We start from the raw sequence: 57,009 nt of genomic DNA, 5'->3' as shown, positions 1-57,009 counted from the left end.
CCGTCCCCGACGGCCCCCCGCCGCCCCCGCGACCACGGCCGCACCCCGCTCTTCGACCAGTACGCGGACGACGACCGCCCCCGAGCGGCCAACGAGTGACCGCGGCCCCCGCGGCCCGGGGCGACGGATTTCCAAGCACCCCGATCGGGATGCTAATGTTTCACACGTCGCAAGGGCCTGTGGCGCAGACTGGTAGCGCACCTCGTTCGCATCGAGGGGGTCAGGGGTTCAAATCCCCTCAGGTCCACGCACATCAAAGCCCTCGCCGGGTCATCCGGGCGGGGGCTTTGTCTTGCCGTACGGCAGCGACGGCAGCGGAGTACGGCAACCGCGTCGGATCGTGCCGGCCCAGGTGTTCCCCGAGCCTCCGCGGCGCCCTGCGGGTCGCCTCGGACGGCACGTGCGTGTCACACCTCCATCGCCACAGAGGACCAGCCGGAGCCGGGAACGCGGCGGCCCGTCCGGATCGGCATGGAACTCCACCGCCCGGCCGCTCGGGTGGAGCTTCATGCCGCCGACCCTGCCGAGCTCGCCGGCGTCGACCGTCAAGTAGACGAAGTCGCCGCTACTGCCGCTGTCGACGAACTCCCATCGGCCGCTGAAGTCGACCGGGTCGGCGCCGCCGGCCCCCACGGCCTTCCCCGCCACGTCGGTGGCGGAGAACGTCCCGTCGGACGCGAGCACGACCTCGCTGCCGCTCGCCTCGTCGCGGTAGACCCCGGGGAGTCCGCCGGGGTCGACCGAGCCGGTGCCCGTACACCCGGAGAGGAGTGCCGCGGAGGCGGTCAGGGCGGTGGCCGGCCACCGTCCGCCGGTCCTCTTGCGTGTCACGGCCCCAGCGTAACGTCGAACTCGATGACCTGGGTCTTCGGCGACATCGGCCCCGATTCGCCGACGACCTTGTCGACGAGCGAACCGACGGTGTCGCTCCACCAGTCCGTGTACCCGATGACCGGAGGGTGCGTCGCGGACTCGATGTCCGACTCGTTGTACACCGTGTACCGCCACACCACGGAGCCGTCCGCGTTCTCACGGAGGGGGGTCATCCTGACGTAGTGCGAGCCGAGGAACGTGTACGCCAGGTTCCCGGTGAGCCCTCCCGTGGTGAGCGTCCCGTAGTCGGTGAGGTACTTCCCGACGCCGTCGAAGCCGCCGAGCTGGTAGTCGTACATGTAGGTGTGGCCCAGCTGGTAGTCCCCGGACTGCGTGCGGGCGGCGAAGAACGCGAGGACCTCCTTCGTGTACTCGTGCTCACGGTAGAGGCCGGTGAACTCGTCGTCCGGGCCGAAGCACTGCGAGCGCGAACCGTCCCCGGTGAGCCAGCTCCACCCCAGCTCCCACGGATTGGTGGCGTTGCCGGAGGGGATGGGGCTGCCGAACGGTGTCAGGCAGCTCTCGGCACCCTGGGGAAGGCCGTTCTTCTCCGGGTCGATGGGGACGGTCGCGTTGTCCCGAGCGTTCTCGATCGCCTCGCGTATCGCGGCCTGGATGACGAGGACCTTGGCCTCGAACGCGGCTCGGGCGGCGGCGGTGGCGTCCTTGCCCGCGGCGAGGGACGCCTGCCGGGCGGACGCCGCCGACACCGCGGCGTCCGCGGCGTAGGAAGCGGCGACGGTGGCGGACCGCACGGCCCGCGTCGCCGCGTGCCTCGCCACGCTGCTCGCCTGTCGCGCCGCGGCGGCCGCCTGCCGCGCGGTCTCGGCGGACCGCGCCGCGGCGGCCGCGGACCCCTCGGCGGCCGCGGCGTTCTTGCGCGCTTCCTCGGCGGACAGCTTGGCGTCGTTCGCGTAGCCCTGCGCGCGGTTGGCCCAGTCGGTCGCCTCGGCGGCGGCGTTGCGCGCGCGGGCCGCTGCCTCGGAGGCGCGTGCCGCGTCCTCCAGGGCGTCCGACGCGGTCTTGGCCGCACGCGCGATCGCCGCGCGGATCGCGCTGATGTGCGTCGCGTGGTCGTGGTCGAGCCGCGCGAAGTCGTACTGCGTCGTCCCGACGAACTGGCGGAGCATGTGCGTGTCGCCCTCGAGCGCGATCCGGGCCGCCGCCTTGACGTAGGGGCCCCCGTTCGCCAGGAGGGTCGCGGCCGCGACCCGGTCGTCCTCGCGGACGGCCGCGGCACGGTCGACGTGCAGGAAGGTGTGCAGGGCCTCGGCCGTTCCCGCGTCGAGCGCGGCCTGGGCCGCGCTGCGCACCGCCCTGCCGGTGGAGTCGTCGGCCAGGAGCTTGAAGATCTCGACCTGGTTGTCCTCCCTCGCCGCGGCGACCGCCCCGCTCTCCAGGAACCCCCTGATCCGGGCGGCGTCCTCGGTCTTCAGAGCCTCGTGGGCCGCCGTGGCGACGTTCTTCGTCGACACCGCGGAGATCGCCGCGACGTTCTCGGCGTTGTCCTGGTTCAGAGCGATGACACGGTCGGCCTCGATCCAGTGGACGACGTCCTCGTCGGAACCGGCGAGCGCGAACTCCGCGGCCTCCCGGGTCCAGGTCCCCGACCGGTCGATGAGCTGGACCGCCGCCCTGCGCCCCGCCGCCACGGCCTCGGCGACGTTCCCGTCCCGCAGCGCCGACTCGGCGGCGCCGATCAGTGCGAGGACCTCCTCGGACAGGCGCGCTTCCTGGGTCCGCTGCCGGTTGGACCGTTCGAGCAGGTCCGTCTCCGCGACCCTCTCCAGCCTGGCCCGCTCGATCGCCTCCTCGGTCTCCTCGGCGAGCCTGGCGAGTTCGGCCTCACGAGCCGCCTGCTCGACCTCGCGTGCCTTGGCGACGGCGGCGGCGGCCTTGTTCGCCGCCTCGACAGCGGCGTTGGCGGCGGCCGTCGACCGGTTGGCGTAGTCGACCGCCTTGCCGGCGTGGGCGGCGGCCTCCTCTGCGGCGGCGGCCGCCTTCTCGGCGTGGTCGGCGGCGCTGTTGGCCGCGTCACGCGCCGCGCGGGCGGCGGCAGCCGACTGCCCGGCCAGGGTCCGCGCCCTGCCCGCGGCCTGAGTCGCCCGGTTCGCGGCGACCTCCGCCTCGGCGGCGGCCCGCTGCGCGGCGGCGGACTCGGCCCTCGCGGCACCGGAGGCGACGGCCGCGTCGGCCGAAGCACGGGCGGCGGCGGCCGCGTTGAGCGCCGAACCGGCGGCAGCCGCGCCCGCCTGGTCGGCCGCCTGCGCGGCCACCGCCGCGATGTCGGCCTTCAAGGCCACGGAGCGGACGAAGCCGACCATCTTCCGGGCGATCTCCGCCGCCGTCCTGGCGGCGGACGCCATCGACGCGTCCTTGGAGGCGGCGATCGCGGCACGGTACGCGTGCGCCGCGGCGCGTCCCGCCGCCGCGGCGGCCGCTGCGGCGGCCTGCGCGGCCGCCACCGCACGCCGCGAGGCGGCCTGCGCGGTCCGCGAGGCCGACACGGCGGTCGACGCGGCCGCGGCGGCGCCCCTGGCCGCCTCCGCCGCCTTGTTCGCCGCGACGGCCGAGCGCTGGACGTCCCGCTCGGCGGCCTCGGCCTCGGCCTTGGCCTCCAGCGCCGCGCTCTTCGCCTTCTCGGCGGCCTGGACCGCCTGGGCGGAGAGTTCCACGGCCTCGTCGGTCTTCCGGCTGGCGCGGCGCCCCTCCGTCTCGACGACCTTGACCAGCTGCTCGATCGTCGCGGTCTCCTCGTCACGCGCCCGGGCGATGTGCTGGCCGGTCTCCAGGAACCACCGGATCGCCCTCGGCGACCCGTCGTTCAGCGCCCGCTCCGCGTACTCACGCACCTGCGGTGACGCCGTCACGAGGATGGACAGCACCTGCACACGGTCGTCCTCCTCGTGGGCGGTGTACTGCCCGCCGCTGAGGAAGGCACGCAACGCGAACTCCGAACCGGTGTCCAGGGCAGCGGACGCCCCGCGCTTCACGGCACGACCGCCGTGGGCCATGACCGTGCTGACGGCCACCCTGAGGTCCTCGTGCACCGCGGCCCGGAAGCCGCCCTTCAGGAAGGTCTCGATCGCCGCGTCCCCGCCGGACAGCGCGCCGTTGGCACCCTCGCGAGTCGCCTTCCCCGCGGTGGAGAGGGACTTGATGAGCGTGAACCGGTTGTCCTCGGCCCGGGCGACGGGCAGCTTCCGGTCGAGGAACGCCGCCACGTCCGCCGCGCTGCCCGCCAGCGCCGCGGCCGCCGCGGTGCGGACCGCCCGGCCGCCCGACTTGTAGGCCCAGACCACCTTGCCGCGGTCGGTGTCCGGAAGACCCGCTCCCTCGGGCACCGCCAGGGAGCCCGTCCCGCTCGCCGCGTACGCCGGGTGGGCCCCGATCGCGCAGGCGGGCAGCGCGCAACCGGCGCCCACCGCCGTGAAGATGCCCAGCATCTGACGTCTGCTGAACACCTGTCCTGAAGGCCGTGACATCACGGCTCCCTCCTACTCCACTGATGTCGGCCGGGACGTGCTCCCGGCCGTCGACGGACCGTCGTGGTCGTCGCCGTCCCCACGTCGGTGCTCCGAGTCGAGGCCCCGGTCCGCGAAGCGCTCTTTACGCAGGCCCTCGCCGCCACGGCCCGTGCCGGGGCACCGGTCGCGGTCGGGCCGCCGGGGACACACGCCGATGCGCCGCGGGGCTTCGCTGCGGCCTTCGACGCCGGCAGTCGGCGGGGAAAGCTCCTCGTCGCCGGCCCCCGCGGGTTGACGCCCCTTATCGAAGCGGGGGCCCGGCGGGTGCGTCCAATGCGGAAACGCGGAGGAACTGGGCATCCCCGGGGCGCCCGTGGTGAGGTGCGTCACGCGCCGAAACGGTTGTAGTGATCTTGGTAAAGATTCGGTTCCGGTGTGACCTGCGCTACAGCGCGCCTCGACGGTGGGTCTGCCGGCGGAGGACCCGGCGCCGCGACCTCGACTGGGAGGCGCCGGCCCCCTCCGCCCTTCTGTTCGCGATCGGCGTCGGGGAACCACCGGGACGGCGGATCCATTGAGGAACCTCGCGTAGTCGTCGTCGGCGATGCCGCTGCCAGCGCCTGACCTGATCGCGTGGGACGCCAGGACCGACCGCGGTCAGCGGCAGGTTGCTCCCCGCTCGACTCGCTGAGGGTGGTGGGGCCCGATCCTAGGTGCGCGGGGTGACAGTGGGTCACGTGCGGGGCTGAGGACGTCTCGGAGGCTTTCCCTGTACCGGGGTCCGCGCGGTGCACGGCCGCCCACGGGAGGAGCCCCGGCGCCTGGGGCGGCCGGGGCTCCTGTGGTGGGGTGGTGGGTCAGTGGAGGGTGCGGTAGGTGTTCCAGCCCGTGCCGAGGTTGGCGCGGGTGGTGAAGGGGTTGGGGCCGCCCGTGTGGGTGGCCGTGTAGCGGTACAGGGTGCCGCCGGAGGTGACGGCCAGGAGGTCGGCGCGGCCGTCGCCCGTCATGTCGCCGGGGGAGGCCAACTTCGTGTACGCGTTCCAGCCGGTGCCGACCTTGACGCGCGCCTTGAAGGGGGCGCCGGGGGTGCCCGTGCCCGCGTACAGGTAGAGCGTGCCGTCCGGGGTGCGGGCCAGGAGGTCCGCGCGGCCGTCGCCGGTCATGTCGCCGCCGCCGACGAGGGCGTTGTAGGCGTTCCAGCCGGTGCCCAGGGACAGGCGGGGGGCGAGGCTGTAGCCGCCGCCGTCACCGCGGTACAGATACAGCGCGCCGGCCGGGGTGCGCGCCAGCAGGTCGCCCTTGCCGTCGCCGCTCAGGTCGCCCGGGCCGACGAGGGTGTCGTACACGCCCCAGCCGCGGCCCAGGTCGTAGGGGCCGTCGGCGTACCGGTCGTAGTTGTACAGGTGGCCGTCGTAGACCTCCAGGAGGTCCGCTTCGCCGTTGCCGTCCAGGGAGTTGGCGAAGGTGACGCGGGCGCCCGCCCAGCCGCCGACGTCGCTGAGCTGGTCGCGGGCGGTGAGGGTGCCGTTGTTGCGGGAGTAGTACGCCCAGAGGGTGCCCTTGGTGTCCAGGCCGAGGATCGACGACTTGCCGGTCGCCGGGTTGCCGCCGGAGCCGGCGAACAGGTCGACGGTGTTCCAGCCCGCGCCGAAGCCCTGGCGGGCGGTGGGGCGTCCGGTGGCGTCGGTGCCGTAGTAGTACAGGGTGCCGGCGGCGTCGCGGGCGAACAGGTCGGGGCGGCCGTCGTCGGTGATGTCGTCGGAGCTGGTCAGCTGGTTGTAGACGTGCCAGCCGGTGCCGACCTTCACGGGCGCCTCGAACGGGGCGGCGGCGGAGCCGGTGCCCGCGTACAGGAGCAGGTCGCCGGCGGGGGTGCGGGCGTACAGGTCGCCGAGGCCGTCGCCGGTGGCGTCGTTCACGCCGACGAGCTGGTCGTAGGCGCCCCAGCCGGTGCCGACCTTGACGCGTGCCTGGAGCGGGGCGCTGCCGGAGCGGTTGCCGCGGTAGAGGTACAGCTCGCCGGCGGGGGTGCGGGCGAGCACGTCGACCGTGCCGTCGCCGCTGACGTCGCCGAGGGAGAGGACCTTGTTGTAGATCTGCCAGCCGCTGCCGTTCCAGTACGGGTCGGACGTGCCGCTGCCGCCGGTGTGGGTCTCGCGGAAGGACAGCGTCCCGTACGGGGACAGGGTGAGGACGTCCGTGGTGCCGTCGCCGGTGAGGTCGCCGACCGGGATGACGTCCTTGAACTTCTCGTCCAGCTCCCCGAAGAGGCCGAAATCGATGTCGTCGGCCGGGGCCTCGGAACGCTTGAGGTGGAAACGGCCGTCGAGGCCCCGGTAGAGCAGGTCGCTCGCCCCGTCGCCGGTGAAGTCGTGGCGGCTCGGCGCTCCGGCGGCGGCTTCGGCGGTGGACCCCGTCGACATGCGGGTGCGCGGCTTCGGGAACTGCCCCTCGGGCCGGTCGATGCCGGGCGCCGTGCGCTCGACGGGCGTGCGCTGCGCCGGTACGCGCGGGCCGTCGTCGGCGACGGCGGTGGCGGCGGTGCCGGAGAGGAGCAGGCCGGCGGAGAGGACGAGCGCGGTGCAGGACGCCAGTCTCCGGGCGTGCGACCGGGTTCGGTACGTGCGGTGGAACGTCATGGACCCCCCCTGGGGTGAGTGAAGAGAGGCCGCGAGCGCGGCGCGGCGCGCGGGGGCGCGCGGGGCGGCTCGGCGGCGGACGGAGCATACAACCGGGTTCGGCGACCCCGTACGGATTTGTCGATTCGTGGTCACGGTTCCGGCCACGGGCCACGCGGGACCGCGGCCGCGAGCAGGCCGGGACGCCGCCGGGGCGGGGAGCCGCCGGGGCGGGGAGCCGGCCGCTCGGGCGGGGGCGGGCCGGGCGCTACGGGGCGGGTCGGACGGTGGGGTCCTCAGCCGTCGACCGGCAGGCCGCGGGGCTCCTTCACGCGCTTCATGATGATCTGCGAGTTGACCTCCGTGACGCCCGTCAGCGCGGTCAGCTTCTCGATCCACAGCCGCTCGTAGGCGCGCAGGTCCGCCACCGCGATCCGCAGCAGGCACCCGGGGCTGCCGAAGAGCCGGTACGCCTCCACGACGTCCGGGATGTCCCGCAGCGCCGCCTCGAACGCCTCGACGGCCTCGCGGTCGCGCTTCACCTCGATCGAGACGAGCACCTCGAATCCCCGGCCCACCGCCTCAGGGTCGATCACCGCCCGGTACCCCCGGATCACCCCGTCCTGCTCCAGTTGCCGCACCCTCCGCATGCAGGGGGAGGGGGTCAGGCCCACGCGGGCCGCCAGCTCCTGGTTGCTCAGCCGGCCGTCCTCCTGGAGCTCGCGCAAGATTGCGCGGTCGATCTCGTCCATGGCGCAATTATCCACCAGTGATGCGCGGGACCGGTGGGGGAGAAGGCGATCGGATTGCGCGCTCGCTCTTCTATCCTTGCGTTCGAACATTCCGTTCGGTCGAGTCGCGATGGACGCGGCGAGGAGAGGGCAGGGCAACCGTGGGACGGATCGTCGTCATCAGCACCGGCGGCACCATAGCCAGCCGCTGGCAGGGTTCCGGCTTCGCCGCGGACGCGCACGGCCAGGAGGTCATGGCGACCGCCGCCGTGCCCGAGGGCGTCACCGTCGAGGTGGTCGACCTGTTCAGCGTCAACAGCCCCCGCCTGACCACCGACCACCAGCTCACCCTGGTGCGCACGGTGCACGAGGTGCTCGCCGACCCGGGCGTGGACGGCGTCGTCGTCACGCACGGCACCGACACCCTGGAGGAGTCGGCGTTCCTCGTCGACCTGTACCACCACGACCCGCGTCCCGTCGTCTTCACCGGCGCGCAGCTGCCGCTGGACGCCGAGGACGGCGACGGCCCGCGCAACCTCCACGACGCGCTCCTCACCGCCGACCGCACCCGCGACCTCGGCGTCCTCGTCGCCTTCGACGGCAAGGTGCACGCCGCGCGCGGCACGGTGAAGACGCACACCCTCGACGCCGACGCGTTCGCCGACCCGTCCGGCGCGCGGATCGCCGACATCGGCTTCGGCAAGGTCTCCGTGCTGCGCCGCCCCGCGCGGCCGGCCCCGCTCCCGCTGCCCGGCATGCCGGAGTCGCGCCCCCGCGTCGACATGGTGATGCACCACGCCGACGGCGACCCGGTGCTCCTGGAGGCGGCCGTCGCGGCCGGCGCCCAGGGTGTCGTACTGGTCGCCACCGGCGCCGGCAACGCCACGCCCGAGGTCGTCTCGGCCGTCGCCGAGGCCACCGCGCGGGGCGTCCTCGTCGCCCTGACCACCCGGGTGCACGCCGGGCCCGTCTCCCAGATCTACACCCACGGCGGCGCCGTCGACCTCGTCGCCGCGGGCGCCCTGCCCACCGGGACCCTGCGCGCCGGGCAGGCCCGCATCGCCGTCCTGGCCGCCGTGCTCGCCACCGCCGACCCCGCCGAGCGCGTACGGGTGCTGCGCCACGCCCTCGGTGAGTCCGTCGCCGCGCCGGCCCGCGTCTGACCCACCCCGCCGGACCGCCTCCCCGCTCCGCCACCCCGCCACGGAATTCCCGCCGCCGGGGCGGCAGGCGTACCGCGGGGAACTCTTGTTCCGTGCGGGGGAGTTGTGTAAAAGTGAGGCCCCTCACGGCCCACCAGGCGGCTTTTCCACCGAGCGGACGCTTTCCCACGACGATCCGTCCGTGAAGGTACGAACCATTGAGGCGCCCCCCACTCTTTTCCCGGACGGAAAGACGCCCATGCAGAATTCCCACGGGCCGATATCCGGGGGTTCCGACGCCCGGCTGGTCGCGGCGCTGCACCTCGGAGCCGCCGAGCGGGACCCGGACCCCTTCCCCGCGGCAGCGCTGACGGCCCGCCACTGGCAACCGGTACGGGACTACGCGTCCCTGTTCACGCCCTCCCACCGGGCCGCGGAAATGGCCACGGCGACGGCCTTCTCCCGGTCGCTGGAAACACTCGCCGCCACGGGCGCCGGAATCGGCACGGGCGGCACCGGCGGAAGCGGTGGAAAGGGTGGAAACGGTGCCGGTACCGGTCCCGGTGGAATCGCCGGCGGGGGAAACAGCGGCGGTGGGGCCTCCGGTGGAAGAAGCACCGGTGGGACAGGCGCCGGGGGAGGAATCGCCGCCGGCGCGAGTACCGGCGGCACCCACGCCGGCGGCGCCGCGGTCGCGCTGCGCCCCCTGTTCCTGGTGGCCGCCCGCCGGGTGCTGCGCTCCTGGGCCGCCAGCGAGTCCCTCGCGGCGGTGCTGCCCGGCCTGCGCGCCCCCGCCGAACCGGGGGACGACCGCCTCCTGACCGCCCGCGCCTTCCACGCCCTGCCCCTCCCGGCCCAGGTGCTGCTGTGGCACCGCGAGGTCGAGGCGGAAGGGCTGTCCATCCCCGCCGCCCTCCTCGCCGTCGACCCGCGCGGCGCGGCCGAGGCGCTCGCCGAGGCGCGGGAACTGCTGCGCGCCGGCTGCGTGGCCGCCCACCACGAACTGGCCCCGGACGCCGAGTGCCGCCACTACGGGCGGCTCCTCGACATCTCCCTGCGCCGCACCGGCCCGCTCATCCCCGACATCCAGCGCCACCTGGCCCGCTGCCCGCACTGCCGGTACGCCGCCGACCAGCTGCGGCACTTCGACGGCCGGCTGCCCCTGCTGCTCGCCGAGGCGGTCCTCGGCGAGGGCGCCGCCCGCTACCTCGACTCGCGCCCCGCCCGCCGCCGGCCGCCCGGCGGCCCCGGCGGCGGCCACCGGGCCGGGCGGCGCGCGGCGGCCCTGCGGGGCCGCGTCGCCGACGGACTGCGGCGGCGGGGCGCCTGGCCCGGGGCGGGCCGGGTGTCCGGGGCGGGTCTCGCCGTGGCCGCCACCGTCGCCGCGGTGGCCGTCGCGGCCGTCGCGGCGACCCTGTGGCCGGACGGCGCGGGCCCGCCGACCGCGCTGCCGCCCGCCGGTACCGCCACACCCACCGCCGCCCCCACCGCGGGCGGAGCGCCCGCCCCGCCCGCGCGGACCGACCCCGCCCCGCCGCCGCCCGCCGCCGCGCCCCCGCCGCCCGCGCAGGCCGGCCACCCCGCGCCGGGCGTCCTGCGCACCCGGCTGCGCGCCACCGGAGCGGGCGGCGCGTGCCTGGACGTCCGCGACCGCGTCCCGGTGGCCGGGGTGGAACTGGTCGTCGCGGAGTGCTCGGGGGCGGCCACGCAGCTGTGGTCCTACGAGCCCGACGGGACGCTGCGCAGCGCCGCCGCGCCCGGCCTGTGCGCCGACGCGGGGCGGCCCGAGGGCACGGTCGTCCTCGCCGCGTGCGCGCCGGGGTCGCCGGACGCGCGGTACGACCTCACCGTCCAGGGGACGGTGGTCCCGCGCCGGGACGCGCACCTCGCCCTCGCCCCGGCCGCGCCGCTGGCCGGGGCGAGCGTGGTGGTACGGCTGCGCGACGGTTCGCCCGCCCAGCACTGGCTGACCGACGCGGCGCGCCCCGACTCGCCCCCGCCGGCCGGGTCCGCGCCCGGCCCCGCCGACGCGACCCCGCCCGCCGCGCCCCGCTCGGCCCCCGCCACCCCGCCCGGCACCGGTCCGGGGGGTGGCCCGGGTGGCGGCGCCGGGCCGGACGACGGCGTCGGGCCGACGGGCGGGGGTGGGCCGACGGGCGGGGGTGGGCCGGGTGCCGGTACCGGTGCGGGGTCCCAGCCCGGAGCCGCCCGCGCCTGACCCGCCTTGACGACCCGTGAACCGCTCCCCGTACGCCGTGACGCCCGCCACCCGGCAGGCCGGTGTGGCGGCACGGCGAGGCCCCCCCGCCCGCCACCCGGCACGGCGACGACCCGCCGGTGCGGGGCCGGCGGGCCGTCGTGGGGCGTGGCGTCCCGGAGGCGCGGGAAGCGACCGGGACGCGGTGGGGCGGGTGGCGGGTCCCCTCGGGCGGGTCCCCTCGGGTCAGGACCCCTGGGCCTGGTCGTACAGGGCCTGCGCCTCGTTGCCGAAGTACGGTCCGAACATGCGGTTGGGCAGGAAGGTGTAGCCGAAGCTGTTCACCGACACCTGCAGGCCGGTGCCCGTGGCCTCGCTGAAGCCGGTGAACCACGGCCCGCCGCTCGACCCGCCCGTCATGTTGCAGCCGAGGGAGTGGTCCTGCGAGAAGAGGAAGTCCTTGGAGGAGTTCCCGCTGCAGTACACGAGCTTGGAGCCGTCGTACGGGGAGGCCGCCGGGAAGCCGAAGGCGTACATCGCCTTGTTGTAGCCGCCGTTGAACTGCACGCCCTGCGCGCCGGTGACCGACGTCAGGGTCTGCCCGTTCAGCGGGGCGACGACGGCGGCGCCGATGTCGTGGTTGATGTCCTCACTCGCCTGCCACTGCGGCGTGGTGAGCGTCTTCGTCGCCGTCCACTGGCCGTACGGCGCCTGGCCGTCGGCGTACGCCGGGACGAAGACCCAGTTGGTGTGCCAGCTGCCCTGGTACTTCACGCAGTGCCCGGCGGTGAGGACCGTCGACTGGTTCTTGGCCGTCACGGCGTTGCCGGAGCAGGACGCCGTGCGGCCCTGGTGGGTGAAGAACACCCGGCCGGACGTCTTCACGACCGCCCCGCCGCCGGTCCACGCGCCGCCGGCCTGCGGGAAGGCCAGGGGGCCCGCGGCCGCGTCCGCGGAGTGCCCCGCCGGGGCGGTCGGCGCGACCGTGGTCGTCGTGCCGCCCGGCTTCGGCGGCCTGAGCGCCGCCAGCCTCGCCGGGGTCGGCGCCAGGTCGAGCGGCGCGGCCCCGCGCATCCGGTCGGCGGTCCAGAACCCGGCCGCGCCCTGCTGCTCGGCCGCCGGCACCGCGTGGGTCGCGGCGGCCGCGGTGTCGGGGGCGGGCTTGTCGGGGGCGGGGGCGGCGACCGCCGAGGGGGCGGCGGTCAGCGCGGCCGCGAGCAGGGCTCCGGCGGGGAGCAGGGCGGCTGCGGAGGGGCGAAGGCGCATCACACGTGTCTCCTTCTGCCGTGCCCGGCGGCCGTCGGCCGTCCGGGCAGGGGAGTGGGGGGTGACGAAGGGGGTGCCTGTGCGGATCGCGATACCGGATCGGCTTGGGGGGCAGCGTGCCACGCCCCGCTGTGATTGTCAGGGGCGCGTCACTGTCTTATTACTGACCCGTCAACGGTTTCGCGAAACAGAGGCTGCTCTCGTGTGTCCGGTAGTAGCCGAACTTGGCACAGGACGTGTAACCGCAGGAGGTGTACAGGGCTATCGCCTCCGGCTGCTGGTCGCCGGTCTCCAGGACCATCCGCGACCGGCCCGCGGCGCGGGCGTCGTCCTCCAGCAGGCGCAGGATGCGCCGCGCGAGGCCGAGGCCGCGCGCCTGGGGCACGACGTACATCCGCTTCAGCTCGGCGTCGCCGTCCGCGTAGCCCTCGTCGTTCTCGTCCTGGGTGCGCCATCCGCCGGTCGCGACCGGCCGGTCCCGCTCGTCGTACGCGATCAGGTACAGGCCGCGCGGCGGTCGGAACATGTCCGGGTCGAGGTACGTGAGGTCCCCCTCGTCGCCGTAGCGCCGGGCGTACTCCAGCTGGACCTCGTCGTTCAGCTTGACCGCGTCGGGGTGGTCGAAGGGCACACGTTGAATATTCATGCGGAGGATCGTACTTCTATGCGATGTGGCGGTGGTCGGACGGGCGGTCGGAGGGGCGGTCGGACGGGTGGACGCTCTGTCGTATTGTGCCGGGATGCTCACTGTGACGACCGTCAATGTCAACGGACTGCGCGCCGCCGCCGGGAAGGGCTTCGTGGAGTGGCTGGCCGACACGGCCGCCGACGTGGTCTGCCTTCAGGAGGTGCGGGCCCAGGAGGCGCAGCTCCCCGAGGCGGTCCGGGCGCCGGAGGGCTGGTTCGCGGCGCACGCGCCGGCCGCCGCCAAGGGCCGGGCCGGCGTGTCCCTCTACACGCGGCGCGAGCCGGACGCCGTGCGGGTCGGCTTCGGGGTGAGCGAGTTCGACGCGTCCGGCCGCTACCTGGAAGCCGACCTGCCCGGCGTCACCGTCGCCAGCCTCTACCTGCCCTCCGGCGAGGTCGGCACCGAGCGGCAGGACGAGAAGGTCCGCTTCATGGACGCCTTCCTCCCGTACCTGAAGGAGCTGCGGGAGCGCGCTGCCGCCGACGGCCGGGAGGTCGTCGTCTGCGGCGACTGGAACATCGCCCACCAGGAGGCCGACCTGAAGAACTGGAAGGCCAACCGGAAGAACGCCGGCTTCCTCCCGGAGGAGCGCGCCTGGCTCGGCCGCGTCCTCGACGAGGCCGGGTACGTCGACGTGGTCCGCGCGCTCCACCCCGACCAGGAGGGGCCCTACACCTGGTGGTCCTACCGCGGCCGCGCCTTCGACAACGACGCGGGCTGGCGCATCGACTACCAGATGGCCACCCCCGGCCTCGCGGCACGCGCCCTGAAGGCCCACGTGGAGCGCGCCGCCACCCACGCCGAGCGCTGGTCCGACCACGCCCCCGTGACGGCGGTCTACGGGCCGTGAGCCTCCCGATGCCCGGCGGTGCGGCAGCGGGGGCAGGCGCAGGGCGGCCAGACGGAGGAGTACAGGGGGGCGCTTCTCCCGGCTGTGCAGGATGACGCGGTCGCCCCAGGTGAGCCCTCCGTCCCGCGACACCCGCAGGGTCAGGAGCGGCCGGTCCTCCCCGTGCCGCCCCGGGCGGTTCACCGGTGGCCGCCCGGGTGCCGCCGCAGCAGGACGTTGCAGTCCGAGACGGCCGACATGTCCCCGCGCTCGCGGGCGCGGGCACGTAAGTCGTCCAGCCCGGCGCACTCGGCGCAGCCCTCGGCGGGGGCGGGCTCGGATACCGGGTCGAGCCACCAGGGCGAAGCAGGCGGCCGGTGGGTGTGACGCGTTGGTTCGGTGGTCATGGCACCCGACGCTAGGGGCGCCATTGACCAGCAACAATGGCAGTTCCGCCCAGCGGCGGGCGGTAGTGCCACGCACCGTCACAGGGGCAGGCCCACGGTGTCGGCGAGGGAGCGCATGGACGCGGTCGGCGTCCTCCGCCGGGCGACGATCCTGCCGAGGATGTCGCGCGCGTAACGCTGGTTCGGGAGCCACTGCGGAGCGGCGTTCCGGATGTCGGCCAGAATGTCCACGGCCGCCCCGTACTGCCGGGTCATGGTGTACGCGTCGGCGACATCGAGGAGATGGCGGTTGCGGTTGTTCGACGTGGGGCGCATCCCTCCGGTCGGGACCTTGGCCGCCAACCGCAGCACCACGTCCGGGCGGTCCGTGACCATGGCGTTCTCCGTGCGCTTGAGCAGTACCGTGACGGGGCCGAACGCCCGCAGGAAGTCGCCGTCCGGGGCGAACTCCCGGCCCATCGCGACGGCGGCGGCGTGGGCGAGCCGCAACGCCTCCTCGGCCTCCTCGGGCCTGTTGTCCCGTACGGCGGCGGCCGAGAGGCGCAGCAGCAGCCATCCCCACGCGCTCAGTTCGTCCGGGGTCGCCCGTGACAGGCGGGGTTCCGTCTCGTCCGCCCACCGGGTGGCCCACTCCCGTGCGTCGGCGAGCCTGCCCTGCCGCAGGCGGAGCCAGCACAACGTGCTGACGGTGGACGCGCCCTGCACCGGGTCCGCCGATCCGTCGAGGGCTGCCTCAAGGGACCGCTCCGCCGCGTCGAACTGCCGGGTCTGCGTCAGGAGCCAGCCGGTGAGGTGCAGGAGGCGCACCTGCACGGCGCGCCCCTGCGGGCTCAGCCCGGCCAGGGTGCCCGCGTCGCGGACGAGCGGGGGAAGGACCGCCCGGAGCTCCGCGAACCGGTCGCCGGAGAACAGGGGCACGGCGGCGTCGAGTGCTGCGCGCACGCCCTCCACGGTGGGCGGCTCCTCCAGATCGCCCACGTCTCCCACCGGGGAGGCGAGCGCCTTCCGGACGGGTGCCCACGCGTCGAGTACGGCATCGGTCGCGCCCTCCTCGTCGGTGCCCGCCACGAGGCACGAGGTGGGCACCCCCAGCGTCACGGCGAGTCGGCGTACCGTCTCCAGCCGGGCGTCCCGGCGCTCGCCCTGCTCCAGTTTCCGGATGAGGGAGACGGATACCCCGGACTCGCGGGCGAGCCCCGACTGCGTCATCCCGCGACGCTTCCGCACGGTCCGGAGCCGGTCACCCGGGTTGGCAGGCATGGAACCGAGCGTACGCGCGCGAGGAGGCGCCTCGCAGGCCGTGCAGCGCCTGGGCGAGGGCGAGCCGTTGACGTCACCGGGGCGTCTCCACTGGGTGCGCACCGCGTGGGCTGATACGGCGCCACCGCATGGGAAAGCCGCGCGCGCCGCGCGGGCGTGAGGAGCAGGCGGGGCATGTTCGACACCTGCGCGGGGAGCTTCGACGCCGTGTGGGAAACGGCCTGCTCCGTGGAAGGCTGAGGGCCGTGGCACGAACCGAGTACTACGACGATCCGAACGCCCCCCGGCCGAACAGCCTGGTCGTCGCAGCCTCTGCCGTCGTCACCGACGGGCAGGGGCGCGTACTCCTCCAGCGCCGCCGGGACAACGACTTGTGGGCGCTGCCGGGCGGGGCGATGGACATGGGGGATTCGCTGCCCGGCACGGCCGTGCGGGAGGCCAAGGAGGAGACCGGCCTGGTCGTCGAGATCACGGGCCTCGTCGGCACGTACACCGATCCCCGTCACGTCATCGCGTACAGCGACGGGAAGGTGCGCCGGCAGTTCAACGTCTGCTTCACCGCACGGGTCGTCGGCGGCGCCCTGGCCATGTCGGAAGAGAGCACGGAACTCCGATTCGTGGCACCCGAGGACCTCGACTCGCTTCCCATGCACCACACGCAGCGGCTGCGGATCAGGCACTTCCTGGAGCACCGCGACGCTCCGTACCTGGGGTAGGAAGGAACCACCGGTCGCCCGCCTGGACAAGGCGGGCCACGCCTTCCGTGACGGCGGTCCACGGGCCGCGAGCCCGCCGTTCGACGGCCGCCTGCGCCGTACGGGCTGATGCGGGGACGGTGTGTGTGGGAGGCGCGCGTCCCGCGTGGGCGCGGGGCGGCGGTGGTGGCAGCGTGGCCGTGTGATCGCCGTGACGCTCGCCGCGCTCCTCGCCCTCGCCGCCCCCTCCACCCCCGCCACCGGTCCGGCCCCCGCTGCCCCCGGTCCGGCCCCCGCTGCCCCCGGTCCGGCCCCCGCCGTCCCCGCCCCGTCGGACGGGACCGTGCCGCCCGGTACGCCCGATGTGATCGTCACCGAGCAGGGCTCGCGGCGGCTCGTCGTGTTCGACGGGCGGCGGCGGGTGTGGGGGCCGGCGGCCGAGCGGTGGGCGTTCACGCCGCTCGGCGACCCGCGCTACGCCGACCTCGCGCCGGAGCGGAGCTGGGTGCACCCCGACGAGGCCAAGGTGCGGCGGTGGCGGGGCCGGACGTACGTGCTGACGACCGCCTCGTACGGGTTCGCCGCGGTCGTCGCGTACCCCTCCGGTGACCGGTACTGGGCCCGCGCCCTCGCCCCGGGCACGCTGCGCGTCAACCCGCACAGCGCGGAGCTGCTGCCGGACGGCTCCGTCGCCGTCGCGGGCAGCACCGGCGACCTGGTCCGGCTGTACGAGCCGCCGCCCGGCGAGCGGTACGCGGAGTTCGCGCTGGACGACGCGCACGGCCTGGTGTGGGACGGGCGGCTCGGCGTCCTGTGGGCGCTGGGCGGCGACCGGCTGGTGGCGCTGCGGCCGCACGGGGCGGGCGGGCGGCCGGCGCTGCGGGAGGTGTACGGCGTGCGGCTGCCGGAGCCGGGCGGGCACGACCTCGGGCAGGTGGCGCGCGACCCGGACCGGCTGTGGGTGAGCACCGGCAGGGCGGTGCACCAGTACGTGAAGAGCCGCCGCGCCTTCGTCCGGGACTACCCGGGCGCCGCCGCGGTGAGCCGCGCGCGGGTGAAGGCCGTCGGCGACGACCCGCTCACCAGGCAGGTGCTGTCCACCGTGCCGGAACCGGGGCTCGCCGAGGACTGGTGGACGACCGGCGCCACCGTCCACCGGCCGGGCCCGGCGGGCGCGGGCGCGTACCGGCTGCCCGGCGGCGGGATCTACAAGGCCCGCTGGTGGCGGCTGCCGAGCGGCGCGACGCCCTGACCCGGACTCACCGCCCCGCGTCCTCCGACCGGCACGCACCTTCGCGCCCCTGACGCCGGCTCACGCCTCCGCGCCCCCGCCCCGGCTCACGTCCTCGGAGTCGCGGGTGTCCCGGGTGCCGTGGGCGTCCCGGGTCCGCAGCCGGCGGTCCAGGGCCATCGACAGCTCGGCCTCCACGACGCTCTTGGCGAGCGGGCGCAGCCGGTCGACGTCCCCGCCGCGGGCGTGCGCGTGGAGCAGGTCGGTGAACAGCTCGGCGAGGGCGTCGGCGTGGTGGCGCACCCGGCGGGCCGCCGCGAGGACCGCCGCCAGCGGTACGCCCTCGTCGACCAGCGCGGAGGACACGTCCAGCAGCCGGCGGCTGACGTGGACGATCTCCTCGCCGTCCGTGGCGAGGTAGCCGAGGTCGAGGGCGGCGGCGAAGTTCTCCGCGGTGACCTGGTCGCCGAAGTGGTCGGCCAGCTGCTCGGGGGTGAGCCGGACCGGCTCCTCCTCCGTCGGCTCGCCGAGCCCCAGCACCTCGCCCACGTCGCGGCCGCTCTCGAACGCGGACGCCAGGTCGGCGATGCCGTTGAGGGTGTGGCCGCGCTCCAGCAGGCCGGCGATGGTGCGCAGCCGGGCCAGGTGGTGGGGGCCGTACCAGGCGATGCGGCCCTCGCGGCGGGGTGGCGGGATCAGTCCGCGTTCCCGGTAGAACCGCAGCGTGCGAGGGGTGATCCCGGCCGCCTCGGCCAGCTCCTCCATGCGGTACTCACGGTCCTCGCCCTCGTTCGCCACGTGCGCCAGCCTATGTCGTACCCCGGGTAACTTTCCCGGACGGACCCCTACCGCTCGGTAGTGAGCTGTTCTACCCTCCCGACAGTGCCAGTGATTGCTGGCAGAGTCTTCGGGAGGCGGCATGAGCGAGCACGCGCGCGAACACGTACGGGTGGCGGTGATCGGATCCGGCTTCGGCGGCCTCGGCGCCGCGGTCCGGCTGCGCCGCGAGGGGATCACCGACTTCGTCGTCCTGGAGCGGTCCGACTCCGTCGGCGGCACCTGGCGGGACAACAGCTACCCGGGCTGCGCCTGCGACGTGCCGTCCCACCTGTACTCCTTCTCCTTCGCCCCCAACCCGGACTGGCCCCGCACCTTCTCCGGGCAGCCGCACATCCGCGCCTACCTGGAGCACGTCACCGACACCTTCGGGCTCCGCCCGCACCTGCGCCTCGGGCACGAGGTGCTGAGGGCCCTCTGGGACGCGGACGCGGTGCGCTGGGAGGTGGAGACGTCCCGGGGCGTCCTCACCGCCGACGTCGTCGTCTCCGCGACCGGACCGCTCTCCGACCCGAAGGTCCCGGACATCCCGGGCCTCGACCGGTTCCGTGAGGAGGGCGGCACGGTCTTCCACTCGGCCCGCTGGGACCACGACTACGACCTCACCGGCAAGCGCGTCGCCATGGTCGGCACCGGCGCCTCCGCCATCCAGATCGTCCCCGCCGTCCAGCCCCGCGTCGGCCGCCTCACCCTCTTCCAGCGCACCCCCGCCTGGGTCATGCCGCGCGTCGACCGCCCCATCACCGGCGCCGAGCGCTGGCTGCACCGGCGGCTGCCGTTCACCGGCCAGGCCCGCCGCGGCATCCTGTGGGGCATCCGCGAGCTCCAGGTGAGCGCCTTCACCAAGCGCCCCGGCGAGCTCGGCCTGGTCGAGTCGGTCGCCAAGGCCAACATGCGCCGCGCCGTGAAGGACCCGGCACTGCGCGCCAAGCTGACCCCGTCCTACCGCATCGGCTGCAAGCGGATCCTGCTCTCCAACGACTACTATCCGGCGCTCGCCCGGCCCAACGTCGACGTCGTCGCCTCGGGCCTCGCCGAGGTGCGCGGCCGGACCGCCGTCGGCGCCGACGGCACCGAGGCGGAGGTCGACGCGATCGTCTTCGGCACCGGCTTCCACGTCACCGACATGCCGATCGCCGACCGGGTCGTCGGCGCCGACGGCCTCACCCTCGCCGAGGCGTGGAAGGACGGCATGGAGTCGCTGCGCGGCGCCACCGCCGCCGGGTTCCCCAACTGGATGACGGTCATCGGCCCCAACACCGGCCTCGGGAACTCCTCGATGATCCTCATGATCGAGTCGCAACTGAACTACATGGCCGACTTCCTGCGCCGGCTCGACCTCCTCGGCGAGGGCCGCGCCCTCGCCCCCCGCCCCTCCGCCGTCGCCGCCTGGAACCGCCGCCTCCAGGCCCGCATGGAGCGCACCGTGTGGAAGTCCGGCGGCTGCGACAGCTGGTACCTCGACGCCAACGGCCGCAACACCACCCTGTGGCCGGGCACCACCGCCGAGTTCCGCCGCGCCACGCGGACCGTCGACCTCGCCGAGTACGAGGTCGTCCGCGCGCCCCGCGAGACCGCCGGCACCCCCGGCACGTCCGGCGCCGGCCGCGAGGGGGCGGCGGCGTGACCACCACGGCCCCGCGGACCGCCACCGCCGTCTCCGCCGACGGCCACCGCCTCCACGTCGAGACGCACGGCCCCGAAGGGGCCCCCGCCGTCGTCCTCGCCCACGGCTGGACCTGCTCCACCGCCTTCTGGGCCGCCCAGATACGCGACCTGTCCACCGACCACCGGGTCGTCGTCTACGACCAGCGCGGCCACGGCCGCACTGCCGCCGCGGCCGCGGACGGCTACCACGTACGCGCTCTCGCCGACGACCTGGAAGCGGCCCTCACCACCGCCCTCGCCCCCGGCGAGAAGGCCGTCCTCGCCGGCCACTCCATGGGCGGCATGACCCTCATGGCGGCCGCCGGACGCCCCGCCTTCCGCGCCCACGCCGCCGCCGCCCTGCTGTGCAGCACCGGCGCCTCCCGGCTGGTCGCCGAGTCCCTCGTCCTGCCGCTGCGCGCCGGCCGCCCCCGCACCTGGCTCACCGGGCTGGTCCTCGGCGCCCGCGCCCCGCTCGGCCCCGTCAACGCCGTGTCGAAGGCCGTCCTCAAGTACGCCACGATGGGCCCCGGCGCGGACCCCGCGCGCGTGGACGAGTGCGCCCGCATCGTGCACGCCTGCCCGCGCGCCGCGCGCGTCGCCTGGTCGCACGTGCTCGCCGGGCTCGACGTGGAGGCCGGCGTACGCGGGCTCGACGTCCCCACCGCCGTCCTCGTCGGCACCGCCGACCGGCTCACCCCGGCCGTCCACGCCCGCCGCCTCGCCGCCGCCCTCCCGCACTGCGCCGGCCTCGACGAACTGCCCGGCATCGGCCACATGACCCCGATCGAGGCGCCCGAGGCGGTCACCGCGCGGATCCGCGCCCTCGCCGCCGCGCACCTGAGCCCGGCGGACCCGCCGCCAGCGGAGACCGCCACCACCGTGCCCCGGCCGCGGGGCCGCGACGACGACAGGGAAGAGGAAGCCGTATGAGCAGGGTCAGCCTCGAAGGGCAGGTGGCGGTCGTCACCGGCGGCGCGCGCGGCGTCGGCGAACTGCTGGCCCGCAAACTCTCCGCACGCGGCGCGCGCGTCGCGCTCGTCGGACTCGAACCCGACGAGCTGAAGCGGGTGTCGGAGCGCCTCCACAGCGAGAGCGACTGGTGGCACGCGGACGTCACCGACCACGAGGCGATGGGGCGGGTCGCGCTCGAGGTCAAGGAGCGCTTCGGCAAGGTCGACGTCGTCGTCGCCAACGCGGGCGTCGCCGCGGGCGGCCCGTTCGCCGACTCCGACCCCGTGGCGTGGCGGCGCGTCATCGAGGTCAACCTCGTCGGCGGCGCCGTCACCGGCCGGGCGTTCCTCCCCGTACTCACCGAGAGCCGCGGCTACTTCCTCCAGATCGCCTCGCTCGCCGCGATCACCCCCGCGCCGATGATGACGGCGTACTGCGCGTCGAAGTCCGGCGTCGAGGCGTTCGCGCACAGCCTGCGCGCCGAGGTCGCCCACCGCGGCGTCCGCGTCGGCGTCGGCTACCTCTCCTGGACGGACACCGACATGGTCCGCGGCGCCGACCAGGACGACGTCATGCGGGACCTGCGCCGCCGCCTGCCCTGGCCCGCCAACCGCACCTACCCGCTCGGCCCGGCCGTCGACCGCATCGTCGCCGGCATCGAGCGGCGCTCCCCGCACGTCTACGCCCAGTGGTGGCTGCGCGGCATGCAGTCCGTACGCGGCTACCTGCCGAGCCTCATCGGGACCATGGGCCCGCGCGAGATGCGCCGCTTCGAACCCCGGCTCGGACACGTCCCCACCGGCCTCGTCGGCGCGGGCGGCGCCGCCGACGAACGGGCGCGTGCGGAGCGTGACTGATCGACATGCGCAGGGTGACGGGGCGTGCCAGGCTGGGCGGCGCGGGGCCGACGAAGACCCCGCACCCCCCACAACCCCGTAGGAGTGAGACCCGGATGGGCATCTCTGACCAGTTCAAGGACAAGGCCGAGCAGCTGCAGCAGCAGGGCAAGCAGCGCGTGCAGGGCATGAAGGACGAGGCGCAGCAGCGCACGCAGCAGCGCAAGGGCAAGCAGCCCCAGCAGCCGCAGCGCGGCCGTCCCGAGGACCGCGACATGGACACGGACACCATGTCGCGCGCCGCGCGCGAGCGCGACCGCCTCGACCAGAGCAGGGACGTCTGACCGGGGCACGCGTCGACCCCCTCGGGCAGGGCTGCCTGCCCGAGGGGGTCCTGCGTTCCGCAGGTGCGCTCAGGGGGGCGGGGGTTGCTGCCGGGGGGTGTGGGCCGGGTGCCGCTTGCTGTCGTGGGGCCGGGTGGCGGCCGTGGGGGTTTTTTCGTTTCTTGCCGGTTGCCGGTTGCCGGTTGCCGGTTGCTGTTGTGGGGGCGTGGTGTTCTTCGGAAGTCCTGGGGTGTGTCGGAGCGTGGGCGGTCGGGAGCGTCCGGTCCCGCGTGGCCCCCGGTCAGGGCCTCGGGGGGAGCTTCGGGCGGCGGAGGTCGGGGACGGACGAGTAGTCCGGCGGGCGGGACGCCGGGTGTTCGGCGAGCAGGCCCAGCGCGACCTCGACCGCGTCCGCCAGCTGGCGGTGGCGGCCCTCCGCCCAGTCCAGCGGCGTCCGTTCGACCTCGATGTCCGGTTCCACGCCGTGGTTCTCCACGCCCCAGCCGTACGCCTCGAACCACGCCGCGTTCATCGGCACGGTGATGACCGTGCCGTCGCCCAGCCGGTGCCGGCCCGTCATGCCGACGACGCCGCCCCAGGTGCGCTGGCCGATGACCGGGCCGAGCCCCTGGAGCTTGAACACCGCCGTGATCATGTCGCCGTCCGAGGACGTCGCCTCGTCGGCGAGCGCGACGACCGGGCCGCGCGGCGAGTTGGACGCGTAGGAGACCGGCTGGGCGTCACGCGTGAGGTCCCAGCCGAGGATGCGGCGCGTCAGCTTCTCGACGACCAGCTCGCTGATGTGGCCGCCGGCGTTGCCGCGCACGTCGACGATGAGCGCCGGCCGCGACACCTCCAGGCGCAGGTCCCGGTTGAACTGCGCCCAGCCGGAGCCGCCCATGTCGGGGATGTGCAGGTAGCCGCAGCGGCCGTCGCTGAGTTCGCGCACGACCTCCCGCCGCTTGGCGACCCAGTCCTGGTAGCGCAGCGGCCGTTCGTCGACGAGCGGCACCACGGCGACCCGCCGGGGCCGGCCGCCGCCCCCGTCGGCGCCCTGCGCCGGGGCGAACGTCAGTTCCACCGTCGTACCGCCGGCGGCCGCCAGCAGCGGGTACGGGCCGGCCACCGGGTCCACCGGCCGGCCGTCCACGTGGGTGAGGACCGCGCCCTCCCGGATGCCCGTACCGGCCAGCGGGGAGCGGGCCTTGGAGTCGGAGGAGTCGCCGGGCAGGATCCGCCGCACCACCCACCGGCCGTCCCGGCAGACGAGGTTCGCGCCGAGCAGGCCCATCGCCCGCTGGTAGTGGGGCGGGCCCTCGTTGCGGCGGGAGGGCGTGACGTACGCGTGGGACGTGCCCAGCTCGCCGAGGACCTCCCGCAGCAGGTCGGCGAACTCGTCCGGCGTGGAGACCCGCTCGACCAGCGGCCGGTACTGGTCGAGGACGCCGTCCCAGTCGATGCCGCCCATGCCCGGGTCCCAGAAGTGCGCCCGGGTGATGCGGCCCGCCTCCGCGTACGCCTGGCGCCACTCCGCGCCCGGGTCGACCTCGTGGCGGATGCGGCGCGCGTCGACGTACACGGTGGTGTCGGGGTCGCCGACCTCGTTGGCGGGCATGGCCCGCAGCTCGCCCTCGTCGACGACGACGATCCGCGTGCCGTCCCCGCTGACGGCGAACCAGTCGAGGTGGTCGACCAGTTCCGTCTTGCGGGCCTTGGTGAGGTTGAAGTGCTCCAGCGTCGGCCGCTCGGAGGGGTCCGACGGGTTGACGAACGTCTCGCCCAGGGCGCCCGAGATGGGCCAGCGCAGCCACACCAGCCCGCCGCCGCTGACCGGGTGGAGTGAGGAGTACTTCGACGCGGCCACCGGGAACGGCGTGACGCGGCTCTCCAGGCCCTCCACCTCGACCAGGACCGTGCCGTCGCCGGCCGGCTCCTCGTCGCCCGTGTCGAGCCCGCCCGCCGCGGGGCGGCCCTCCGGGGACAGCGCGAACGGCGACGGCGTCGCGGAGGAGAGCGGCACCAGATACGGGCGGCAGCCCAGCGGGAACGACAGGTCCCCGGTGTGCACGTCGTACACCGGGTCGAAGCCCCGCCACGACAGGAACGCCAGGTAGCGGCCGTCCCGGGTGAAGACCGGGCTCTCGTCCTCGAAGCGGCCGTTCGTCACGTCGACCACCAGCCCGTCCTTGATGCGGGCCATCCTGATCTGCCGCAGCGACCGGCCGATGAACGGGTGCGACCAGGTCAGCCACGCCCCGTCCGGGGAGAACGCCAGGTCCTTGACCGGGCCGTTGTCCGACCTGACCAGCTCCGTCACCTCGCCGGCGGACTGCGACTCCTCCGACGCGTCGAGCAGCAGCAGCCGCCCGTCGTGCGAGGCGATGGCCAGCCGCTCCCCGTCCGGGTCCGACACCAGCTCCAGGACCCGGCCCAGCGCCCCGCCGGCCAGTCGGCGCGGGGCGCGCTCGCCGCTGGCGCGCGGCAGGTGGGCGATCTCGACGGCGTCCTCGCCGTCCGCGTCCGTCACGTAGGCGACCCGCCCGCCGTCGAGCATCTCCGGCAGCCGCACCCGCACCCCGGGGGTGTCGGCGATGCACCGGGCGGGCCCGTCGCGGTGCGTGAGCCAGTACAGGCTGCCGCGGACGCAGACCGCGCTCGCCCGGCCCGTCTCGTCGACCGCCACCGACCGCAGGTGCTGGGCCGCCGGCACGCTGTAGCGGCGGCGGCCGGAGCGCTGCCCGCCGAGCCGCACCGCGAGCCGCCGCGGCCGCGAGTCGGGGGTCAGCGCGTCGACCGTCCACAGGTCGCCCGCGCACTGGTAGACGACCCGCCGCCCGTCCGAGGAGGCGTGCCGGGCGTAGTGGGCGTCGTGGTCGGTGTGCCGGCGCAGGTCGGAGCCGTCGTGCCGGCACGAGTAGAGGTTGCCGACGCCCTCGTGGTCGGAGAGGAAGGCGATCCGGTCGCCGACGAACATCGCGCAGTCCAGGTGTCCGCGGAGCTCCGGCAGGAGCCGTCGCCCGTGCAGCCACAGCCGGCCCGAGGCGCCGCCCCGGTAGCGCTTCCAGGCGGCCGGCTCGTGCGGCGGCTTCCCGGTGAGCAGCAGGGTGCGGTGCTCGCCGTCGACGTCGGTGACCTGGATGTCCGCGCACGGCCCCCACGGCAGGCGCCGGCCGGGGCTGCCGTCGAGCCCGACCTTGTACGCCCACGAGAAGTGCGAGAACGGCTGCCCGTGCGAGGCCACCGCCAGGATGTTGCCGTCCGGGTCCCAGCCGCACACCCGGGTGTCGAGCGAGCCCCAGTGGCTGAGCCGCCGCGCCTCGCCGCCCTCCACCGGCACCAGGTGGATCTCCGGGTCGAGGCTGCGCCAGCTCGTGTAGGCGATGTGCCGCCCGTCCGGTGAGAAGCGGGGGTGCCCGACGCGCGTCCGGTCGACGGTGAGCCGCCACGCCCGGCCGGGCGAACCGCCCTCCGGGACCAGCGGGGCGACCCACAGGTCGTCCTCGACCGCGAAGCACAGCAGGTCCTGGTGGAGGTGGGGATACCGGAGGTACGCGCCGTCGCTGCTCACCCTGCCATGCTTTCCGCGCCGGGGGGCGGCGGCAACTCGACCGGCCGCACGCTCTGGTGTTCGTGACGCAGCCCACGTACGAAACGGTTTCGTTTCGCTCGCCGGGTGGCCTACGCTCCAGGTGTACGAAACCGTTTCGTTCGGATGGAAGCGCCCATGGCCCGCAGCAGACTCACCCCGCAACGCGAGTCCGAGCTGTACGAAGCCGTCATCGACCTCCTCGGGGAGGTCGGGTACGACGGCCTCACCATGGACGCCGTCGCCGCCCGCAGCCACTCCAGCAAGGCCACCCTCTACCGCCAGTGGGGGAGCAAGCCCGAGCTGGTCGCCCAGTCGCTGCGGCACCACAAGCCCGTGCGGATAGCGGAGATCGACACCGGGACCCTCCGGGGCGACTTCCACGAGATGGTGGCGCGCTCCGACGACTGCCGCATGGAGAAGGACTCCGCGATGATGCGGGGCCTCGCCCACGCCGTCCACGACAACCCCGAACTCCTCCAGGCGCTGCGTGAACTGCTGATCGAACCCGAGATGACCGGGCTCGGCGAGGTGCTGCGGCGCGCGGTGGAGCGGGGCGAGGTCGCCGCCGACAACCCGGCGCTCGACCTGGTCCCGCACATGATGATCGGCGCCGTCGTCGCCCGCCCCCTCATCGAGGACCGGCCGGTCGACCAGGCGTACCTCATGACGTACGTCGACGCCGTGGTGCTCCCCGCACTCGGCGTCTGACGGACCCGGCCGCCCGCCCCGGGGCGGCCACCCGGGCCGGCCGGCCCCGGCGTTCCCCGCGCCGGACCGCGCCGCCGCCCGGGGCGGGCAGGCCGGCAGCCGGCCGGCCCACCCGTACCGGCCCCGCCGACCGGGCCGGTGCCGCGGCTCCGCCACCGGAGCCGACGCACGACCGCAGTACCGGCAGTACCCGTACGACCGCAGTACCCGCAGCACCGGCAGTACCCGCAGTACCTGACGCGCACCGCTCACGCTGTCGGGCCGACTCCCCCTGTCCTGCCCTGTCCCACTCACCTCGGGAGTACGCCCCAGTGGCCACGTTCCTCTACCGTCTCGGACGGTTCGCCTTCCGGCGCCGCCACCTCGTGACCCTGCTGTGGGTCTCGCTGCTGGCCCTCGCCGGCGTCGGCGCGGCCTCCGCGCCCGCACCCACGTCCAGCTCCTTCTCGATGCCCGGCACGGAGGCCCAGCGGGCCTTCGACCTGCTGGAGGAACGATTCCCCGGCGGCAGCGCCGACGGCGCCACCGCGCGCGTCGTCTTTCGGGCGCCCGACGGGCAGAAGATGACCGACCCGGCCAACCGGGCCCGCGTCGAGAAGGCCGTCGCCGACCTGCGCTCCGGCTCCGACGAGGTCGCGAACGTCACCGACCCGTACACCGCCCAGGCGGTCTCACGCGACGGCAGCACCGCGTACATCCACGTGTCGTACAAGGTCAACGGCATGGAGCTCACCGACGCCACCCGCGAGGCGCTCACCGAGACCGGTGAGGCGGCCCGCGACGGCGGCCTCACCGTCGAGATCGGCGGCGACGCCCTCCAGACGGTGCCGCAGACGGGCACCGGCGAGATCATCGGCGTCGTCGTCGCCGGGATCGTCCTCGTCGTCACCTTCGGCTCGCTCGTCGCCGCCGGCCTGCCGCTGCTCACCGCGCTGATCGGCGTCGGCATCGGCGTCTCCTCCATCACCGCGCTCGCCAGTGCGCTGGACCTCGGCTCCACCACCGGCACGCTCGCCACGATGATCGGCCTCGCCGTCGGCATCGACTACGCGCTGTTCATCGTCTCCCGCTACCGCGCCGAACTCGCCGAGGGCCGCGAACGCGAGGAGGCCGCCGGCCGCGCCGTCGGCACCGCCGGCTCGGCGGTCGTCTTCGCCGGCCTCACCGTCGTCATCGCCCTCGTCGGCCTCGCCGTCGTCGACATCCCGATGCTCACCAAGATGGGCGTCGCCGCCGCCGGCACCGTCGCCATCGCCGTGCTCATCGCGCTGACCCTCATACCCGCGCTCCTCGGCTACGCGGGCCCGCGCGTCATCGGCCGCAAGGCCCGCAAGGCCGCCGCCGAGCGCACCGCGGCCGCCGACCGCGCCACCGAGGGCGCCGGTGCCGGCTCCGCCGCGGCGGTGGACCTCGGCAAGGCGGGCGGGCACCGCCCCGCCGACGAGCGCCCCAACGCCGGCACCCGCTGGGCCCGCTTCGTCCTGCGCCGCCCGGTCACCGTCCTCCTCGTCGGCGTCATCGGCCTCGGCGCCCTCGCCGTCCCGGCCGCCTCCCTGGAGATGGGCCTGCCCGACGACGGCGCCCAGCCGACCTCCACCACCCAGCGCCGCGCCTACGACCTGCTGTCCGACGGGTTCGGCCCCGGCTCCAACGGCCCCCTGATGGTGGTCGTGGACGGCGACCGCGAGGCCGTAGACGAGGCCGCCGACCGCATCAAGGGTCTGGACGGCGTCGCCGCCGTCACCCCGCCCACCCCGAACAAGGCCGGCGACACGGCCATGATCACCGTCGTGCCGAAGGACCGCCCGTCCTCCCCGGAGACCGAGGACCTCGTCCACGACATCCGCGAGAGCACCGGCGACCACGTCCTCGTGACCGGCCAGACCGCGATGAACATCGACTTCTCGCAGAAGATGAACGACGCGCTGCTGCCCTACCTCGGCCTCGTCGTCGGCCTCGCCTTCCTGCTGCTGATGGTGGTCTTCCGGTCGGTGCTCGTCCCGCTGAAGGCCGCCCTCGGCTTCCTGCTCTCCGTGGTCGCCGCGCTCGGCGCCGTCGTCGCCGTCTTCCAGTGGGGCTGGCTCGGCTCGGTCTTCGGCGTGGAGCAGACCGGCCCGATCATGAGCATGATGCCGATCTTCATGGTGGGCGTCGTCTTCGGCCTCGCCATGGACTACGAGGTCTTCCTCGTCACCCGCATGCGTGAGGCGTACGTCCACGGGGAGCGCCCCGGCGAGGCGATCGTCACCGGCTTCCGGCACGGCGCCCGGGTCGTCACCGCAGCCGCCGTCATCATGATCGCCGTCTTCGCGGGCTTCATCGGCGCGAGCGAGCAGATGGTGAAGATGATCGGCTTCGGTCTCGCCGTGGCCGTCCTGTTCGACGCCTTCGTGGTCCGCATGGCCGTCGTCCCGGCCGTGCTCGCCCTGCTCGGCCACAAGGCGTGGTGGCTGCCGCGCTGGCTGGACCGCGTGCTGCCCGACGTCGACGTCGAGGGCGACAAGCTCCGCCGGCAGCTCGCCGGGGACGGCGGCCCGGACGCCGACCAGGACCGGGAACTCGTCCGAGCCTGACGCCTCACGGGCCTGGCCCAGCGGCCCTGACGGGCCTGACGGGCCTGGCTCAGCGGCCCTGACGGGTGCGATCGGTCCGACTGGGCCGTTCGGGTGAGCCGCGGCCCCGCCGTCCCGGCGGGGCCGTCACCCCGGGTACCCCCGCGTCCGCACCCGCGTCCGCGTCACCCACACCGCCGCCGCCACCGGGCCGGCGCGCGCTCAGCGCGTGACCGGCGTGGTGGCGGCGTACGTGCGCCGCAGGAAGCTGCGCAGCGCCGAGGAGTCGAACTGCACCACCGAGGTGCCCTCCTCCGAATGGAACTCCACCACCGTCTGCACCCGTCCGCACGGCCACACGTCGACCTCGTCGCCGTGCGCGGGGAAGCGCAGCCCCCGCTCCAGCACGGTCCGCGGGAACGTCCAACTGCCGGCCGGCAGCACGAACCGCACCGACGGCGGCTCCGCGCCCGGCTCGTAGCGCAGCGCCACGGGCACCGGGCGGGAGAGCGGCCCGTCGGTCACGACCATGCCGCGCGCCCGCGCCTCGACCCGGGCCGGGGCGGCGCCGCCGGTCCCGTCGCCGCCCGGCGGGCGGGCGGCAGCGTCCAGCACGGAAGCCTCCCGGCCGGGCCCGCCCGCCGCGGCGGCGTCCGGGGCGACCGGGGTGGTCGGGGCGGACGCGGCAGGCGGTGCCGCGCCGGGGGCGCTGCCGGTCCGGGCGGTCCGGGTGTCCACGGGGTGTCCGTCGGTGGGGCACATCGTCGGGCTCCTCCCACTCGCCGTCACCTTCTGACTCGCATACCCCCCAATCTCGCATCAATACGTCCCACCCGCCCGCGCACCGTCCCCGGACCCGGCCCCTCCGGTCGTCCTTTCCGTGACATCCCCGCTCTTGCACATCGTTTGCAGGAGCGGCCATCATCGAACGGCCAGATCTCGCCGCACGACCGAAAGCGGTCGCCCATGCATGTCCCGGACGGATTCATCGACGCGCCCGTCTCCGCCGCCACCGGCCTGGTCGCCGCCGGGCTCGTCGCGGCCGGGCTGCGCGGCGCGCGCCGCGAGCTGGGCGACGAGCGCACGGCGCCCCTCGCGGGCCTCGTCGCCGCCTTCGTCTTCGCCGTGCAGATGCTGAACTTCCCCGTCGCCGCGGGCACCAGCGGCCACCTCCTCGGCGGAGCCCTCGCGGCGATCCTCGTCGGCCCCTGGACCGGGCTGCTCTGCGTCGCCGTCGTCCTGCTCCTCCAGGGCGTCCTCTTCGCGGACGGCGGGCTCACCGCGCTGGGCGTCAACATCACCGTCATGGGCGGCGTGACCGTCCTCGTCGCCTACGCGCTGTTCCGCGCCCTGGTGACGGTCCTGCCCCGGGGCCGCCGCTCCGTGACGGCCGCGACCTTCGTGGCCGCGCTCGTCTCCGTGCCGGCCTCCGCCGCCGCGTTCACCCTCGTCTACGCCGTCGGCGGCACCAGCGACGTGCCCATCGGCCAGGTGCTCGCCGCCATGCTCGGCGTCCACGTCCTGATCGGCGTCGGCGAGGCCCTCATCACCACGGCGACGGTCGGCGCGGTCCTCGCCGTCCGCCCGGACCTGGTGTACGGGGCGCGGGGCCTCACCGCGCCGCTGAAGCTGCGCGTCCACGGCGAACTCGTCGACGCGGCCCCCACCCGGGCCCCCGCCGCGGCCGGGCGTCCCGCCGGCCGGATCTGGGCGGCCGGCGTGGCCCTCTCCGTCCTCCTCGCCGGCTTCGTCTCCTTCTACGCCTCCGCCGCCCCCGACGGCCTGGAGAAGGTCGCCGCCGACCACGGCATCGACGAGCGGGCCCGCGACCACGCCGCCGCCGGCTCCCCGCTCGCCGACTACGGCGTCCAAGACGTCACCGACACCCGCCTGTCCGGGGGGCTGGCGGGCACCATCGGCGTCGGCGCGACGCTCGCGCTCGGCACGGGCGTCTTCTGGGCGGCGCGCCGACGCCGGAACACCACCGCCCCCGGCCCTGAGGACCGGCACAGGGAGACGGTCTGACGTGGGCGCCGGCCACGCCCACTCGCTCTACCGCCCCGCGCGCTCACCCGTCCACGACCTGCCGCCGCACACCAAGCTCGTCGCCGTCCTGGCCTTCGTGGTGACCGTCGTGTCCACCCCGCGACAGGCGGTGTGGGCGTTCGGCGCGTACGCCCTGCTCCTCGCCGCCGTCGCCGGCGCGGCCCGCGTCCCGGCGACGTACCTGCTCAAGCGGCTCGTCATCGAGGTGCCCTTCGTCGCCTTCGCCTTCCTCATGCCGTTCGTCGTGCCGGGGGAGCGCACCACGCTGCTCGGCGTCGACCTGTCCGTCCCCGGCCTGTGGGACGCGTGGAACGTCCTCGCCAAGGGCACCCTCGGCGTCGCCGCCTCGGTGCTGCTGGCCGCCACGACGGAACTGCGCGACCTGCTCCTCGGCCTCCAGCGGCTGCGGCTGCCCGCCCTGCTCGTCCAGATCGCGACCTTCATGGTCCGGTACGGGGACGTCGTCGCCGACGAGATGCGCCGCATGTCGATCGCCCGCCGCTCCCGCGGCTTCGAGGCGCGGGGCGTACGCCACTGGGGCGTGCTCGCCAAGTCGGCCGGCGCCCTGTTCATCCGCTCCTACGAGCGCGGCGAACGCGTCCACCTCGCCATGGTCAGCCGCGGCTACACCGGCACGATGCCCGTCATCGACACGGTCACCGCGGGCCGCGCCCAGTGGCTGCGCGCGGCGGCCCTGCCGCTGTCCGCGCTCGTCGTCTGTCTGCTGGGATGGACGCTGTGACCCCGCCCCCGCCGCCCCCGGCTCCCCCGCCGGCGCCCACTCCGCAGCCGCCCCCCGCCATGTCGTTCGTGCCGTCGCTCGACGTACGGGGCCTCGCCTACGCCTACCCCGACGGCCACCAGGCGCTGTTCGGCGTCGACCTGACCGTGGAACGCGGCGAGCGGGTCGCCCTGCTCGGCCCGAACGGCGCCGGCAAGACCACCCTCGTCCTCCACCTCAACGGCATCCTCACCGCCGGCGCGGGCACCGTCCGCGTGGCCGGGCTGCCCGTCGAGCCGGCGCACCTCGCGGAGATCCGCCGCCGCGTCGGCATCGTCTTCCAGGACCCCGACGACCAGCTGTTCATGCCGACCGTCCGCGAGGACGTGGCGTTCGGCCCGGCCGCGGCGGGCATGCGCGGCCCGGAGCTGGAGGAGACCGTCCGGCGGGCACTGCACCGGGTCGGCATGGCCGAGTACGCCGACCGGCCCCCGCACCACCTGTCCTTCGGGCAGCGCCGCCGCGCGGCGGTCGCCACCGTCCTCGCCATGGAACCGGAGATCCTCGTCCTCGACGAGCCGTCCTCCAACCTCGACCCGGCCTCCCGCCGGGAACTCGCCGACATCGTCCGCTCCCTGGACGTCACCGTCCTCATGGTCACGCACGACCTGCCGTACGCGCTCGAACTGTGCCCCCGGTCGGTGATCCTCAGCGAGGGCGTCGTCGCCGCCGACGCACCCACGAGCGACCTCCTCGCCGACGAGGAGCTGATGCGCCGGCACCGCCTGGAGCTGCCGTTCGGCTTCGACCCGACCGCGAGGCCGCCCCGGAATCCGCGCGCGCACCGAGCCGTTGCACCATGGGGTGAGCGACCGACCCCGAGGGAGAGCTGAACAGTGGACGTCCAGGGCACGGTGGACCCCGGCTTCGAGCCGGTGAGGGACGCGTTCACGCGCAACTTTGACCAGCGGGGCGAGCGCGGCGCCGCCGTCGCGGTGTACCGGGACGGCCGCAAGGTCGTCGACCTGTGGGCCGGCACCCGCGACGTCGACGGCACGGCCCCCTGGGCCGTCGACACCGCGCAGATCGTCCGCTCGGTGACGAAGGGCGTCGCCGCCGCCGTCCCCCTCCTCCTGCACCAGCGCGGCCAGCTCGACCTCGACGCGCCCGTCGGCACGTACTGGCCCGAGTACAAGGCCGCCGGCAAGGAGCGGACACTGGTCCGCCACCTCCTCGCCCACCGCGCCGGCGTCCCCGTCCTCGACACGCCCCTGCCGCCCGCCGACGCCCTCGACGCCGACCGGGACTTCGAGCGGGCGGCCGCCGCCGTCGCCGCCCAGGCCCCCGCGTGGGAACCCGGCACCGACCACGGCTACCACGCCCACACCTACAGCTGGCTCCTGGCGACGCTCGTACGCCGCGTCACCGGCCGGCCCATCGGCCGCTGGATAGCCGAGGAGGTCGCCCGCCCCCTCGGCCTCGACCTGTGGCTCGGCCTGCCGCCGGACGAGGCCCACCGCATCGGCCGCGTCGGCCGCCTCGCCGAACCCCCGGCCGCCGCCACCGGCGGGCTGGTCCTGCGCCCGAAGCGGGCGGTGGCGCAGGCGTACAAGGACGAGCGGTCGCTGACCCGGCGCGCCTTCGCCGTCATCGACCCCGTACCCGACGAGAACGACCCCGCGTACCGCGCCGCCGGCCTGCCCGGCTCCGGCGGCATCGCCACGGCCCGCGCCCTGGCCCGCTTCTACGCCTCCCTCATCGGCCCCGTCGACGGCCACCGCCTGTTCGCCCCCGCGACCCTCGCCATGGCCCGCACCGAGGAGTCCGCAGGACCCGACCGCGTCCTGGTCGTCGCCACCCGCTTCGGCCTCGGCTACATGCTGCACGGCTCCGCGTCCCCGCTGCTCGGCCCCGGCTCCTTCGGCCACCCGGGCCGCGGCGGCGCCCTCGCCTTCGCCGACCCCGAGTCGGGCACCGCCCTGGGCTACGTCACCAACGGCATGCGCAGGGGCGTCACCGCCGACCCTCGCGCCCAGGCCCTGATCCGCGCGGTACGCCGCTCGATCGAGTAGGGCTCGGACGCCCGGGGCGGGCTTGTGGTGCAGTCGTCGCCTCGCACCAGCAGCCCTTCCCGGAGGTACCGAGGGGGGACGGTGCTCTTCAACCACTTCGCGGGTAACGGCGACATGCTGGGCGAGGAGTACGTCACCGACCCAGCGGTGGCGCACCTGTGCGCGACCGCCTTCGAGACGGTCTGGGCCCGTGCGACCCCGCACGCCGAATACCGGCTGCGGTAGACCTCCTCCGCCACGTCGACCGCTCCGCCACGTCGACTGTCCCTCACACCGACTCAGCGCACGTCCAGCGCCCGGCGGGCCTCGTGGATGACGCGCTGCGCCTCGCCACCGAAGACGGCCGACTCCCGCAGGGTGCGCCAGACGCGTGTGTGCGTCCGGACGCTGTCCTCGTCGTCCAGCCACAGCTCGGCGTGCCACGTCTCGACGACCACCTGCCTGTCGTCGTAGATCCAGAACCCCACACCGGGTGGAATCTTCAACGCGGCACCGAACGGGACGACGCCGAGTTCCACGGTGTCGAGCCCGATCACACCACTGAGTCGGTCGAGTTGTGCCGCCAGGACGGACGGCGGACAGATACGGGAGTGCAGTACGCCTTCCCAGAGAAGGACGTGGTACCGCCTGCGCGCGTCGTACAGGCCCTCCTGCCGCTTCATGCGGCTGCGGACCGCCTCCTCGACATCCCGCTGCGAGCGGTGGAGTTCGGCGAAGCGGGACAGGACGGACCGGGCGTAGTCAGGTGTCTGGAGAACTCCCACGACCCACGAGGACTCCCACGCGCGCAGTACCGAGGCATCGGCGTGGGCCTGGTTGTGAGCCTCCTGCACGGGACGGTGCCCGGCGGCCAGTTGCCGGCGCCACGACCGCTGGTGGGACTCAAGCCCGCTGAGCCGCGCGCGAAGCTCCTCCAGCGCGTCGGGTGCTCCGACGGCCTCACACCAGGCACGCAGGTCCTCGAGCGACGCGGTCTGGCGGCCGTTCTCCAGTTTGTAGACCTTTGAGTGCGGCCAGCCCAACCGACCCGCGAGGACGGTACCGGTGAGCCGACCATGGGGACCGGCCTCGCGCAGCTCCTTGAGTCTCGCTCCGAGGGCCCTGCGCGCCTGCTGGAAGTCGGTGCTCACCGGTACACGGTAACTCCCTAGCCGAGCGCCGCGACCTCCGCGGCGAACGCCTCGTACCGTACGGCGTAGTGCCAGGCACGGTCCCGGAGTTGGGCGTAACGGACGACCTCCGCCGGCTCGGTGATCAGCTCCACGTCGACCAGGTTGTCCTCGTTGTCGAAGCGGAGCAGCGCGACCAGACGGGAGTCGAAGATCCAGAAATCCTCAGCAGGCAGGTCGAGGCGGTCGGCCTCGTCCCGCCACATGTTGCGGATGTCCTCCCCGATCGCCGTGTTCTTCTCCGCGTGCGCGAGGAGGTAGCGCTGCCCGGGTGTCGGGGGCCGGTCGACCACGCGCACCCGGCCGACCGTCGCCCCACCCGAGGTCTTCTCCCGGATGGTCTTCGCCCACCGACTGTTGAGGTCCCAGGACGGTGCTTCTCCCCGGATGAACTGGGCGTAGGTGTCCGTGGCCTCGTCCGACGCGAACCGCCGCCGCGTCTCCAGTCGCCAGGCCGTGTGCTCGAACACCTCGAAGAGCTTGCCGAACGCTTCGAGGTCGATGATGCGGGGCACCCGGGTCACTTCCTTGGGTCCGAAGTCCACGAGCAGTGCGCGGGGAACGACGATCGGCACCTCTCCCGGTGACAGGTGCCGCAACTGGGTGATGTTCTCGGGGTCGGTCAGGGGTGGGCCGTGGACGATGATCTCGCCGCTGTCCTGGTCCTCGTGGATGCTGGGACAACCACCCTCCCCGCTACCAGTGCCGTTGAAGCGTAAGCGTCGTGCCATGAAGGACTCCTCCGGTGGGTTCGACTGATCGTCAGGGTGCCGGAAGCGGGGCACCGACGGTACCTGTTCACCCAGAACAGAAGAGACCATCAACGCTCATCGTCCCCTGCGCTGAGAACATGCGAGAACATCGCGTGGCTCCGACCAACTCCGCTTGCCTAGCGTCGCTTTCATGCCCAACACGACCCCCACCGGCCCCTCGGCCCGCCCCTCGCAGCCCGTGCCCGATCCGGTCGGTGCGCCGGGTGGGCGCGCCAAGGGTGCCCGGCCGGATGCGGGGGCGGCCCCGCTGCTCACCCTGCGGGTGTCGCGGGACGGGGGCCGTACCTGGTCCGCGCCGCGCGCCTACCGGGCCACGGACCGGCTGCCCCCGCTGATGTCGGGCGTCTGGCCGCCCTGCCGCTGCCCGCGCTGCGCGCCCGCCGAGGGCTGACCCCGTCCTGGGCCGCGGTATGGAGGGTGTGCGATGGCCGTCGCGCTACCCGCGCGGCGGTCCACGGCGCTGCCCGGAGCCGGCCGGGCGGTTCAGCCGGCCAGGCGTTCGCGCAGGGCGTCGAGGTCGGGTACGAACCAGGTCTGCGTGCCGCGGTCGCACTCGCGGACGAAGTCGCGCAGCGCGTCACTGTCCGCCGTGTGGGCGGAGACGTCACCGAGGACCACGAGTCCCATGCGGTAGTTGGCGAACTTGCCGACGATGCCGCCCGCCACGCCCGTGCGCAGGCGGAAGAACGCCCCGTCGAGACGCTCGACGGGGACGACGACCCACCGGGCGCCGTGGTAGCCGGCGTCACCGATCAGGTCCAGGGCGTCCTGCTCGGTGGCGACGGGGGAGCCCTCCGCCGGGCACACCCACACCGGTACGCCGTGGATCGTCCGCAGGACGGGGGTCGGGGTGGTGGTCATGGGCGCGAGGCTAGCCCGGTACGGCCGGCGGCACGAAGGGTTTTCGCCGTCGGGAAGGCCCGCTCCGCCGGCCGGCGGAGCGGCTCACGCCGCGTGCGGCGTCGGGCCGGCGCCCCAGCGCCGTCAGCCCCGCCACCACGCGCGGCGAGCCGAAGCGCTCCGCTCACCCGTCCCGTCGGTCCTGCCCAGCCGGCGTCGTGCGGCCGCGCGACCCGCCGTCACCGGGCGTTGAGTACCGACGCGACGAGCGGGCCCGCCGCGTCGCCGCCGTGGCCGGCGGCCTGGACCACGGCGGCCGCCGCCAGGTCGTCCGCGAACCCCGCGAACCAGCTGTTGGCGACGCCCTGGTCGGCGACCTCCGCGGAGCCGGTCTTGGCGCCCTTGTCGCCGCCGACGCCGGCCATCGCCGCTGCGGCGGTGCCGTTGGTGGCCGTGGCGCGCATCATGTCGCGCAGCTGGCGGGCGGCCGAGGCGTCCAGGGAGCGGGCGGCGGTGGCGATCTCCCGGTCGTCCAGGGAGCGCGGCACGAGGACCGGCTGCCGGAAGGTGCCGGCCTTCGCCGTGGCCGTGACGGAGGCGATGTTCAGGGCGTTCATCTGGATCGTGCCCTGGCCGATGTACTGGGCGGCGGCCTCCCCGCCGCTCTCGGCCGGGACGGACCCGTCGAAGGTGGGCACGCCCGTCCGCCATTCGAGGCCGATGCCGAAGACGTCCCGGGCCTCCTTGCCCAGCGCGGCGTCGTCCCGGGCGTCGTCGATGAGCTTGACGAAGGCGGTGTTGCAGGAGCGGGCGAAGCTGCGCGTGAACGTCCCGCCCTCGATGGAGAAGTGGTCGAGGTTGTGGAACGTGCGGCCCTGGTACATCGCCTCCTTCGGGCACTCGGCCGGCTTGTCGGCGCCCACCAGGCCCTTCTCCAGCAGCAGCGCCGCCGTGACGATCTTCATGGTGGAGCCGGGGGCCTGCCGGCCGAGGAACGCGGCGTTCCAGCCGTCCTTGCGGTTGTTGGCGACCGCCCGTATCTCCCCGGTGCCGGCGCTGACGGCGGCGACCGACGACTCGGGGAACCGCTTGACGGCCTTCTCCGCCGCGGCCTGCACCCCGGCGTCCAGCGTCGTGCGGACCTCGCCGGGCTTGCCCTTCCGCAGGGTGAGCAGGGTGCGGTCCGCCGCGTCGCCCTCGCCGGAGACGACCAGTTCGACGCCGGGCGTGCCGCCGGCCTCGGTGCCGTACCGCTTGCGCAGCTCGTCCAGGACGGGCGCCAGCGACGGGTAGCGCTCCACCGTCAGTTCGGCGCCGGAGCGGTCCAGGGCCTTGACGGCGGGCGGCCCGGCGGCCGTGACCTTCAGCGACTCGCCGTCCTTCAGCTGCGGGTGCAGCACGGAGGCCCGCCAGTCGACGCGCGGCTCGCCGGTGGTCAGCCCGCGCACCACGGTCAGCTGCGACGCGTACGTCCACGGGACGCGGACGCCGTCGTAGGAGACGACCCCGCTCACCGTGAACGGCACCGCCGTCCCCGACGGCGTGCCCGCGACGGCCTTCATGCCGCCGACGTGGGTCGCGGTGCGGTAGGCGGACAGGGCCGTCCGCGCGCTCGCCGGGTCGTTGGTGAAGCCGGCGGCCTTCTCGGCGTCCCCCGCCGCCCACGCGGCGAGGAAGCCCGCCGCGGCGGCCTCGGTCTCCTCGGCGGTGACCGGGCCGGTCTTGCGCGGCGTCCCGGCGTGCGACGTGGCGGTGGTCGTCCCGCCGGTCACCCCGTTCCAGACGTTGACCGCCCCGTACCCGACGCCGCCGACGGCGACGGCGAAGACGCCGCCGACGATCGCCACTTTCGTCCCACTCCGCATCCCGCGGTCTCCCCCTCCGGTGACACTTCTCCTTGAACGTGTTCAAGGAGCCCCTGGGAGAACCCTACGCGCCACGACGACACACCGGACGCCTGTTATCCGAACGGAATCAAACGGAAGCGCTCACACCCACGTATCCAGCCACATCCGCGACCGCCACTCGTCCATCGGGATCGTCTCCCCGGTGAACAGGGGCCAGAAGTAGATGAAGTTCCACACGATCAGCAGGACGAGCACGCCCGCGCCGATCGCCCCGATGGTGCGCCGCCGCTCCGCGCGGCCGTCCGGGTCCACCACGCCGTCCGGCCCCGGGGGGCCGGCCGCCGGGCCCGCCATCGCGCCGATCATCATCGCGACCGCCAGGCACAGGAAGGGCACGAACACCACCGCGTAGAACAGGAAGATGGTGCGCTCCTGGTACAGGAACCACGGCAGCCACCCGGCCGCGATGCCGCAGGCGATGGCCCCGGCCCGCCAGTCGCGGCGGTACGACCAGCGCCACAGCACGTACAGCACGGCCAGGCAGCCCGCCCACCACAGCAGCGGCGTGCCGATCGCCAGGACCTCGCGGGCGCACTTCTCCGCGGCGTCGACGGGGCAGCCGTCCTTGCCCTGCGCGGGCGACTCGTAGAAGTACGACACGGGGCGGCCGAGGACGATCCAGCTCCACGGGTTCGACTCGTACGTGTGGCCCGACGTCAGGTTGACGTGGAAGGTGTACACCTCGGACTCGTAGTGCCACAGGCTCCGCCACCACTCCGGGAACAGCCACGACCAGGAACTGCCGCGGCCCTCGCCCGTCGTCGCCCAGTTCCGGTAGTAGCCCCGGTCCGACAGGATCCACCCCGTCCACGACGCCACGTACGTGGCGAGCGCCACCGGCACCACCGACACGAACGCCGGCAGCACGTCCCGCCGCAGCACCGCCCGGAAGGGGCGCTCCGCGCCCGCCACGCGCCGCGCGCCGACGTCCCACGCCACGGTCAGCAGTCCGAACGCGGCCATCACGTACAGGCCGTTCCACTTCGTCGCCGCCGCCAGGCCGAGCATCACCCCGGCCGCCAGCCGCCACGGCCGCCGGCCGAGCCGCAGCGTCGCCGCCACCCGGGCGTCCGGCCGCAGCACCCCGTCCGCGTCGACCGGCAGCGCCCGCGCGAGCCGCGACCGGGCCCGGTCGCGGTCGATCAGCAGGCAGCCGAACGCCGCCAGCACGAAGAACATCAGCACCTGGTCGAGGAGCGCGGTGCGGCTCATCACGAAGTGCAGCCCGTCGACGGCCATCAGACCGCCCGCCAGGCAGCCGAGGAACGTCGAGCGGAACAGCCGCCGGCCGATCCGGCACAGCATCAGCACCGACAGGGTGCCGCACACCGCGACCATGAACCGCCAGCCGAACGGGTCGAAGCCGAAGAACCACTCGCCGAGCCCGATGACCCACTTGCCCATCGGCGGGTGCACCACGTACCCGGCGTTCAGCGGGACGGCGACGGCACCCGGGTCCTGGAGGACCGTCGCGTCGACGTCCTTGGGCCACGCCCCCTCGTACCCCCGGTGGATCAGCGACCAGGCGTCCTTGGCGTAGTACGTCTCGTCGAATATCACCGCGTGCGGCGAGCCGAGGTTCCAGAACCGCAGCACCCCGGCGACCAGCGCCACCAGCAGCGGCCCGCCCCACGGCGCGAGGCGCAGCAGCCGGTCCGCCGCCCCCGGCGGCAGCCCGAGCCCCTGCCACAGCCGCGGCGAGGCGCGCGCGTACGGCGGCACCAGCCGCTCCCGCAGCCCCGGCCCGGTGCGGGGCACGTGGCCGAACCGGCGCAGGCGTCGCTCCCACGCGGGCGTCGTCGGCCCTCCCGCGTGCTCCCCGGCGGCGCGCCCGCCGGGTCCGTCCTGTCCGTGCAGGGCCTCAGGCGCAAGTCTGGTCACCGCGCCATCGTAGGGAACGCGCCCGGGCGACTCGCCCGGCCCGGCCGGGCGCGGGGCTGCGAGGATGGCACCGTGACTGGAACGCTCGTACTCGCAGGTACCCCGATCGGCGACGTCGCCGACGCCCCGCCCCGCCTCGCCGCCGAGCTGGCGGACGCCGACGTCGTCGCCGCGGAGGACACGCGCCGGCTGCGCCGCCTCACCCAGGCGCTCGGCGTCCAGCCGCGCGGCCGGGTCGTGTCGTACTTCGAGGGGAACGAGGCCGCCCGCACCCCCGAGCTGGTCGAGGCGCTCGCCGGCGGGTCGCGGGTGCTGCTCGTCACCGACGCGGGCATGCCGTCCGTCTCCGACCCCGGCTACCGGCTGGTCGCCGCCGCCGTCGAGCGGGACATCAAGGTCACGGCCGTGCCCGGCCCGTCCGCCGTGCTCACCGCGCTCGCCCTGTCCGGCCTGCCCGTGGACCGGTTCTGCTTCGAGGGATTCCCGCCCCGCAAGGCCGGCGAGCGCCTCGCCCGGCTGCGGGAGGTCGCCGGGGAGCGGCGCACCCTCGTCTACTTCGAGGCGCCGCACCGGCTCGACGACACGCTCGCCGCGATGGCCGAGGTGTTCGGCGCGGACCGGCGGGCGGCGGTCTGCCGCGAACTGACCAAGACGTACGAGGAGGTCCGGCGCGGCGGCCTCGCCGAGCTGGCCGCCTGGGCCGCCGAGGGGGTGCGCGGCGAGATCACCGTCGTCGTCGAGGGCGCCCCGGAGGCGGGCCCCGCCGACCTCGACCCGGCCGAGCTGGTCCGCCGGGTGAGGATCCGGGAGGAGGCGGGGGAGCGCCGCAAGGAGGCCATCGCGGCCGTCGCCGCCGAGGCGGGGCTGCCGAAGCGGGAGGTGTTCGACGCGGTCGTCGCCGCGAAGAACGCCGGCACGGGCGGCCCGGCGGCGGGCTGAGGACTATCGTGGGAGGTGGGGCCCACCGCGGGAGGTGGCGCCCTCACCCGGTGGTCCGCGCCCGCGCTCCGGTGGCCCCGCGCTCGGCGCGGGCGAGGTGCCGAGCCGCCCGCGGCGGCGTCCACCGGTGCGGTGGAAAGGAGCCGGCATGAGCGGCGAGACCCCCGGTACCCCGGTCGGCCACGAGGCGTACGCCTTCGCGTGCATGCGGTGCGGCTACGGCTGGGAGCAGGCGTACGACATCGAGCACCACACCGACGTCACCGGCCACGACGTCGCCGTCTACCGCAGCGAGGGCCGCCGTGTGCCCTCGCCGCTGTCCCACCCGACCTGCCCCAACTGCGGGCGGCACGTGGTGCGGATCATGCGGTCCGGGCGGATCTCCACGGTCCTCGACCACGGCGAGCCCCGTCCCGGCGTGCCCGGCATGGCGCCCCGGCGGGCGGCCGTCCCGGTGGCGACGACCGGGCCGCTGGGGCAGGAGATGGAGGAGAGGCCGCTGCCCCGGGCCACGGCGGCGGGACGGCCCGCGACGGACCCCTCCGCCGGACCGCCCGCGGACGCCGGCGGAGTCGGCCCGGCGGGCGGCCCCGAGGGCGGGCAGGCCGGACCGCGCCACCGGCGGCTGGCGCACCTGCTGCACCCTTTCCATCGGCAGTAGCCAATCGGCAGTAGCCATCGGCAGTAGGGGCCTTCCGCCGGCGGGGCCCCGGGTGGGCCGCCCTCCGCAGGGGGGCGCTCCGCCGGCGGGGGCCGGGTTCCCCGCGAGCGGGCCGGCGGCGCTTCCGTACGATCGGGGCATGAGCGCCAAGGACGCCCCGCCGCCGCTGCCCGAGCCCCTTCCCGTGGCCGTGGCCGATTCGCACACCCATCTGGACATGCAGACCGGCACGGTCGAGGAGGCCCTCACCAAGGCCGCCCTCGTCGGCGTCGAGACCGTCGTGCAGGTGGGCTGCGACGTGAAGGGCTCGCAGTGGGCGGCGGAGACGGCCGCCGCCCACCCGAACGTCCACGCCGCCGTCGCCCTCCACCCCAACGAGGCGCCCCGGATCGTGCTGGGCGACCCCGACGGCTGGTCCCGGCAGGGCGCGCGCGAGGGCGGCGGGGACGCGGCGCTCGACGACGCCCTCGGCGAGATCGACCGGCTCGCCGCCCTCGCGCACGTCAGGGCCGTCGGCGAGACCGGCCTCGACCACTACCGCACCGGCCCGGAGGGCAAGGAGGCGCAGGAGCGCTCGTTCCGCGCCCACATCGAGATCGCCAAGCGGCACGGCAAGGCCCTCGTCATCCACGACCGCGAGGCCCACGACGACGTGCTGCGGATCCTCGCCGAGGAGGGCGCCCCCGACCGGACGGTCTTCCACTGCTACTCGGGCGACGCCGACATGGCCCGCGTCTGCGCCGAGCGCGGCTACTTCATGTCATTCGCCGGCAACGTCACCTTCAAGAACGCCCAGCCGCTGCGCGACGCCCTCGCCGTCGCCCCGCTCGACCTCGTCCTCGTCGAGACCGACGCGCCGTTCCTCACCCCGGCCCCGTACCGGGGGCGGCCCAACGCGCCGTACCTCGTCCCGGTCACGGTCCGCGCCATGGCCGCCGTGCGCGGCATCGGCGAGGAGGAGATGGCGACGGCGCTCGCCGTCAACACCGCCCGCGCCTTCGACTACTGACCGGGCCGGCCGGCCGGCGCCCACCCCCGGCCCGCGCCCAGCCCAGGCCGCCCCCGCGGGCCGCCCCCGCGCCCCCGCGGGCCGCCCCTCGAGCCGCCCCCGCCGGCCGCGCCCGCGGGCCCGCCCCCGCCGTTCGCACCGCCGTACGGGCGGCCCGCCGCGGGGGGCGCGCAGGGTAGCGTGTTGACGCTGCGTGGTCGAGTCGCTTGGGAGAGTGACCGTCCCTCCGCTAGGGTCCCGGCCTCGTGAACACCTCGCAGGGCAGTCACCGGGCCGCCACCCGGGGCCGCCGCGCCGCCGACCCGTCCGTCCCGGCCCCGCACGCCGCCCCGGGCCCGGCCATCCCGTCGCCCGCCCCGCCGGGGGACGACGCCGCGCCCGTCCGGGCCGGCGGGGGCCGGGCCGCCCGCCGCCGCGCGGCGGAACCGCGCGGCGGGGACGGGCTGCGGCGGCTCGTCCCGCAGGCCCTCGTCGTCGCGGTGCTCGCCGGCGGCACGAGCGCCTTCGTCGCCGACGACAAGGCGGTCCGGCTCAGCGTCGACGGCACGCCCCGCACGTTCCACACCTTCGCCGACGACGTCGAGGAACTCCTCGACGAGGAGGGGCTGGCCGTCGGCGAGCACGACCTCGTCGCCCCCGCCCCCGACGCCGCCCTGGCCAGTGGCGACGAGGTCGTCGTCCGCTGGGGCCGCCCCGTCGACCTCACGCTCGACGGCCGCAGCCGGCGCCTGTGGACCACCGCCCGTACCGTCGACGAGGCGCTGCGCGAGCTCGGCGTCCGCGCCGAGGGCGCCCACCTCTCCGCCTCGCGCTCCGCCGCCATCGGCCGCGAGGGCCTCGCCCTCGACGTCCGCACCGAGCGCACCGTGACCTTCCTCGCCGACGGGCGCGAACGCACCGTCCGCACCAACGCCGCCACCGTCGCCGACGCGCTCGACCAGGCGGGCATCACGCTCGACGGCGACGACACCACCTCCGTGCCGCCCGGCTCGTTCCCGCGCGACGGGCAGACCGTCACCGTCCTGCGGATCACCGGCGGCCGCGAGACCCGCGACGAGGCCGTCCCCTTCGCCGTCCGCCGCGTCGAGGACCCCCGCCTCTTCCGGGGCACGGAGGTCGTCACCCGCCAGGGCCGCCAGGGCCTGCGCCGCGTCACCTACGAGCTCCGCTCCGTCAACGGCGTCGCCGAGCGGCCCCGCAGGACCGGCAGCGAGCTGGTCCGGGAACCCGTCACGCAGGTCGTGCGGGTCGGCACCCGCCCGATGCCCCGCTCCGTCACCGGCGCCGACGGCCTCGACTGGGACGCCCTCGCCCGCTGCGAGTCCGGCGGACGCCCCGACGCCGTCGACGCCTCCGGCACCTACGGCGGGCTGTACCAGTTCGACCCCGGCACCTGGCGGGCGCTGGGCGGCAGCGGACGCCCCCAGGACGCGCCCGCCGCCGAGCAGACATACCGGGCGAAGAAGCTCTACGTGCAGCGGGGGGCGAGTCCGTGGCCGCACTGCGGCCGTAGGCTGTATCGGTGAGCACCACTGAGTCCGACGCCCTCCTCGGCCCCGCCGACATCCGCGAACTGGCCGCGGCGCTGGGCGTACGCCCCACCAAGCAGCGCGGCCAGAACTTCGTCATCGACGCCAACACCGTCCGGCGCATCGTCCGCACCGCGCAGGTGCGCCCCGACGACGTGGTGGTGGAGGTGGGTCCCGGCCTCGGCTCCCTGACGCTCGCCCTGCTGGAGGCCGCCGACCGCGTCGTCGCCGTCGAGATCGACGACACGCTCGCCGCCGCGCTGCCCGCGACCGTCACCGCCCGCATGCCCGAGCGGGCCCCGCGCTTCTCCCTCGTCCACTCCGACGCCATGGACGTCACGGAGCTGCCCGGCCCGCCGCCCACCGCGCTTGTCGCGAACCTCCCGTACAACGTGGCGGTCCCGGTGCTCCTGCACATGCTCGACCGCTTCCCGACCATCGAGCGCACCCTCGTCATGGTCCAGGCGGAGGTCGCCGACCGGCTCGCCGCCGGCCCCGGCAACAAGGTGTACGGCGTGCCCTCCGTCAAGGCCAACTGGTACGCCGACGTCAAGCGCGCCGGCTCCATCGGCCGCAACGTCTTCTGGCCCGCCCCGAACGTCGACTCCGGCCTGGTGTCCCTGGTCCGCCGGGACCCGCCGGAGACCACCGCCACCAAGCGGGAGGTGTTCGCCGTCGTCGACGCGGCGTTCGCCCAGCGCCGCAAGACCCTGCGGGCGGCCCTGGCGGGCTGGGCCGGGTCGCCCGCCGCCGCGGAGGCCGCCCTCGTCGCGGCGGGCGTCTCCCCGCAGGCCCGCGGCGAGTCCCTGACCGTCGAGGAGTTCGCCCGCATCGCGGAGGCCCGAGCGTGAGCGTCACCGTACGAGTCCCGGCCAAGGTCAACGTCCGGCTGGCGGTGGGACCCGCCCGCCCCGACGGCTTCCACGACCTCGCCAACGTCTTCCTCGCCGTCTCCCTGTACGACGAGGTGACCGCCGCCCCCGCCCCGTCGCTCCGCGTCACCTGCGAGGGCCCCGACGCCGACCGGGTCCCCCTCGACCGGACGAACCTCGCGGCCCGCGCGGCGGAGCTGCTCGCCGCCCGGTACGGCATCGAACCCGCCGTCCACCTCCACATCGCCAAGGACATCCCCGTCGCCGGCGGCATGGCGGGCGGCAGCGCCGACGGCGCGGGCGCCCTGCTCGCCTGCGACGCCCTGTGGGGGACGGGGGCGAGCCGCGCCGAACTCCTCGACATCTGCGCCGAACTCGGCAGCGACGTGCCGTTCTCCCTGGTGGGCGGGGCCGCCCTGGGCACCGGCCGGGGCGAGCGGCTCACCGCCCTGCCCGTCGGCGGCGAGTTCCACTGGGTGTTCGCGCTGGCCGACGGCGGTCTGTCGACCCCGGCCGTCTACGCCGAGTTCGACCGGCTCACGCCCGACGCGCCGGCCCCCGACGCCCCGCCCGCCCTCCTGGACGCGCTGCGCACCGGCGACACCGCCGCCCTCGCCGGCGCCCTCGCCAACGACCTCCAGCCCGCGGCCCTCTCCCTGCGCCCGTCCCTGGCGGACACCCTCGCCGCCGGGACCGCCGCCGGGGCCCTGGCCGCGCTCGTCTCCGGCTCGGGGCCGACGACGGCGTTCCTCGTCAAGGACGCCGAGTCCGCCCGGTCCGTCGCCGCCGCGCTCACCGCCTCCGGCACCTGCCGCACGGCCCGCACGGCCACCTCCCCCGCACCGGGGGCGCTGCTCCTCACCCCGTGACGCCGGGGCGGGCGCGTGCCCGCCGGCAGCGCCGACCGGCGGGCGCGCGTGCCCGCCGGACGGCGCCGGGGCGCGGGTACTCACGCCGCATCTGAGTACGACGGCCCTCCCGCCCCGCCCGGCCGGGGCGGGAGAGTCGCCGCATGCGACGTACGGGCAAGGGAATCAGGGCGAGCGACCTCGCCGCCGCCACCCCCGCCACCCGGGACCGGTACATCGACCTGCTGCGGGTCGCGTCCCTGGCGGTGGTCGTCCTCGGGCACTGGCTCATGGCGGCGGTGACGGCCGACGGCCGGGTGGGCAATCTCCTGGCGATCGTGCCCGCCCTGCGGATCGCCACCTGGGCGCTCCAGGTGATGCCGGTGTTCTTCTTCGTCGGCGGCTTCGCCCACGCGCTCTCCTCGCGCTCCCACCCCGCCTACGACGTCTTCGTCCGGGCCCGCCTGCGGCGGCTGCTGCGGCCGACGGTCCTGTTCACCGCGGTGTGGGGCGCCGCCGCGCTGGTCGTCCAGCTGCTCGGCGGCGGCTCCGGACTGACGGGCACGGCCCTGCGGCTGGTGGCGCAGCCGCTGTGGTTCGTCGGCGTGTACCTGGCGATGGTCGCGTTCACGCCGCCGCTGCTGCGGCTGCACCGGCGGTGGGGCTGGGGCGCGTTCGCGGCGCTCGCGGCGGGCGCGGCGGCGGTGGACGGGCTGCGCTTCGCGGGCGGCGTGCCCTTCGTCGGGTTCCTGAACTTCGGGCTGGTCTGGCTGGCCGTCCACCAGCTCGGCTTCCTCAGCGCGGACGGCCGGCTGCGCGGAAGGCGCGTCCCCGGGGCGCTGGCCGGGGCGGGCCTCGCCGGCGCGGCCGCGCTCGTCGCCCTCGGGCCGTACCCGCTGTCCATGGTGGGCATGCCCGGGGAGGCCGTCTCCAACATGGCGCCCCCGAGCCTGGCCCTGCTGTGCCACGGCGTGTGGCTGGTCGGCGCGGTGGAGCTGCTGCGCGGGCCCGGCACCCGGCTCGCCGCCCGCGCCCGGGTGTGGCGGGCGGTCGTCGCGGCGAACGGCGTCGCCATGACGGCGTTCCTGTGGCACCTGACGGCGATGCTCGGCGTGTACGGCGCGCTCCTGGCGCTGGACGTGCCGCTGCCGGAGCCGGCGACCGGGGCGTGGTGGGCGCAGCTGCCGCCGCGGCTGGTGGCCGCGGCGGCGCTGACGGCGCTGCTGGTCGCGCTGTTCCGCCGCGCGGAGCGGCCGGGCCGCGCGGCGGAGCCGGGGCGTACGAAGTGGGGCGCCCCGCCGGCGCCCGGCCGGGGGGCGCGGGGGCGGGCGGCGCGGGGGCGCGGACGGGCGTCCGGGCCGGTGGCCGCCGCGGGGGTGGCGCTCTGCCTGATGGGCGTGCTCGGCCTGTCGGCGGTCGGCTTCGCGGGCCTGCTGGAGGGCCGCACCGCGGTCCTGGTCGCCGTGGACGTCACGGCCCCGGCGACCGTCGCCATGATCCTTGCGGGCTGGACGCTGGTGGAGCGCTCCGGCCGCCGCCCCGCGCCCGGCCGGGCCGGGGCCCCGCGTCAGGACGGGGCGTCGCAGGCGTGCCGCTCCGCCGACGCCGTCGCGAACGACTTCAGCGCGGTCCGCAGCGACACGTGGTCCAGCGCCAGCCCGTCGTCCGGCTCGATCTCGTAGACGGCCGTCCCGTCCGCCCCCGGGCAGCGCGCGGTCATCCGGTAGTGGCCCCGGGGTGCGTTCGCCTTCCCCAGGGCGGGCAGCGCGTCGCCACCCGACGAGGCGGCCTCCCCGTAGGGCCCGTACGACGCGGTGAAGGCGTACAGCGGCGTCCCGGACACGCTGCCGAGCGTGCAGCGCTCCACCGGCGCCGGCTCGGCGGCGGTCTCCGCGGCCGTACCGGCGCCCCACCGGCGCCCCGTCGCCGCGTCGACGACGCCCGCGCACGTGCCGGTCGCCCGGTCGAGGGGCACCCGCGCGTCGGCCGCCGCCGGGGCGGCCACCTCGCGCACCGGCCCGGGGGCGGCCGCGTCGCAGCCCGTGCGGCGGGCGTACGACAGCGCGGTGTCGGCGAGCGCGGTGGCGAGCCGGGCCCGCGCCCCGGCGTCCCGGAAGCCCTCGCCGCCCCCGAGCCGCGCGTCCGCCGCCGCCAGCAGGCCGTCGCCGGTCTCGTCGCCGCAGTCCAGCAGCACCACCACCCGGCCGCGCGCGGGGCCGCCGTCGCCCGGGGCCCCGTACGCGAAGGAACCGGTCCAGCCGCCGCCCAGCGGTACGGCGCCGTCGCCCGGGTCGATCGAACCGTCCGGCCCGAACGGCTCCTGCGCGTCGCGCACCCGCACCTGGAACCGGGTGCCGCCCTGGCCGGTGGTGTCCGCCTCGGCGACGGTGCAGCGCCACCCGTCGTGCTGGAGCGCGCCGGACGCGGTCAGCGCGACGCCCGGCAGCAGCTGCCGCACCGGCCCGTCCGCCAGGTGCCCGTCGCAGGCGCCGTCCAGCGCGTCCCCCGTGCCGCGCCACGCGTCGTACCCGCCGGACAGCCAGAACGCCCCGCCGGCCAGCACGACGGCCGCCGCCGACGCGAGGGCCACCGCCCGCACCCCGCGGCGGCGCCCGGAGGGGGCCGCCTGGTCCTTGCCGCTGTCCTTGCTCATGTCGTACCTCTCGCAGATGGACGTTCGTGGGGAGCCACGGTCACGTGTTCGATCACGGACACGCGGTACGACGTCCTCCGGTTCTTGCCGTTCGTGCGTTTTCCCCGGGGAGTACGGGCCGTACGGGCCGTGCGGGGCTGACGGGTCCCGCGGGTGTCGCGAGCCGCCAGGGGTCTTGTGGGTGGCTCCGGGTGCCCGTCAGCGGCGCGCCGCCTTCAGGGACCCCTTCGCCAGTGCGTACGCGGGCAGCATCGCCTCGTGCTCGGCGCTGTCCATGCCGCCCAGCTCCAGGACGACCGGGCCGGAGGCGGTGACCACGGCCAGCGCGCGGACCCTCTTGCGCTCGTCCGGCAGCCGGCTGGTGACGGCGTACGTGACCTCGGCGGCAGGCAGCGCGGGGTCGGCGGCCAGGCGGACGTCCCGGTGGACGACGGAGGCGGGGGACTCGGCGCCGGCCACGAAGGACTCCAGCACCCGCCGGGGGGTGGCCGCCCTGTCGCCGTCGGTCCACACCCGCAGGAAGCCGACGCTCCCGGCGGGCTTGGCGTCGACCTCGCAGACGACCGTCACCGTGCCCTGGTCGAGCAGGGAGCGCAGGTCCGGGTCGTCGACCGGGGCGATCCGCTCCGGCACCCAGGCGGCGGCAAGGTCGAACGTCACGGGCAGCGGGCACGCCGACCCGGGACCGCCGAGGGTCCCGCCCTTCGCCGCCACCCGTCCGTCCGCCGCGGCGCCCGGGGCCGTCGCGGCCGGTCCCGCGGCCCCGGCCGGGGGCCCGGTGCCTCCGGCGGACGGGCCGGCCGCCAGCCGGTCCGCGCCGCCGCCCGGCGCGCAGCCGCCCACCAGCGCCGCGGCCACCGCGGCCGCCGCCGCTGCCTTCCCGACTCCCCGCCCCACCACTTCCGGGCCCTTCCCTCCGACGATCGCCGCACGCTACCGCACGGGCCTCCGGGCACCCCGCGGCGCCCACTACCCTGGAGGGTCGATCCCTTCCGCCACATCAGGAGTGAAATGGCCGCCAACCTGGTCAATGTCGAGGCCGTCAGCAAGGTGTACGGCACCCGTGCCCTGCTCGACGGAGTCTCCCTCGGCGTCTCCGAGGGCGACCGGATCGGGGTGGTGGGCCGCAACGGCGACGGCAAGACGACGCTCGTGCGCGTCCTCGCCAAGCTGGAGGAGGCCGACAGCGGCCGCGTCACGCACAACGGCGGGCTGCGGCTCGGCGTGCTCACGCAGCACGACTCGCTCGACCCCGCCGCCACCGTCCGGCACGAGGTGATCGGCGACCTCGCCGACCACGAGTGGGCGGGCAGCGCCAAGATCCGCGACGTGCTGACCGGCCTCTTCGGCGGCCTGGACATGCCCGGCTTCCCGCAGGGGCTGGACACCGTCATCGGGCCGCTCTCCGGCGGCGAGCGGCGCCGCATCGCGCTCGCCAAGCTGCTCATCGCCGAGCAGGACCTCATCGTCCTCGACGAGCCGACCAACCACCTCGACGTGGAGGGCATCGCCTGGCTCGCCGGCCACCTCAGGGAGCGCCGCTCGGCGCTCGTCTGCGTCACCCACGACCGCTGGTTCCTCGACCAGGTCTGCACCCGCATGTGGGACGTGCAGCGCGGCACCGTCCACGAGTACGAGGGCGGCTACTCCGACTACGTCTTCGCCCGCGCCGAGCGCGAGCGGATCGCCGCGACGGAGGAGGCCAAGCGGCAGAACCTCGTCCGCAAGGAGCTGGCCTGGCTGCGGCGCGGCGCCCCGGCCCGCACGTCCAAGCCCCGCTACCGCATCGAGGCGGCCAACGAGCTGATCGCCGACGTGCCGCCGCCGCGCGACGACGCCGAGCTGATGAAGTTCGCGTCGGCCCGGCTCGGGAAGACCGTCTTCGACCTGGAGGACGTCACCGTCCAGGCCGGGCCGAAGGTCCTGCTGAAGCACCTGACCTGGCAGCTCGGCCCCGGCGACCGGATCGGCCTCGTCGGCGTGAACGGCGCGGGCAAGACCTCGCTGCTGCGGGCCCTCGCCGACGCCGCGGTGACGCAGGGGGAGAAGCAGCCCGCCGCCGGCCGGATCGCCGTCGGCCGCACCGTCCGCCTCGCCTACCTCTCCCAGGACGTCACCGAACTGCCGCCGGCGCTGCGGGTGCTGGAGGCCGTGCAGCAGGTCCGCGACCGCGTCGACCTCGGCAAGGGCCGGGAGATGACGGCCGGGCAGCTGTGCGAGAAGTTCGGCTTCACCAAGGAGAAGCAGTGGACGCCGGTCGGCGACCTGTCCGGCGGCGAGCGGCGCCGCCTGCAGCTGCTGCGGCTGCTGATGGACGAGCCGAACGTCCTCTTCCTCGACGAGCCCACCAACGACCTCGACATCGAGACCCTGACGCAGCTGGAGGACCTCCTCGACGGCTGGCCCGGCTCGATGGTCGTCATCTCCCACGACCGGTTCTTCGTCGAGCGCACCACGAACCGCACCCTGGCGCTCCTCGGCGACGCGACGCTGCGGATGCTGCCGCGCGGCATCGACGAGTACCTGGAGCGCCGCCGGCGGATGGTCGAGGCCGCGGCGGGCGCCCCCGCCGCGAACACGGCCGGGGCGGCGCCCGCCGCGAAGGCGGTGAAGGCGGCCTCGGCCGCGGACGCCCGCGCCGCGAAGAAGGAGCTCCAGCGCATCGAGCGGCAGCTCGACAAGGTCTCCGAGAAGGAGTCCGCGCTGCACGCCCGGATCGCCGAGAACGCCACGGACTTCGCCGAGGTGGCGAAGCTCGACGCGCAGCTGAGGGAACTGGGCGCCGAGCGCGAGGAGTTGGAGATGCGCTGGCTGGAACTGGCCGAGGACGCGTAGCGCCACGGCCGCGCGGGGCGGGCGCGGCGCCACGCCGCGCGCCCCCGCCCGGCCGTCGCGCGGCAGCCGCCGGGCACCCGCGCGGCGGCGTGGGGAAGCCGTGGAGAGCCGATAACAGCGGCATCACGGGCCGGTCCTCCCTTGGGAACAGGGGCGGTCCGGCCCGTCTGCCGTCGGACGCCAGGTGGTACAAAGAAGCCCCGCTCGACTCACGTAACAGTGCGACATCCCTGTCCGATTCGCTCCATTCCGGCCACGTCCCCGGCCGGAATCGCGGGGGAGGCCGATCGGCCAGCGGACCGCACGAAGGGGGAAGCGCTGATGACTCAGCCGCCCAGCCAGCAACCGCCGCAGGGAGGCTTCGGGTCTCCGCAGGACCCGCAGAAGGTCCCCCAGCCGCCGGCCCAACCGCCGACGGCACCCCAGCCGCCCGCCCAGCCGCCGACGGCCCCGCCGGCGCAGCCCCCGGCCCAGCCGCCGGCCGGCCCCCCGGCCCAGCCGCCGGCGCCCGGCTACGGCTTCCCGCAGGCGCCGGGCCAGCCGCCCGCGCCCGGCTACGGCCACCCGCAGGCGCCCGGCCGGCAGCCCGGCCCCTACGGTGCGCCCGCCCAGCCGGGCCCGTACGCCCAGCCCGGCCCCTACGGCGCCCCCGCCCAGCCCGGCCAGCCCGGACCGTACGGCCAGCAGCCCGGCCCGTACGGGCAGCCCGCCGCGTACGGCCAGCAGCCGAACCCCTACGGCGGCCACCCCGGGCAGCCGCCCTACCCGGGCGGCCCCGTGCCGCCCGGCGGCGGTTCCGGGGGCGGCCCGTTCAAGGGCAAGCCCGCCGTGATCGTCGCCGCGGTGACCGCGGCCCTGCTCGTGGCCGGCGGCACCTGGTGGTTCGTGAGCGACGGCGACGAGCCGGCGCAGCCGACCGCGGGCGCGTCCGCCGCCCCGTCGCCGACTCCGTCCGCCTCCGACCCCGTCGACAAGGGCGACGGCACCGGCGGCGGACGCACCCAGGACGACGACCTGAACGCCGGCCGCCAGCCGGGCGAGGCCAAGGTCGAGTGGCTGCTGAAGAACGACGTGGACCTGCCGCGCAACGGCGCCGACGTGCTGGGCCCGTGGGTCGTCGGCGACACCGTCGTCAAGGCGATGTACCGCAGCGTCGAGGGCTTCTCCCTCGCCGACGGCAAGAAGAAGTGGAGCATCCCCTTCACCACGGACGTCTGCGAGGCCCCGGCCGCGCCCACCGCCGCGGGCGTCATCGTCCTCGGCGTGAAGGACGGCACGACGGACCGCGCCGACTGCCGCGTCCTGCAGCAGATCGACCTGAAGACCGGCAAGGCGGGGTGGAAGAAGGAGATCCCCAAGGCCAGCGGCTTCAGCGCCCTCTCGGACCCGACGCTCGCCATCGCGGGCAACACCGTCGCGGCCGCCGGCACCGGCAACTCCTACGGCTTCTCGCTCACCGACGGCAAGCAGCTCTTCGGCAAGCCCGCCGACGGCTGCCAGCCGTACGCCTACGCCGGTGACGGCCCGCGCCTGGTCGCCGCGGCCAGCTGCCGGGTCAGCGACTACAAGAACCCGCAGCAGGAGGTGTGGGGCGTCGACCCCGCCACCGGCAAGCCGACGTGGAAGTACCAGCTGACGCGCGGCTGGGAGGTCGACAAGGTCTACTCGGTCGACCCGCTGGTGGTCAACGCCGTCCACAAGGAGAAGAAGCAGCGGACCGTGCTGGCCCTGACGGCCGCGGGCAAGCTCCGCTCCCAGCTGTCCGGCGGCAACGACAAGTTCCGGGCCAACTGCGGGGGCGGCGGCCTCATCGTCTTCGGCGAGCGGCTCCAGGGCTGCTCCGGCGTGGCGGCCGACGCGGGCACCTTCTACATGTCGACCGAGCCCACCACCCTCACCCGCGGCACCAACGACGTCGTGGCGTTCGACCTGAACACCGGCAAGCCCAAGTGGCGCGCGACGGCCGGCCCGGAGAAGACGCTGCTCCCGCTGCGCATGGACGGCGGTCGGCTGCTGCTGTACGTCGAGGGCTCCTGGGACCGCGGCGGCGCCGTCGCCACCCTCGCCCCGACGGGCGGCAAGCCGGAGGTCGTCCTCCAGCACCCGGCGTCCGTGGCCCGCGTGGAGCGGGACTTCTGGCAGCCGCGGTACGTCTACGCCGACGGCCGGTTCCTCATCGCCAGCGGACGCGTGAGCGCGCAGAACGACAAGGCGGAGCTGGAGACCAAGACCATGATCGCCTTCGGCAGGTAGCCCCGGGCCCCGCCGCCCGCCGTAGCCGTACGCCGTCCGTTCGCCGTCCGCCCGCCGCCCCGGTGGCGGGCGGACGGACGACCCCTTCCTTCCTTCGAGGTACGCAGACACGATGACGCAGCCGCCCCCTCCGCCGAACCAGCCTCCGGGCCCGCCGCCGAACCAGCCTCCGGGCCCGCCGGACCAGCCGCCCGGCCCGCCGCCGCAGGGCGGCTTCGGGGCGCCGCAGGACGTCCCGCCCGGCGGCTTCGGCGCACCCGCGCCGCCGCCCCAGGGCGCCCCCGGGTACGGCTACCCCCAGGCACCGCAGGACGCCCCCGGGTACGGCTACCCCCAGGCACCTCAGGACGCCCCCGGGTACGGCTACCCCCAGGCACCTCAGCCGCCCCAGCCGCCGCACGGGCCGCAGCCGCCGGCGGGCCCGCCCGCGCCCCCGGCCGGGCAGCCCGGCGGGTACGGCCACCCGGCGCAGCCGCCCACCCAGCCGTCCGGCCCCATGCCCGGCCAGGCGGCGGGGCAGCCGCCCGCGTACGGCTACCCGACCGCCCCCATGCACCAGGCGGCTCCGCAGCCCGGCATGCCCGGCATGCCCGGCATGCCCGGCGCGCCGGCCGGCCAGGGGCGCGGGAAGCTCTCCGCGTCCATGAAGATCGTGATCGCGGCGGCCGTCGCGGTCGTCCTGATCGTCGGCACCGGCCTCTGGTACGCCTCCTCCCGGGGCGACGAGCCCGCCACGGCGAACGGCGACACCGCCGGCGCCACCACGGGCGGCGGCGGGGAGGACGGCGGCGCCAAGGCCCCCGGCGGCGGTGGCAAGGAGAAGCCGCCGGCGAACACCCAGGCGAAGGTCGCCTTCCAGATCCCGGCGCCCGTCGTCACCGACACGACCACCACCAAGGGCTCCTGGCTGACGGAGAAGACGTACGTCAAGTCGGGCGTCAACGAGGTCGTCGGCTACGACCCGCTCAAGGGCACCAAGCTGTGGACCGTGCCGCTCCCCGGCGAGATCTGCGCCGCGTCCCGGCACGTCAAGGACGGCAGGGCCGCCCTGGTCTTCCAGCCGTCCAAGCCGACGGCGCAGCTCAAGTACCCGCCGTGCTCCGAGGTCGGCGTGATCGACCTCGACGCCGGGAAGCTGGCGTGGACGAAGACCGTCGAGGGCGGCACCGGCGGTGACCGCAAGGCCCGCTGGGAAGAGGTGACCATCGGCGCGAACACCGTCGCCGCCGGCGGCACGGACGGCGGCGCCGCCTGGGACCTGGCGACCGGCAAGGAGTACTGGCGCCCCCAGCCGAACGCCGAGGGCTGCAAGGACCTCGGGTACGGCGGCGGCGAGGGCCTCGTCGCGGTGCGCCAGTGCGGCGACAGCGGCAACAAGCACGTGCTCGTGCAGAACCTCGCCCCGACGACCGGTGCGCCGATCTCCACGTACAAGATGCCCGCGGGCGTCGAGTACGCGGCGGTCGTCTCCACCAAGCCGCTCGTCGCGGCGGCCGACGTCGGCCGGACGGCGGGCGACGGCTCCGGCATCTCGGACTTCTTCTCCATCGACGAGACGACCGGCAAGCTCAAGGTGAAGATCGCCGCCGACGCGTCGCGGTACGCGGGCAAGTGCCGCTCCACCAACGTGGAGGAGTGCGAGAAGCTCGTCGTCGGCAACAACCGCCTCTACCTCCCGACGGAGAACCACGAGGGCTCCGGGGAGGACTACAACCGCGTCAACGAACTGGTCGCCTTCGACCTGACGACCGGCAAGCTCGTCGGCCGGAAGCTGGACTCCGGCGCCAACACGACGGTCTTCCCCGTGCGGATGGACGGCGGCAACGTCATCGCCTACAAGTCCCCCGGCTACGAGCGCGGCGGGCAGCTCGTCAGCGTCGACGGCGCCACCTTCCAGGAGACGGTGCTGCTGAAGACCCCGGCCGACCGGGCGATCCGCACCGCCGAGACGCTCCTCGCCGACCGCGAGGACCTGATCTACCGGGACGGGCGGCTGTACATGGCCGACTACTTCGTCTCCAAGCCGTCGACGGTGGTGAAGGAGACGCGCTACCTGGCGCTGGTGTTCACCACCGAGTGACCGACCCGGGCGCCCCGGCTTCCGGCGCCCGGTCCCGGCCCCCGGCGGCCCGGTACGTCCCCGCGGACGTGCCGGGCCGCCGGCGCGTCCGGGGCAGGGCGCCGGAAGCCGGAGCAGCCGGGGCTCGGGTGCGGCGGGCGTCAGCCGGCGTCCCCCAAGTAGCCCTGATTGGCGAAGAATTCGACATTGTGGGGGGCTTCTGACCGGTAGGGGGAGCAGGACGTCGAACAAGCGTGTAGCTTGCCGGGTCATGGAGGGCCGGGGGGCCATCTCCAAGGGGATGGGGGTTCTCGATGGGCGTACGGCTGATGGTGGTCGACGACCACCGCCTGCTCGCCGAGGCGCTCGCCTCGGCCCTGAAGCTGCGCGGGCACCGGGTGCTCGCCGCCGCCGCGCCGACGGCGGGAGCGGCCGAGCTGGTGGTCAGCCGCGCGCCCGAGGTGTGCCTCCTCGGTACGGCGGCCCCGGCCGAGCCGGGCGCCTTCGACCCCGTCGTCCGCATCAAGCGCGACCGCCCGCAGGTGGCGGTGCTGGTCCTCGGGCCGGTGCCGAGCCCGCGCGGCATCGCGGCGGCCTTCGCCGCCGGGGCCTGCGGGTACGTCCGCCACGACGAGCGGATCGAGGGCGTGGAACGCGCCATCGCCAAGGCCCGCGCGGGTGAGGCCGCCGTCGCGCCGCAGCTGCTCCAGGGCGCCTTCACGGAACTGCTCGACCCGGCGGCGACCCCCGACGACGAGGGCCAGCGGCTGCTGCGGATGCTGACGCCCCGCGAGGTGGAGGTCCTGGTCCGGGTCGCCGAGGGCGAGGACACCCGGCTGATCGCCGCGGGCATGGGCATCGCGCCGAGCACCGCGCGCACGCACGTGCAGCGGGTCCTGATGAAGCTCGGGGTCGGCTCCCGGCTGGAGGCCGCCGCCCTCGCCGCCCGCACCGGCCTGCTCGACCGCGCCGCCGCGGGCGTGCCGGGCATCGCCGACCGGCTCTGACCCCCCGCCCCCCCCCCCCCCCCCCCCCACCCCCCCCCCCCCCCCCCCCCCCCCCCCCCCCCCCCCCCCCCCCCCCCCCCCCCCC

The 57,009-nt window shown here is 75.3% G+C and carries 46 protein-coding genes and 1 tRNA gene; 29 read left to right on the top strand and 18 right to left on the bottom strand.

What is annotated here, in order from left to right:
• Nucleotides 1-173: 173 nt before the first annotated feature.
• A tRNA-Ala gene (locus tag LPA54_RS28690) sits at nucleotides 174-247 on the top strand.
• Between the two features lie 23 nt (nucleotides 248-270).
• On the opposite strand, the gene LPA54_RS28685 is transcribed toward LPA54_RS28690, so the two are convergent.
• The 4 genes from LPA54_RS28685 to LPA54_RS28670 all read right to left on the bottom strand — a co-directional run bounded on the left by LPA54_RS28685 (nucleotide 271) and on the right by LPA54_RS28670 (nucleotide 7,710).
• Nucleotides 271-831, bottom strand: coding sequence for a hypothetical protein (locus LPA54_RS28685; protein WP_228983075.1), 561 nt, complete (start codon nucleotides 829-831; stop codon nucleotides 271-273).
• Complete coding sequence (locus tag LPA54_RS28680) at nucleotides 828-4,337, bottom strand: ALF repeat-containing protein (RefSeq protein WP_228983072.1); 3,510 nt, start codon at nucleotides 4,335-4,337, stop codon at nucleotides 828-830. Before LPA54_RS28680 ends, LPA54_RS28685 begins: the two co-directional genes overlap by 4 nt.
• 860 nt (nucleotides 4,338-5,197) lie before the next feature.
• A complete protein-coding gene (locus LPA54_RS28675; RefSeq protein WP_228983069.1) occupies nucleotides 5,198-6,979 on the bottom strand; it encodes an FG-GAP-like repeat-containing protein in 1,782 nt (593 codons plus the stop codon).
• 275 nt (nucleotides 6,980-7,254) lie between these two features.
• Nucleotides 7,255-7,710, bottom strand: a complete 456-nt coding sequence (locus tag LPA54_RS28670) for an Lrp/AsnC family transcriptional regulator (protein WP_228983067.1) — start codon at nucleotides 7,708-7,710, stop codon at nucleotides 7,255-7,257.
• A gap of 140 nt (nucleotides 7,711-7,850) precedes the next feature.
• On the opposite strand from LPA54_RS28670, the gene LPA54_RS28665 reads away from it, so the two are divergent.
• Nucleotides 7,851-8,852 carry an asparaginase gene (locus tag LPA54_RS28665; RefSeq protein ID WP_228983063.1) on the top strand — a complete coding sequence of 334 codons (1,002 nt, stop codon included), beginning with the start codon at nucleotides 7,851-7,853 and terminating at the stop codon, nucleotides 8,850-8,852.
• A 238-nt stretch (nucleotides 8,853-9,090) separates the two neighbouring features.
• On the top strand, nucleotides 9,091-11,049 hold the full coding sequence (locus LPA54_RS28660) for an RICIN domain-containing protein (RefSeq protein ID WP_228983062.1): 1,959 nt from the start codon (nucleotides 9,091-9,093) through the stop codon (nucleotides 11,047-11,049).
• Nucleotides 11,050-11,274: 225 nt separating this feature from the next.
• On the opposite strand, the gene LPA54_RS28655 is transcribed toward LPA54_RS28660, so the two are convergent.
• Both LPA54_RS28655 and LPA54_RS28650 read right to left on the bottom strand, forming a co-directional pair.
• Complete coding sequence (locus LPA54_RS28655; protein WP_228983060.1) at nucleotides 11,275-12,294, bottom strand: serine protease; 1,020 nt, start codon at nucleotides 12,292-12,294, stop codon at nucleotides 11,275-11,277.
• A gap of 160 nt (nucleotides 12,295-12,454) precedes the next feature.
• On the bottom strand, nucleotides 12,455-12,940 hold the full coding sequence (locus tag LPA54_RS28650) for a GNAT family N-acetyltransferase (RefSeq protein WP_228983059.1): 486 nt from the start codon (nucleotides 12,938-12,940) through the stop codon (nucleotides 12,455-12,457).
• A gap of 94 nt (nucleotides 12,941-13,034) precedes the next feature.
• Here LPA54_RS28650 and LPA54_RS28645 point away from each other — a divergent pair, with 94 nt between their 5' ends.
• A complete protein-coding gene (locus LPA54_RS28645) occupies nucleotides 13,035-13,832 on the top strand; it encodes an exodeoxyribonuclease III (RefSeq protein ID WP_228983056.1) in 798 nt (265 codons plus the stop codon).
• Nucleotides 13,833-14,011: 179 nt separating this feature from the next.
• Here the strand turns inward: LPA54_RS28645 and LPA54_RS28640 are convergent, their stop codons facing one another.
• Nucleotides 14,012-14,218 carry a hypothetical protein gene (locus LPA54_RS28640; RefSeq protein ID WP_228983054.1) on the bottom strand — a complete coding sequence of 69 codons (207 nt, stop codon included), beginning with the start codon at nucleotides 14,216-14,218 and terminating at the stop codon, nucleotides 14,012-14,014.
• A gap of 78 nt (nucleotides 14,219-14,296) precedes the next feature.
• Nucleotides 14,297-15,478, bottom strand: a complete 1,182-nt coding sequence (locus LPA54_RS28635; RefSeq protein ID WP_228983051.1) for a helix-turn-helix domain-containing protein — start codon at nucleotides 15,476-15,478, stop codon at nucleotides 14,297-14,299.
• A gap of 245 nt (nucleotides 15,479-15,723) precedes the next feature.
• Between LPA54_RS28635 and LPA54_RS28630 the strand changes: the two genes are divergently transcribed.
• Both LPA54_RS28630 and LPA54_RS28625 read left to right on the top strand, forming a co-directional pair.
• Nucleotides 15,724-16,194, top strand: a complete 471-nt coding sequence (locus LPA54_RS28630) for an NUDIX domain-containing protein (protein WP_228983047.1) — start codon at nucleotides 15,724-15,726, stop codon at nucleotides 16,192-16,194.
• Between the two features lie 181 nt (nucleotides 16,195-16,375).
• The gene (locus LPA54_RS28625; RefSeq protein ID WP_228983045.1) at nucleotides 16,376-17,425 is read left to right on the top strand and encodes a DUF6528 family protein; all 1,050 of its coding nucleotides are present in this window, start codon (nucleotides 16,376-16,378) and stop codon (nucleotides 17,423-17,425) included.
• Nucleotides 17,426-17,485: 60 nt separating this feature from the next.
• On the opposite strand, the gene LPA54_RS28620 is transcribed toward LPA54_RS28625, so the two are convergent.
• Nucleotides 17,486-18,169: a MerR family transcriptional regulator gene (locus LPA54_RS28620; RefSeq protein WP_228983081.1), complete on the bottom strand. Its 684-nt coding sequence runs from the start codon at nucleotides 18,167-18,169 to the stop codon at nucleotides 17,486-17,488.
• Between the two features lie 154 nt (nucleotides 18,170-18,323).
• Between LPA54_RS28620 and LPA54_RS28615 the strand changes: the two genes are divergently transcribed.
• The 4 genes from LPA54_RS28615 (at nucleotide 18,324) to LPA54_RS28600 (ending at nucleotide 22,022) form a co-directional block, all read left to right on the top strand.
• The gene (locus tag LPA54_RS28615) at nucleotides 18,324-19,868 is read left to right on the top strand and encodes an NAD(P)/FAD-dependent oxidoreductase (protein WP_228983043.1); all 1,545 of its coding nucleotides are present in this window, start codon (nucleotides 18,324-18,326) and stop codon (nucleotides 19,866-19,868) included.
• The gene (locus LPA54_RS28610) at nucleotides 19,865-20,821 is read left to right on the top strand and encodes an alpha/beta fold hydrolase (RefSeq protein ID WP_228983041.1); all 957 of its coding nucleotides are present in this window, start codon (nucleotides 19,865-19,867) and stop codon (nucleotides 20,819-20,821) included. The genes LPA54_RS28615 and LPA54_RS28610 overlap by 4 nt, the downstream gene beginning before the upstream one ends.
• Complete coding sequence (locus LPA54_RS28605) at nucleotides 20,818-21,699, top strand: SDR family oxidoreductase (protein WP_228983039.1); 882 nt, start codon at nucleotides 20,818-20,820, stop codon at nucleotides 21,697-21,699. The genes LPA54_RS28610 and LPA54_RS28605 overlap by 4 nt, the downstream gene beginning before the upstream one ends.
• A gap of 95 nt (nucleotides 21,700-21,794) precedes the next feature.
• Complete coding sequence (locus LPA54_RS28600) at nucleotides 21,795-22,022, top strand: hypothetical protein (RefSeq protein WP_228983037.1); 228 nt, start codon at nucleotides 21,795-21,797, stop codon at nucleotides 22,020-22,022.
• Nucleotides 22,023-22,302: 280 nt separating this feature from the next.
• Here LPA54_RS28600 and LPA54_RS28595 read toward each other — a convergent pair whose 3' ends face one another.
• Nucleotides 22,303-25,569, bottom strand: a complete 3,267-nt coding sequence (locus tag LPA54_RS28595; protein WP_228983033.1) for a S41 family peptidase — start codon at nucleotides 25,567-25,569, stop codon at nucleotides 22,303-22,305.
• A gap of 156 nt (nucleotides 25,570-25,725) precedes the next feature.
• Between LPA54_RS28595 and LPA54_RS28590 the strand changes: the two genes are divergently transcribed.
• A complete protein-coding gene (locus LPA54_RS28590) occupies nucleotides 25,726-26,298 on the top strand; it encodes a TetR/AcrR family transcriptional regulator (protein ID WP_228983031.1) in 573 nt (190 codons plus the stop codon).
• 311 nt (nucleotides 26,299-26,609) lie between these two features.
• Nucleotides 26,610-28,871 (top strand): MMPL family transporter, encoded by a 2,262-nt coding sequence (locus LPA54_RS28585; RefSeq protein ID WP_228983029.1) that lies wholly within the window; start codon nucleotides 26,610-26,612, stop codon nucleotides 28,869-28,871.
• A 201-nt stretch (nucleotides 28,872-29,072) separates the two neighbouring features.
• On the opposite strand, the gene LPA54_RS42720 is transcribed toward LPA54_RS28585, so the two are convergent.
• The gene (locus LPA54_RS42720; RefSeq protein ID WP_306806551.1) at nucleotides 29,073-29,612 is read right to left on the bottom strand and encodes an SsgA family sporulation/cell division regulator; all 540 of its coding nucleotides are present in this window, start codon (nucleotides 29,610-29,612) and stop codon (nucleotides 29,073-29,075) included.
• A 204-nt stretch (nucleotides 29,613-29,816) separates the two neighbouring features.
• Between LPA54_RS42720 and LPA54_RS28575 the strand changes: the two genes are divergently transcribed.
• The 5 genes from LPA54_RS28575 to LPA54_RS28555 all read left to right on the top strand — a co-directional run bounded on the left by LPA54_RS28575 (nucleotide 29,817) and on the right by LPA54_RS28555 (nucleotide 33,914).
• Entirely contained in the window at nucleotides 29,817-30,875 is a 1,059-nt protein-coding gene (locus LPA54_RS28575) for an energy-coupling factor ABC transporter permease (protein ID WP_228983026.1), read from the top strand.
• 1 nt (nucleotide 30,876) lies between these two features.
• Nucleotides 30,877-31,638, top strand: a complete 762-nt coding sequence (gene cbiQ / locus LPA54_RS28570) for a cobalt ECF transporter T component CbiQ (RefSeq protein ID WP_228983025.1) — start codon at nucleotides 30,877-30,879, stop codon at nucleotides 31,636-31,638.
• 59 nt (nucleotides 31,639-31,697) lie between these two features.
• Nucleotides 31,698-32,510 (top strand): energy-coupling factor ABC transporter ATP-binding protein, encoded by an 813-nt coding sequence (locus tag LPA54_RS28565; protein ID WP_228983022.1) that lies wholly within the window; start codon nucleotides 31,698-31,700, stop codon nucleotides 32,508-32,510.
• A gap of 3 nt (nucleotides 32,511-32,513) precedes the next feature.
• Nucleotides 32,514-33,689: a serine hydrolase domain-containing protein gene (locus LPA54_RS28560; RefSeq protein WP_228983021.1), complete on the top strand. Its 1,176-nt coding sequence runs from the start codon at nucleotides 32,514-32,516 to the stop codon at nucleotides 33,687-33,689.
• 81 nt (nucleotides 33,690-33,770) lie between these two features.
• Entirely contained in the window at nucleotides 33,771-33,914 is a 144-nt protein-coding gene (locus LPA54_RS28555) for a DUF6879 family protein (RefSeq protein ID WP_228983017.1), read from the top strand.
• A gap of 53 nt (nucleotides 33,915-33,967) precedes the next feature.
• Here LPA54_RS28555 and LPA54_RS28550 read toward each other — a convergent pair whose 3' ends face one another.
• Together LPA54_RS28550 and LPA54_RS28545 are read right to left on the bottom strand one after the other, a co-directional pair.
• Complete coding sequence (locus tag LPA54_RS28550; protein WP_228983016.1) at nucleotides 33,968-34,819, bottom strand: helix-turn-helix transcriptional regulator; 852 nt, start codon at nucleotides 34,817-34,819, stop codon at nucleotides 33,968-33,970.
• A gap of 17 nt (nucleotides 34,820-34,836) precedes the next feature.
• Entirely contained in the window at nucleotides 34,837-35,589 is a 753-nt protein-coding gene (locus tag LPA54_RS28545) for a DUF6879 family protein (RefSeq protein ID WP_228983015.1), read from the bottom strand.
• 172 nt (nucleotides 35,590-35,761) lie between these two features.
• Between LPA54_RS28545 and LPA54_RS28540 the strand changes: the two genes are divergently transcribed.
• Nucleotides 35,762-36,022, top strand: a complete 261-nt coding sequence (locus LPA54_RS28540) for a hypothetical protein (RefSeq protein WP_228983013.1) — start codon at nucleotides 35,762-35,764, stop codon at nucleotides 36,020-36,022.
• 92 nt (nucleotides 36,023-36,114) lie between these two features.
• Here LPA54_RS28540 and LPA54_RS28535 read toward each other — a convergent pair whose 3' ends face one another.
• The 3 genes from LPA54_RS28535 to LPA54_RS28525 all read right to left on the bottom strand — a co-directional run bounded on the left by LPA54_RS28535 (nucleotide 36,115) and on the right by LPA54_RS28525 (nucleotide 40,154).
• Nucleotides 36,115-36,492, bottom strand: a complete 378-nt coding sequence (locus LPA54_RS28535) for a DUF4180 domain-containing protein (protein ID WP_228983010.1) — start codon at nucleotides 36,490-36,492, stop codon at nucleotides 36,115-36,117.
• A 218-nt stretch (nucleotides 36,493-36,710) separates the two neighbouring features.
• Nucleotides 36,711-38,336: a penicillin-binding transpeptidase domain-containing protein gene (locus LPA54_RS28530; RefSeq protein ID WP_228983009.1), complete on the bottom strand. Its 1,626-nt coding sequence runs from the start codon at nucleotides 38,334-38,336 to the stop codon at nucleotides 36,711-36,713.
• 123 nt (nucleotides 38,337-38,459) lie between these two features.
• Nucleotides 38,460-40,154 carry a dolichyl-phosphate-mannose--protein mannosyltransferase gene (locus tag LPA54_RS28525; protein WP_228983077.1) on the bottom strand — a complete coding sequence of 565 codons (1,695 nt, stop codon included), beginning with the start codon at nucleotides 40,152-40,154 and terminating at the stop codon, nucleotides 38,460-38,462.
• A 177-nt stretch (nucleotides 40,155-40,331) separates the two neighbouring features.
• Between LPA54_RS28525 and rsmI the strand changes: the two genes are divergently transcribed.
• From rsmI to LPA54_RS28490, 7 genes are all read left to right on the top strand, one after another.
• Nucleotides 40,332-41,198, top strand: coding sequence for a 16S rRNA (cytidine(1402)-2'-O)-methyltransferase (gene rsmI / locus LPA54_RS28520; RefSeq protein ID WP_228983006.1), 867 nt, complete (start codon nucleotides 40,332-40,334; stop codon nucleotides 41,196-41,198).
• A 148-nt stretch (nucleotides 41,199-41,346) separates the two neighbouring features.
• Complete coding sequence (locus tag LPA54_RS28515) at nucleotides 41,347-41,859, top strand: hypothetical protein (RefSeq protein WP_228983001.1); 513 nt, start codon at nucleotides 41,347-41,349, stop codon at nucleotides 41,857-41,859.
• Between the two features lie 139 nt (nucleotides 41,860-41,998).
• Nucleotides 41,999-42,868, top strand: coding sequence for a TatD family hydrolase (locus LPA54_RS28510; RefSeq protein ID WP_228982998.1), 870 nt, complete (start codon nucleotides 41,999-42,001; stop codon nucleotides 42,866-42,868).
• A gap of 245 nt (nucleotides 42,869-43,113) precedes the next feature.
• The gene (locus tag LPA54_RS28505) at nucleotides 43,114-44,394 is read left to right on the top strand and encodes a ubiquitin-like domain-containing protein (protein ID WP_308112901.1); all 1,281 of its coding nucleotides are present in this window, start codon (nucleotides 43,114-43,116) and stop codon (nucleotides 44,392-44,394) included.
• A complete protein-coding gene (gene rsmA, locus LPA54_RS28500; protein WP_228982996.1) occupies nucleotides 44,391-45,248 on the top strand; it encodes a 16S rRNA (adenine(1518)-N(6)/adenine(1519)-N(6))-dimethyltransferase RsmA in 858 nt (285 codons plus the stop codon). Before LPA54_RS28505 ends, rsmA begins: the two co-directional genes overlap by 4 nt.
• Complete coding sequence (locus LPA54_RS28495; protein WP_228982989.1) at nucleotides 45,245-46,138, top strand: 4-(cytidine 5'-diphospho)-2-C-methyl-D-erythritol kinase; 894 nt, start codon at nucleotides 45,245-45,247, stop codon at nucleotides 46,136-46,138. Before rsmA ends, LPA54_RS28495 begins: the two co-directional genes overlap by 4 nt.
• A gap of 143 nt (nucleotides 46,139-46,281) precedes the next feature.
• Nucleotides 46,282-47,799 (top strand): acyltransferase, encoded by a 1,518-nt coding sequence (locus LPA54_RS28490; RefSeq protein WP_228982984.1) that lies wholly within the window; start codon nucleotides 46,282-46,284, stop codon nucleotides 47,797-47,799.
• Here the strand turns inward: LPA54_RS28490 and LPA54_RS28485 are convergent.
• A complete protein-coding gene (locus tag LPA54_RS28485; protein ID WP_228982981.1) occupies nucleotides 47,685-48,770 on the bottom strand; it encodes a hypothetical protein in 1,086 nt (361 codons plus the stop codon). The two genes, LPA54_RS28490 and LPA54_RS28485, sit on opposite strands and share 115 nt — an antisense overlap.
• A gap of 198 nt (nucleotides 48,771-48,968) precedes the next feature.
• Entirely contained in the window at nucleotides 48,969-49,670 is a 702-nt protein-coding gene (locus LPA54_RS28480) for a lipoprotein (protein ID WP_228982979.1), read from the bottom strand.
• A 111-nt stretch (nucleotides 49,671-49,781) separates the two neighbouring features.
• On the opposite strand from LPA54_RS28480, the gene LPA54_RS28475 reads away from it, so the two are divergent.
• The 4 genes from LPA54_RS28475 (at nucleotide 49,782) to LPA54_RS28460 (ending at nucleotide 56,924) form a co-directional block, all read left to right on the top strand.
• Nucleotides 49,782-51,605 carry an ABC-F family ATP-binding cassette domain-containing protein gene (locus tag LPA54_RS28475; protein ID WP_228982978.1) on the top strand — a complete coding sequence of 608 codons (1,824 nt, stop codon included), beginning with the start codon at nucleotides 49,782-49,784 and terminating at the stop codon, nucleotides 51,603-51,605.
• Nucleotides 51,606-51,926: 321 nt separating this feature from the next.
• Entirely contained in the window at nucleotides 51,927-53,858 is a 1,932-nt protein-coding gene (locus tag LPA54_RS28470) for a PQQ-binding-like beta-propeller repeat protein (RefSeq protein ID WP_228982975.1), read from the top strand.
• A gap of 112 nt (nucleotides 53,859-53,970) precedes the next feature.
• Nucleotides 53,971-55,938 carry a PQQ-like beta-propeller repeat protein gene (locus LPA54_RS28465; protein WP_228982972.1) on the top strand — a complete coding sequence of 656 codons (1,968 nt, stop codon included), beginning with the start codon at nucleotides 53,971-53,973 and terminating at the stop codon, nucleotides 55,936-55,938.
• A gap of 293 nt (nucleotides 55,939-56,231) precedes the next feature.
• Nucleotides 56,232-56,924 carry a LuxR C-terminal-related transcriptional regulator gene (locus tag LPA54_RS28460; protein WP_228982964.1) on the top strand — a complete coding sequence of 231 codons (693 nt, stop codon included), beginning with the start codon at nucleotides 56,232-56,234 and terminating at the stop codon, nucleotides 56,922-56,924.
• The last annotated feature ends 85 nt before the right edge of the window (nucleotides 56,925-57,009 follow it).

Origin of the sequence: Streptomyces sp. DH12, from assembly GCF_020873895.1 — a bacterium.
Lineage (GTDB): Bacteria > Actinomycetota > Actinomycetes > Streptomycetales > Streptomycetaceae > Streptomyces.
This window is presented reverse-complemented; position numbering and strand designations above follow the sequence as displayed.

Excerpts from the sequence above, each read along its gene's own strand:
- LPA54_RS28465 (WP_228982972.1), top strand. The coding sequence starts at position 53,971 with ATGACGCAGCCGCCCCCTCCGCCGAACCAGCCTCCGGGCCCGCCGCCG.
- LPA54_RS28675 (WP_228983069.1), bottom strand. The coding sequence starts at position 6,979 with ATGACGTTCCACCGCACGTACCGAACCCGGTCGCACGCCCGGAGACTG.
- LPA54_RS28510 (WP_228982998.1), top strand. The coding sequence starts at position 41,999 with ATGAGCGCCAAGGACGCCCCGCCGCCGCTGCCCGAGCCCCTTCCCGTG.
- LPA54_RS28620 (WP_228983081.1), bottom strand. The coding sequence starts at position 18,169 with ATGGAGGAGCTGGCCGAGGCGGCCGGGATCACCCCTCGCACGCTGCGG.
- LPA54_RS28605 (WP_228983039.1), top strand. The coding sequence starts at position 20,818 with ATGAGCAGGGTCAGCCTCGAAGGGCAGGTGGCGGTCGTCACCGGCGGC.
- LPA54_RS28490 (WP_228982984.1), top strand. The coding sequence starts at position 46,282 with ATGCGACGTACGGGCAAGGGAATCAGGGCGAGCGACCTCGCCGCCGCC.
- LPA54_RS28530 (WP_228983009.1), bottom strand. The coding sequence starts at position 38,336 with ATGCGGAGTGGGACGAAAGTGGCGATCGTCGGCGGCGTCTTCGCCGTC.
- LPA54_RS28635 (WP_228983051.1), bottom strand. The coding sequence starts at position 15,478 with ATGCCTGCCAACCCGGGTGACCGGCTCCGGACCGTGCGGAAGCGTCGC.
- LPA54_RS28670 (WP_228983067.1), bottom strand. The coding sequence starts at position 7,710 with ATGGACGAGATCGACCGCGCAATCTTGCGCGAGCTCCAGGAGGACGGC.
- LPA54_RS28660 (WP_228983062.1), top strand. The coding sequence starts at position 9,091 with ATGCAGAATTCCCACGGGCCGATATCCGGGGGTTCCGACGCCCGGCTG.
- LPA54_RS28565 (WP_228983022.1), top strand. The coding sequence starts at position 31,698 with ATGTCGTTCGTGCCGTCGCTCGACGTACGGGGCCTCGCCTACGCCTAC.
- LPA54_RS28615 (WP_228983043.1), top strand. The coding sequence starts at position 18,324 with ATGAGCGAGCACGCGCGCGAACACGTACGGGTGGCGGTGATCGGATCC.
- LPA54_RS28535 (WP_228983010.1), bottom strand. The coding sequence starts at position 36,492 with ATGACCACCACCCCGACCCCCGTCCTGCGGACGATCCACGGCGTACCG.
- LPA54_RS28640 (WP_228983054.1), bottom strand. The coding sequence starts at position 14,218 with ATGACCACCGAACCAACGCGTCACACCCACCGGCCGCCTGCTTCGCCC.
- LPA54_RS28575 (WP_228983026.1), top strand. The coding sequence starts at position 29,817 with ATGCATGTCCCGGACGGATTCATCGACGCGCCCGTCTCCGCCGCCACC.
- LPA54_RS28460 (WP_228982964.1), top strand. The coding sequence starts at position 56,232 with ATGGGCGTACGGCTGATGGTGGTCGACGACCACCGCCTGCTCGCCGAG.
- LPA54_RS28485 (WP_228982981.1), bottom strand. The coding sequence starts at position 48,770 with ATGAGCAAGGACAGCGGCAAGGACCAGGCGGCCCCCTCCGGGCGCCGC.
- LPA54_RS28475 (WP_228982978.1), top strand. The coding sequence starts at position 49,782 with ATGGCCGCCAACCTGGTCAATGTCGAGGCCGTCAGCAAGGTGTACGGC.
- LPA54_RS28600 (WP_228983037.1), top strand. The coding sequence starts at position 21,795 with ATGGGCATCTCTGACCAGTTCAAGGACAAGGCCGAGCAGCTGCAGCAG.
- LPA54_RS28470 (WP_228982975.1), top strand. The coding sequence starts at position 51,927 with ATGACTCAGCCGCCCAGCCAGCAACCGCCGCAGGGAGGCTTCGGGTCT.
- LPA54_RS28590 (WP_228983031.1), top strand. The coding sequence starts at position 25,726 with ATGGCCCGCAGCAGACTCACCCCGCAACGCGAGTCCGAGCTGTACGAA.
- LPA54_RS28645 (WP_228983056.1), top strand. The coding sequence starts at position 13,035 with ATGCTCACTGTGACGACCGTCAATGTCAACGGACTGCGCGCCGCCGCC.
- LPA54_RS28545 (WP_228983015.1), bottom strand. The coding sequence starts at position 35,589 with ATGGCACGACGCTTACGCTTCAACGGCACTGGTAGCGGGGAGGGTGGT.
- LPA54_RS28540 (WP_228983013.1), top strand. The coding sequence starts at position 35,762 with ATGCCCAACACGACCCCCACCGGCCCCTCGGCCCGCCCCTCGCAGCCC.
- LPA54_RS28655 (WP_228983060.1), bottom strand. The coding sequence starts at position 12,294 with ATGCGCCTTCGCCCCTCCGCAGCCGCCCTGCTCCCCGCCGGAGCCCTG.
- LPA54_RS28650 (WP_228983059.1), bottom strand. The coding sequence starts at position 12,940 with ATGAATATTCAACGTGTGCCCTTCGACCACCCCGACGCGGTCAAGCTG.
- LPA54_RS42720 (WP_306806551.1), bottom strand. The coding sequence starts at position 29,612 with ATGTGCCCCACCGACGGACACCCCGTGGACACCCGGACCGCCCGGACC.
- LPA54_RS28515 (WP_228983001.1), top strand. The coding sequence starts at position 41,347 with ATGAGCGGCGAGACCCCCGGTACCCCGGTCGGCCACGAGGCGTACGCC.